General features: G+C 65.3%; 56 protein-coding genes and 1 tRNA gene (2 of these 57 running past the window's edge). 19 read left to right on the top strand and 38 right to left on the bottom strand.

Annotated elements, in window-relative coordinates:
• From dgoD to AB0L63_RS18215, 8 genes are all read right to left on the bottom strand, one after another.
• On the bottom strand, positions 1 to 700 hold the 5' portion of the coding sequence (gene dgoD / locus AB0L63_RS18250) for a galactonate dehydratase (protein WP_364501762.1). The gene continues 446 nt to the left of window position 1, outside the view; 700 of the gene's 1146 nt are visible here — the first part of the coding sequence; its start codon is at positions 698 to 700; its stop codon lies off the left edge, out of view.
• Positions 697 to 1452, bottom strand: coding sequence for an SDR family NAD(P)-dependent oxidoreductase (locus AB0L63_RS18245; protein WP_364501760.1), 756 nt, complete (start codon positions 1450 to 1452; stop codon positions 697 to 699). The genes dgoD and AB0L63_RS18245 overlap by 4 nt, the downstream gene beginning before the upstream one ends.
• Positions 1453 to 1462: 10 nt before the next feature.
• The gene (locus AB0L63_RS18240) at positions 1463 to 2407 is read right to left on the bottom strand and encodes a sugar kinase (protein ID WP_364501758.1); all 945 of its coding nucleotides are present in this window, start codon (positions 2405 to 2407) and stop codon (positions 1463 to 1465) included.
• Between the two features lie 178 nt (positions 2408 to 2585).
• Positions 2586 to 3200, bottom strand: a complete 615-nt coding sequence (locus AB0L63_RS18235; RefSeq protein ID WP_364501755.1) for a bifunctional 4-hydroxy-2-oxoglutarate aldolase/2-dehydro-3-deoxy-phosphogluconate aldolase — start codon at positions 3198 to 3200, stop codon at positions 2586 to 2588.
• Positions 3190 to 4077 carry an SMP-30/gluconolactonase/LRE family protein gene (locus AB0L63_RS18230; protein WP_364501752.1) on the bottom strand — a complete coding sequence of 296 codons (888 nt, stop codon included), beginning with the start codon at positions 4075 to 4077 and terminating at the stop codon, positions 3190 to 3192. The genes AB0L63_RS18235 and AB0L63_RS18230 overlap by 11 nt, the downstream gene beginning before the upstream one ends.
• 18 nt (positions 4078 to 4095) lie before the next feature.
• Complete coding sequence (locus tag AB0L63_RS18225) at positions 4096 to 5154, bottom strand: ABC transporter permease (RefSeq protein ID WP_364501750.1); 1059 nt, start codon at positions 5152 to 5154, stop codon at positions 4096 to 4098.
• Positions 5151 to 6671 (bottom strand): sugar ABC transporter ATP-binding protein, encoded by a 1521-nt coding sequence (locus tag AB0L63_RS18220; protein WP_364501747.1) that lies wholly within the window; start codon positions 6669 to 6671, stop codon positions 5151 to 5153. The genes AB0L63_RS18225 and AB0L63_RS18220 overlap by 4 nt, the downstream gene beginning before the upstream one ends.
• Positions 6662 to 7708, bottom strand: coding sequence for a substrate-binding domain-containing protein (locus tag AB0L63_RS18215; RefSeq protein WP_364501744.1), 1047 nt, complete (start codon positions 7706 to 7708; stop codon positions 6662 to 6664). The genes AB0L63_RS18220 and AB0L63_RS18215 overlap by 10 nt, the downstream gene beginning before the upstream one ends.
• A gap of 146 nt (positions 7709 to 7854) precedes the next feature.
• Between AB0L63_RS18215 and AB0L63_RS18210 the strand changes: the two genes are divergently transcribed.
• A complete protein-coding gene (locus AB0L63_RS18210; protein WP_364501741.1) occupies positions 7855 to 9075 on the top strand; it encodes an ROK family protein in 1221 nt (406 codons plus the stop codon).
• Positions 9076 to 9381: 306 nt separating this feature from the next.
• Here AB0L63_RS18210 and AB0L63_RS18205 read toward each other — a convergent pair whose 3' ends face one another.
• From AB0L63_RS18205 to AB0L63_RS18190, 4 genes are all read right to left on the bottom strand, one after another.
• On the bottom strand, positions 9382 to 10629 hold the full coding sequence (locus AB0L63_RS18205; protein WP_364501739.1) for a cytochrome P450: 1248 nt from the start codon (positions 10627 to 10629) through the stop codon (positions 9382 to 9384).
• Positions 10626 to 11057, bottom strand: a complete 432-nt coding sequence (locus AB0L63_RS18200; protein ID WP_364501736.1) for a hypothetical protein — start codon at positions 11055 to 11057, stop codon at positions 10626 to 10628. Before AB0L63_RS18200 ends, AB0L63_RS18205 begins: the two co-directional genes overlap by 4 nt.
• Positions 11058 to 11172: 115 nt before the next feature.
• Positions 11173 to 14202 carry a glycoside hydrolase family 38 C-terminal domain-containing protein gene (locus tag AB0L63_RS18195; RefSeq protein ID WP_364501908.1) on the bottom strand — a complete coding sequence of 1010 codons (3030 nt, stop codon included), beginning with the start codon at positions 14200 to 14202 and terminating at the stop codon, positions 11173 to 11175.
• A 144-nt stretch (positions 14203 to 14346) separates the two neighbouring features.
• A complete protein-coding gene (locus AB0L63_RS18190; RefSeq protein WP_364501733.1) occupies positions 14347 to 14661 on the bottom strand; it encodes an alpha/beta fold hydrolase in 315 nt (104 codons plus the stop codon).
• Positions 14662 to 15051: 390 nt separating this feature from the next.
• Here AB0L63_RS18190 and AB0L63_RS18185 point away from each other — a divergent pair, with 390 nt between their 5' ends.
• Together AB0L63_RS18185 and AB0L63_RS18180 are read left to right on the top strand one after the other, a co-directional pair.
• On the top strand, positions 15052 to 15918 hold the full coding sequence (locus AB0L63_RS18185; RefSeq protein ID WP_364501730.1) for a class II glutamine amidotransferase: 867 nt from the start codon (positions 15052 to 15054) through the stop codon (positions 15916 to 15918).
• 343 nt (positions 15919 to 16261) lie between these two features.
• Positions 16262 to 17914, top strand: coding sequence for a bifunctional 3'-5' exonuclease/DNA polymerase (locus AB0L63_RS18180; protein ID WP_364501727.1), 1653 nt, complete (start codon positions 16262 to 16264; stop codon positions 17912 to 17914).
• Positions 17915 to 17927: 13 nt separating this feature from the next.
• Here AB0L63_RS18180 and AB0L63_RS18175 read toward each other — a convergent pair whose 3' ends face one another.
• Positions 17928 to 18557 (bottom strand): glyoxalase, encoded by a 630-nt coding sequence (locus AB0L63_RS18175; RefSeq protein ID WP_364501905.1) that lies wholly within the window; start codon positions 18555 to 18557, stop codon positions 17928 to 17930.
• Between the two features lie 1127 nt (positions 18558 to 19684).
• On the opposite strand from AB0L63_RS18175, the gene AB0L63_RS18170 reads away from it, so the two are divergent.
• The gene (locus AB0L63_RS18170; protein WP_364501724.1) at positions 19685 to 21031 is read left to right on the top strand and encodes a family 1 glycosylhydrolase; all 1347 of its coding nucleotides are present in this window, start codon (positions 19685 to 19687) and stop codon (positions 21029 to 21031) included.
• A gap of 442 nt (positions 21032 to 21473) precedes the next feature.
• On the top strand, positions 21474 to 22511 hold the full coding sequence (locus tag AB0L63_RS18165) for an alpha/beta hydrolase family protein (RefSeq protein WP_364501721.1): 1038 nt from the start codon (positions 21474 to 21476) through the stop codon (positions 22509 to 22511).
• A 180-nt stretch (positions 22512 to 22691) separates the two neighbouring features.
• Here the strand turns inward: AB0L63_RS18165 and AB0L63_RS18160 are convergent, their stop codons facing one another.
• The 3 genes from AB0L63_RS18160 to AB0L63_RS18150 all read right to left on the bottom strand — a co-directional run bounded on the left by AB0L63_RS18160 (position 22692) and on the right by AB0L63_RS18150 (position 24183).
• On the bottom strand, positions 22692 to 23390 hold the full coding sequence (locus tag AB0L63_RS18160; RefSeq protein WP_364501718.1) for an AIM24 family protein: 699 nt from the start codon (positions 23388 to 23390) through the stop codon (positions 22692 to 22694).
• 182 nt (positions 23391 to 23572) lie between these two features.
• A complete protein-coding gene (locus AB0L63_RS18155; RefSeq protein WP_364501716.1) occupies positions 23573 to 23761 on the bottom strand; it encodes a DUF6186 family protein in 189 nt (62 codons plus the stop codon).
• Between the two features lie 8 nt (positions 23762 to 23769).
• The gene (locus AB0L63_RS18150; protein ID WP_364501713.1) at positions 23770 to 24183 is read right to left on the bottom strand and encodes a hypothetical protein; all 414 of its coding nucleotides are present in this window, start codon (positions 24181 to 24183) and stop codon (positions 23770 to 23772) included.
• A gap of 1173 nt (positions 24184 to 25356) precedes the next feature.
• Here AB0L63_RS18150 and AB0L63_RS18145 point away from each other — a divergent pair.
• Positions 25357 to 25914 (top strand): TerD family protein, encoded by a 558-nt coding sequence (locus AB0L63_RS18145; RefSeq protein ID WP_364501902.1) that lies wholly within the window; start codon positions 25357 to 25359, stop codon positions 25912 to 25914.
• A 233-nt stretch (positions 25915 to 26147) separates the two neighbouring features.
• Here the strand turns inward: AB0L63_RS18145 and AB0L63_RS18140 are convergent, their stop codons facing one another.
• From AB0L63_RS18140 to AB0L63_RS18130, 3 genes are all read right to left on the bottom strand, one after another.
• Entirely contained in the window at positions 26148 to 27662 is a 1515-nt protein-coding gene (locus AB0L63_RS18140) for an LCP family protein (RefSeq protein WP_364501710.1), read from the bottom strand.
• 668 nt (positions 27663 to 28330) lie between these two features.
• Positions 28331 to 28492: a molybdopterin cofactor-binding domain-containing protein gene (locus AB0L63_RS18135; protein WP_364501708.1), complete on the bottom strand. Its 162-nt coding sequence runs from the start codon at positions 28490 to 28492 to the stop codon at positions 28331 to 28333.
• Positions 28493 to 28551: 59 nt separating this feature from the next.
• A complete protein-coding gene (locus AB0L63_RS18130; protein WP_364501705.1) occupies positions 28552 to 29283 on the bottom strand; it encodes an alpha/beta hydrolase in 732 nt (243 codons plus the stop codon).
• Between the two features lie 268 nt (positions 29284 to 29551).
• Here AB0L63_RS18130 and AB0L63_RS18125 point away from each other — a divergent pair, with 268 nt between their 5' ends.
• Complete coding sequence (locus AB0L63_RS18125) at positions 29552 to 30103, top strand: dihydrofolate reductase family protein (protein WP_364501702.1); 552 nt, start codon at positions 29552 to 29554, stop codon at positions 30101 to 30103.
• Positions 30104 to 30372: 269 nt separating this feature from the next.
• On the opposite strand, the gene AB0L63_RS18120 is transcribed toward AB0L63_RS18125, so the two are convergent.
• Positions 30373 to 30445: transfer RNA gene (locus tag AB0L63_RS18120), tRNA-Asn, on the bottom strand.
• A 216-nt stretch (positions 30446 to 30661) separates the two neighbouring features.
• Between AB0L63_RS18120 and AB0L63_RS18115 the strand changes: the two genes are divergently transcribed.
• The gene (locus tag AB0L63_RS18115) at positions 30662 to 30907 is read left to right on the top strand and encodes a hypothetical protein (RefSeq protein ID WP_364501699.1); all 246 of its coding nucleotides are present in this window, start codon (positions 30662 to 30664) and stop codon (positions 30905 to 30907) included.
• Positions 30908 to 31088: 181 nt separating this feature from the next.
• On the opposite strand, the gene dnaG is transcribed toward AB0L63_RS18115, so the two are convergent.
• From dnaG to AB0L63_RS18100, 3 genes are read right to left on the bottom strand one after another with little or no spacing between them, the layout of a single operon-like run.
• Entirely contained in the window at positions 31089 to 33011 is a 1923-nt protein-coding gene (dnaG, locus tag AB0L63_RS18110) for a DNA primase (protein ID WP_364501697.1), read from the bottom strand.
• Positions 33012 to 33057: 46 nt separating this feature from the next.
• Positions 33058 to 34299 (bottom strand): deoxyguanosinetriphosphate triphosphohydrolase, encoded by a 1242-nt coding sequence (locus AB0L63_RS18105; RefSeq protein WP_364501693.1) that lies wholly within the window; start codon positions 34297 to 34299, stop codon positions 33058 to 33060.
• Between the two features lie 6 nt (positions 34300 to 34305).
• Positions 34306 to 34884 carry a YdcF family protein gene (locus AB0L63_RS18100; RefSeq protein WP_364501899.1) on the bottom strand — a complete coding sequence of 193 codons (579 nt, stop codon included), beginning with the start codon at positions 34882 to 34884 and terminating at the stop codon, positions 34306 to 34308.
• Positions 34885 to 35167: 283 nt separating this feature from the next.
• Here AB0L63_RS18100 and AB0L63_RS18095 point away from each other — a divergent pair, with 283 nt between their 5' ends.
• A complete protein-coding gene (locus AB0L63_RS18095) occupies positions 35168 to 36037 on the top strand; it encodes an NAD(P)-binding domain-containing protein (RefSeq protein ID WP_364501690.1) in 870 nt (289 codons plus the stop codon).
• A gap of 5 nt (positions 36038 to 36042) precedes the next feature.
• Here AB0L63_RS18095 and AB0L63_RS18090 read toward each other — a convergent pair whose 3' ends face one another.
• Entirely contained in the window at positions 36043 to 36744 is a 702-nt protein-coding gene (locus AB0L63_RS18090) for an MBL fold metallo-hydrolase (protein ID WP_364501687.1), read from the bottom strand.
• Between the two features lie 3 nt (positions 36745 to 36747).
• On the opposite strand from AB0L63_RS18090, the gene AB0L63_RS18085 reads away from it, so the two are divergent.
• Both AB0L63_RS18085 and AB0L63_RS18080 read left to right on the top strand, forming a co-directional pair.
• Positions 36748 to 38727, top strand: coding sequence for a TPM domain-containing protein (locus AB0L63_RS18085; protein WP_364501684.1), 1980 nt, complete (start codon positions 36748 to 36750; stop codon positions 38725 to 38727).
• Positions 38678 to 38938, top strand: coding sequence for a GyrI-like domain-containing protein (locus AB0L63_RS18080; protein WP_364501681.1), 261 nt, complete (start codon positions 38678 to 38680; stop codon positions 38936 to 38938). The genes AB0L63_RS18085 and AB0L63_RS18080 overlap by 50 nt, the downstream gene beginning before the upstream one ends.
• Before the next feature lie 23 nt (positions 38939 to 38961).
• Here the strand turns inward: AB0L63_RS18080 and AB0L63_RS18075 are convergent, their stop codons facing one another.
• Both AB0L63_RS18075 and AB0L63_RS18070 read right to left on the bottom strand, forming a co-directional pair.
• Positions 38962 to 40413: a molybdopterin-dependent oxidoreductase gene (locus AB0L63_RS18075; RefSeq protein WP_364501678.1), complete on the bottom strand. Its 1452-nt coding sequence runs from the start codon at positions 40411 to 40413 to the stop codon at positions 38962 to 38964.
• An 85-nt stretch (positions 40414 to 40498) separates the two neighbouring features.
• Complete coding sequence (locus tag AB0L63_RS18070; protein WP_364501675.1) at positions 40499 to 40921, bottom strand: MarR family transcriptional regulator; 423 nt, start codon at positions 40919 to 40921, stop codon at positions 40499 to 40501.
• A 48-nt stretch (positions 40922 to 40969) separates the two neighbouring features.
• Between AB0L63_RS18070 and AB0L63_RS18065 the strand changes: the two genes are divergently transcribed.
• Positions 40970 to 41365, top strand: coding sequence for a PPOX class F420-dependent oxidoreductase (locus AB0L63_RS18065; protein ID WP_364501672.1), 396 nt, complete (start codon positions 40970 to 40972; stop codon positions 41363 to 41365).
• A 12-nt stretch (positions 41366 to 41377) separates the two neighbouring features.
• On the opposite strand, the gene AB0L63_RS18060 is transcribed toward AB0L63_RS18065, so the two are convergent.
• On the bottom strand, positions 41378 to 42643 hold the full coding sequence (locus tag AB0L63_RS18060) for an acyltransferase (protein ID WP_364501669.1): 1266 nt from the start codon (positions 42641 to 42643) through the stop codon (positions 41378 to 41380).
• A 71-nt stretch (positions 42644 to 42714) separates the two neighbouring features.
• On the opposite strand from AB0L63_RS18060, the gene AB0L63_RS18055 reads away from it, so the two are divergent.
• Positions 42715 to 43341, top strand: coding sequence for a transcriptional regulator (locus AB0L63_RS18055; RefSeq protein WP_364501667.1), 627 nt, complete (start codon positions 42715 to 42717; stop codon positions 43339 to 43341).
• Here the strand turns inward: AB0L63_RS18055 and AB0L63_RS18050 are convergent.
• Positions 43338 to 44258, bottom strand: coding sequence for an NADP-dependent oxidoreductase (locus AB0L63_RS18050; RefSeq protein ID WP_364501664.1), 921 nt, complete (start codon positions 44256 to 44258; stop codon positions 43338 to 43340). The genes AB0L63_RS18055 and AB0L63_RS18050 overlap by 4 nt on opposite strands.
• Positions 44259 to 44391: 133 nt before the next feature.
• Here AB0L63_RS18050 and AB0L63_RS18045 point away from each other — a divergent pair, with 133 nt between their 5' ends.
• Positions 44392 to 44790 (top strand): DUF1707 domain-containing protein, encoded by a 399-nt coding sequence (locus tag AB0L63_RS18045; RefSeq protein WP_364501661.1) that lies wholly within the window; start codon positions 44392 to 44394, stop codon positions 44788 to 44790.
• A gap of 87 nt (positions 44791 to 44877) precedes the next feature.
• On the opposite strand, the gene AB0L63_RS18040 is transcribed toward AB0L63_RS18045, so the two are convergent.
• Positions 44878 to 46269, bottom strand: a complete 1392-nt coding sequence (locus AB0L63_RS18040) for a glycine--tRNA ligase (RefSeq protein WP_364501659.1) — start codon at positions 46267 to 46269, stop codon at positions 44878 to 44880.
• A 195-nt stretch (positions 46270 to 46464) separates the two neighbouring features.
• On the opposite strand from AB0L63_RS18040, the gene AB0L63_RS18035 reads away from it, so the two are divergent.
• The 4 genes from AB0L63_RS18035 to AB0L63_RS18020 all read left to right on the top strand — a co-directional run bounded on the left by AB0L63_RS18035 (position 46465) and on the right by AB0L63_RS18020 (position 48703).
• Entirely contained in the window at positions 46465 to 46815 is a 351-nt protein-coding gene (locus tag AB0L63_RS18035) for a metalloregulator ArsR/SmtB family transcription factor (RefSeq protein ID WP_364501655.1), read from the top strand.
• A gap of 2 nt (positions 46816 to 46817) precedes the next feature.
• Positions 46818 to 47252 carry a Fur family transcriptional regulator gene (locus AB0L63_RS18030; RefSeq protein WP_364501652.1) on the top strand — a complete coding sequence of 145 codons (435 nt, stop codon included), beginning with the start codon at positions 46818 to 46820 and terminating at the stop codon, positions 47250 to 47252.
• Positions 47253 to 47366: 114 nt separating this feature from the next.
• Positions 47367 to 48326 carry a hypothetical protein gene (locus AB0L63_RS18025; protein WP_364501649.1) on the top strand — a complete coding sequence of 320 codons (960 nt, stop codon included), beginning with the start codon at positions 47367 to 47369 and terminating at the stop codon, positions 48324 to 48326.
• Entirely contained in the window at positions 48323 to 48703 is a 381-nt protein-coding gene (locus AB0L63_RS18020; protein WP_364501897.1) for a TetR family transcriptional regulator C-terminal domain-containing protein, read from the top strand. Before AB0L63_RS18025 ends, AB0L63_RS18020 begins: the two co-directional genes overlap by 4 nt.
• A gap of 221 nt (positions 48704 to 48924) precedes the next feature.
• Here the strand turns inward: AB0L63_RS18020 and AB0L63_RS18015 are convergent, their stop codons facing one another.
• The 9 genes from AB0L63_RS18015 to AB0L63_RS17975 form a co-directional block, all read right to left on the bottom strand.
• Positions 48925 to 49530 carry a response regulator transcription factor gene (locus tag AB0L63_RS18015; RefSeq protein ID WP_364501646.1) on the bottom strand — a complete coding sequence of 202 codons (606 nt, stop codon included), beginning with the start codon at positions 49528 to 49530 and terminating at the stop codon, positions 48925 to 48927.
• 105 nt (positions 49531 to 49635) lie between these two features.
• On the bottom strand, positions 49636 to 50796 hold the full coding sequence (locus AB0L63_RS18010; protein ID WP_364501643.1) for a sensor histidine kinase: 1161 nt from the start codon (positions 50794 to 50796) through the stop codon (positions 49636 to 49638).
• A gap of 344 nt (positions 50797 to 51140) precedes the next feature.
• Entirely contained in the window at positions 51141 to 51920 is a 780-nt protein-coding gene (locus tag AB0L63_RS18005) for an ABC transporter permease (protein ID WP_364501640.1), read from the bottom strand.
• A 1-nt stretch (position 51921) separates the two neighbouring features.
• On the bottom strand, positions 51922 to 52884 hold the full coding sequence (locus AB0L63_RS18000; RefSeq protein ID WP_364501637.1) for an ABC transporter ATP-binding protein: 963 nt from the start codon (positions 52882 to 52884) through the stop codon (positions 51922 to 51924).
• Positions 52885 to 52968: 84 nt separating this feature from the next.
• Entirely contained in the window at positions 52969 to 53397 is a 429-nt protein-coding gene (locus AB0L63_RS17995) for a hypothetical protein (RefSeq protein WP_364501634.1), read from the bottom strand.
• A gap of 13 nt (positions 53398 to 53410) precedes the next feature.
• Entirely contained in the window at positions 53411 to 54232 is an 822-nt protein-coding gene (locus tag AB0L63_RS17990) for an isoprenyl transferase (RefSeq protein ID WP_364501894.1), read from the bottom strand.
• An 80-nt stretch (positions 54233 to 54312) separates the two neighbouring features.
• Positions 54313 to 55086 carry a DNA repair protein RecO gene (gene recO, locus AB0L63_RS17985; protein WP_364501631.1) on the bottom strand — a complete coding sequence of 258 codons (774 nt, stop codon included), beginning with the start codon at positions 55084 to 55086 and terminating at the stop codon, positions 54313 to 54315.
• Between the two features lie 326 nt (positions 55087 to 55412).
• Positions 55413 to 56012: a TetR/AcrR family transcriptional regulator gene (locus tag AB0L63_RS17980; RefSeq protein WP_364501628.1), complete on the bottom strand. Its 600-nt coding sequence runs from the start codon at positions 56010 to 56012 to the stop codon at positions 55413 to 55415.
• Positions 55999 to 56865 carry an alpha/beta hydrolase gene (locus tag AB0L63_RS17975; protein ID WP_364501625.1) on the bottom strand — a complete coding sequence of 289 codons (867 nt, stop codon included), beginning with the start codon at positions 56863 to 56865 and terminating at the stop codon, positions 55999 to 56001. Before AB0L63_RS17975 ends, AB0L63_RS17980 begins: the two co-directional genes overlap by 14 nt.
• A 251-nt stretch (positions 56866 to 57116) precedes the next feature.
• Between AB0L63_RS17975 and AB0L63_RS17970 the strand changes: the two genes are divergently transcribed.
• On the top strand, positions 57117 to 57284 hold the 5' portion of the coding sequence (locus tag AB0L63_RS17970; protein ID WP_364501622.1) for an amidase. The gene runs 1263 nt beyond the window's last position; 168 of the gene's 1431 nt are visible here — the first part of the coding sequence; the start codon lies at positions 57117 to 57119; its stop codon lies off the right edge, out of view.

Below are 57284 nucleotides of genomic sequence, written 5' to 3'. Positions count from 1 at the left end.
CGGTGGCGATGGGAATGCTTGTTACGCGGGTGATCTCGCCGATCTGGCTACTGCATTCCGGGATGAGCGGTTCCTCGACGAAGAACGGCAAATACGGTTCGAGGAGCGGAAGCACTCGTCGCGCCATCGGAATGGACAGACGGCCATGGAAATCGACGGCGATATCGAAATCGTCGCCGGTTGCCTCGCGTACGGCCGCGACTCGATCGACTATGCCCCGCGTCGCGCGCGGCGTGTCGATCAGCTCCAGTTCGGCGGACCCGTTCATCTTGATTGCGTTGAAGCCCTGCTCTTTTCGTTCCACGGCGGCGCGCGCGACATCGTCGGGGCGATCGCCACCGATCCAGCTGTATACCCGGACCCGATCGCGCACCGCGCCGCCGAGCAATTGCCACACCGGTACGCCGAGCGCCTTTCCGGTGATATCCCACAACGCTTGGTCGATGCCAGCAACCGCGCTGGACAAAATCGGTCCGCCCCGATAGAAACCGCCTTTGGTGAGCACCTGCCAGTGCGCTTCGATGCTCATCGGGTCCTTGCCGATGAGGTAGTCGGACAGTTCGTCGACCGCGGCGGCCACGGTATGCGCACGGCCCTCCAGCACCGGCTCACCCCAGCCGGTAATGCCCTCGTCGGTCTCGACCTTCAGGAAGCACCAGCGCGGCGCGACCAGGTAGGTGGTGAGTGCGGTGATTTTCACCGGGACTCCTTTCGCACGCTCCAGCCGCCATCGACGACGAGGTTGGCACCGGTGATGAAGGATGCGTCGTCGGAGGCGAGGAAAGCGACCGCAGCGGCCACCTCCTCCGGCGCGCCCATCCGGTCCAGGGCGGTGGCCTGGGCGGATAGCCGCCGGCCTGCCTCGTCCACGTCATCCCATACCGGGGTGAGAATCGGTCCGGGCAGTACGGCATTGACCCGAACGCGCGCGTGCCCGTACTCCACGGCCAACTGCCGGACCAATGCGGTCAACCCGCCCTTGGCGGCGGCGTAGACCGGATATCCGGGTAGCCCGAATTGGGCGTGCACACTGGACACCGCGACCACATTGCCGCGGCGACTACGCAGATCGTCGATGAAGGTGTGCAGGCCGAGGAACAGCGGGGTCAGGTTGACCGCGAGGCCGTCATCCCATGCCTGCCTGGTCAATTCGTGGGCCGCGATGGTGGCCTGCCGGGATGCGTTGCTGCACAGGAAGTCCAGCGGTCCGAACAGCTCGTTGACGCGAGTGCGCAGCGCGATCCAGGAATCCTCCGAAGTTACATCGCACCGGACGAATTCGGCTCGATGTCCCGCCGCGCGGATTTTCGAGGCGACCTCGCGTCCCGCCGGTTCGGCGATATCGGCGATGACGACCGCGGCGCCATCGGCGGCGAGCCGGTGGGCGGTGGCCGCACCGATGCCGGATGCGCCCCCGGTGACGACCGCGACCCGGTCTGCCAGACGACTCATGCTCTTCCCTTCATCGGTTGATGTCGGCGCCGGCGAGCAGGCCGAGTTCGTGCCGGAACGGCAGACCGGCCCAATCACCGGGTACGGAAACCGCGAATGCGCCGCAGCTGGTGGCCAATTGCAGGCTGTGTCTTACGGACCCGTTGTCGAGCACACCGGCGAGGTAGCCCGCGACGAACGCATCGCCCGCACCGACCGGGTCGACGCTGCGGATATCCACCGCGGGCTGTCGGATCAGCTCGCCGTTGTGCAGGGCGAGCGCGCCTTCGGATCCAGATGTGATCACGACTTGCGCAGGCCCAAGTGCGGCAAGGGATTCCGCCATTGCGGCCGGGGGCGCGGCCGGTACCAGGATGGCCGCTTCGTCGGTACCGGCGAAGACGATATCGGCGCGGGACACCAGTTTCGAAAGTTCCATGGCCGCATCCGATTCCGACCACAATGTGCGGCGGTAGTTGATATCGAGCGAGACGAGCGCCCCGGCGTCGACCGCGGCGTCGAGTGCGGTGTGAACGGCGTCTCGGGCGGATGTGCTCAGTGCCGGGGTGATGCCGGTGAGATGCAGTACCCGCGCGGTGGCGATCTGAGCGGTATCGATATCTGCGGCTGACAATCGAGAGCCTGCGAAACCCCTGCGGTAGTAGGTGACTCGCATATGGTCGGCGGTTCGCCGCTCGCGCAGCATCAGCCCGCTCGGCAGCTCCGGATCGATCCGGCACCGCGAGACATCGACCTGTTCGGCGCGGAGTCGATCGAGCACCATGGTGCCGATGGCGTCGGCACCGACGCTGCCCACCCATGCGCTCTGGTGCCCCAACCGGCGTACGCCGATGGCGACGGTCGCTTCCGCGCCTGCGAAACCCATCCGCATGGCTGCACCAGGAGCAAACGGACCGGGCTCGGTGGCGGCTAGGACACCGAGTGCTTCGCCCAGTGTTATCAATCCGCCTGTCATCGCAGCAGCTTTCGCGCGTCGAGAGTCGCGGTGATTGCCATCGAAATCCCTGAGTAAGGGCTACCGGCAACATCATTGGCGCACAGCATCTCGAGACAACACATCCGATCGCGTAGAGCGCCCCGCATAGCATCGTCTTCCACGCACAGATCCTCGACCGCAACCTGCGAAACAGCGCTCACAGCAACGCCTTTCGCACTGCATGCGCACGCTCCCGCAACGCATCCAAATCACCGCCGGTGCACGCATCACCGACGAGCGGTGAGCCCATACCGAGCGCGTTCGCACCCGCATCCAAATACGCTCGGGCATCGGCGAGCCCGACACCGCCCGTCGGCACCAGCGGGATGTCCTTCAGCGGCCCCCGAACCGCCTCGAGATAGCCGGGACCACCGACCGAGGCCGGAAAGACCTTGACCATGGTGGCGCCCGCCTGCCATGCACCCTGGATCTCGGTGGGCGTGAACGCACCGCAGATCACCGGAACACCCATGCGGCGGCCCTCCGCGATCACCTCGGGACATACCGTCGGGGTGATCAGATATGCCGCACCCGCGTCCACGGCTCGTGCGGCATCGATGGCGGTGCGCACCGTGCCCGCACCAACCGGATGGGCCGATCCGGCGCAGTCGCGCAAGGCGTCCAGTGCCCCCGGGGAGTTGAGGGTGAACTCCACCGCGGTGATGCCCGATTCGTGCAGTACGGCGGTGACCTCGGCGAATCGAGCGGCCGTCGGGGCGCGCAGGATCGCGATTACCGGTGGATCCAGGGTCAGTCCGTGATCAGCGGTCATTGCTCACCAACCTCGTATCGTCGTAAGTATTCGTCGGCAGACCGGTCACACCCGGCCTACAGGTGAACAACCGCCCGGCATCGGGAGCCGCGGAACCTTCCGCGGCCGTGGTGATTACCAGGACATCCAGATCCGGTCCGGCAAAGGCGCAACTGGAGACCTGCGCGGGGCCGACATGGATCACCGCATGCGGCCGACCCGAAGGATCGAATGCCCGAACCTGCCCGGCACCCCACACCGCGACCCAGACGTAACCACTGGCGTCCACCGTCAATCCATCGGGCAGACCGTCTGGAAATTTCGCGAAGGTGCGTCCACCGCTGAAAGTGCCGGTGGCCGCCTCGTAGTCGAAGGCGTCGACGCGATGGGTCGGGCTGTCCACGTAGTACACGGTGGCGCCGTCCGGGCTCCAGCCGAGACCGTTGGAGATCGTCACCTGTTGCCGCACGGTGCTCAGCTCCCCATCGGGATCGAGTCTGTACAGCGCTGCGGTGCCTGGGATCTCGTCCTCGGCCATGGTCCCGGCGAACAGTCGCCCGCACGGGTCCGCCTTGGCATCGTTCATGCGCCGCCGAATCCCGTCATCCGGCAGCGATAGCGCTGCGACCTCGGTTATTGCGCCGTCATCGATATGCACGAAGGTATCGACGGCGGTCGCGATCAGCCCGCCCGATGCGCATGGCACCACCGCGCTGACCCGCTTTCCCATCACTACGGTGGACCGCCCAACGAGGTCGCCGTCGCGCAGCGTCGCGCGATGGATACGTCCGGCCGGAATGTCCACCCACAGCACCTCATCGGTGCGGGCATCCCAGACCGGTCCCTCACACAGCCTGCCCGGCCTCGGCGAGCATCGGTGGGCTTTCAGTTCGATCATCATCGCTCCTGACGGGTTCTAGGTCGGCAATCCGACCGCACGTTCGCCACTGCGCCGCTGCTGGATGACAACCGCCGCCACCAGCAACGAACCCTGAGCGACGTTCTGCCAGAACGTATTCACACCGACCACGTTCAGCCCGTTGTCCAGCGCACCGAGCAGCACAACGGCCAACAGCGTGCCGCCGATCGTGCCCTTACCACCCTTCAGCGCACACCCACCCAGCGCCGCCGCGGTAATCGCCTTCAGCTCGAGCCCTTCACTACCCGAGACCGGCTGTCCGGAGCCGGTCCGCGCGGTCAGGATGATCCCGGCGATCGCCGCCACCGCGCCCGCGAGCACGAATACCGCGATCAGATACTTGTTGATATTGATGCCGGAAAGCCGTGCGGCCGTGTCATTTCCGCCGATGGCATAGATATTGCGGCCGATATCGGTGTACTTCAGCAGCACATGCATGCCGATCGCGACCATCGCGAGAATCACCACCGGCACCGGCAGACCCAGCATCTTGCCGCGAGCGATGAAAATGAATACATCGTTGCCGAGCACGAAACCCTGTGCCTTACCACCGGATATCAACTGCGCGACGCCCTTGAACGCGGCCAGGGTGGCCAGTGTCGCGATCACCGGATTGACCCGACCGTAGACGATGATCACCCCGTTGATCGCCCCAAGCACCAGCCCGACACCGATCGCGGCCAGAATGCCCAACCAGGCATTGGAGGCGGTCGCGGTGAAGGCCATCGCGCTGATCACCGATGCGACCCCGGCCTGTGAGCCGACCGAAATATCGAGCGCACCACAGATGATCACGACCGTCTGGACCACGGCGAGCAGACCAAAAACCGTTACCGCCTCGCCGATTCCGGCCAGATTCGCCGGGTCCAGATATCCGTCGTTGAGCCAGGCGAAGATCGCGACGACCACGACCAGCGCACCGATGAGGCTGAGGTTGCCGGTGCCGATCGCCTGCACCAGCCGGCGCGGGGTGAGCGTGGCGACACCACGAGCGAGCACCGAGGGCGATGCGGCCGTGGCGCTGTCCACGGGAATCGAAAGTTGTTGGTCTGTCATGGGTTTCCTCGCGATGTATGCGACAGATCGGCGGCCATGGCCAGCGCGAGAATTGCCTCCTCGCTGGCCGCTTCGCGGTCCAGTTCGCCGGTGACCCGGCCGTGCTGCATGACCACGATCCGGTCGGCCAAGCCGAGCACTTCGGGTAGCTCCGAGGAGATCACCAGCACCGCGACACCGGATTCGGCCAGTTCCTCGATGATGTGGTAGATCTCGATTTTGGCGCCGACATCGACGCCACGGGTGGGCTCGTCAAGGATGAGCACCTTGGGTTTTCGAGCCAGCCAACGAGCCAGCACCACCTTCTGCTGATTGCCGCCGGAGAGCTTGCGCACCTCTTGCTCGATGGAAGGCGTTCGCACCCTGAGCGATTCGACGTATCGGCGCGCGAGCCGCCGCTCCTCGCCGCCCCGCACGAACCGCAGCCGCCGTAAGCGGTCGAGCATCGCGAGCGAAATATTGTCGCGCACACCGCGATGCAGCAGCAGAGCTTGCGCCTTGCGCTCCTCGGGCGCGTACCCCATCCCGGCCCGCACCGCGTCTCGTGGTTGACGCAGACGCAGTTTCGTACCGTCCACCCGCACCTCGCCGGAGCGAATCGGCAGATCACCGGCCAGCGCCCCGGCCAGTTCCGAGCGACCCGCACCGACCAGCCCGGCCAGTGCGACCACCTCACCGGCGTGCACCCGCAGGCTCACGTCCTGGACGTCGTCGGTGGTCACCGCATCCGCCTCGAGCACCACCCGCCCCGGCGTGCTGTGCTTGCGCGCGAACAACGTCGACATGTCCCGGCCGACCATCATCCGCACGATCTCACGATCGGTGGTGTCCGCGGTGGCTCGTTCACCGACGAGCGCGCCATCGCGCAATACCGCGACCCGATCGGCCAGCCGGAAGATCTCCCGCATCCGATGCGACACATAGATCACCGCGAGGCCCTGCTCGCGCAGTCGACCGATCAGCGCGAACAGCGATTCGGTCTCATGGTCCGACAGCGACGAGGTCGGCTCATCGAAGGCGATCACCTTGGCGTCGGTGGTCAACGCTCGCATGATTTCCACCAACTGCCTTTGTGCCGCAGTGAGTCTCGATCCGATGATGTCCGGATCGAGATCACTGTCGAAGCCGAGCCGGACCAGGTCGACGCGCATCCGTTCGCGCAGGGCGGCCCGGTCGAGCAGCCGGCCCGAGCGACGCGGCAGCGATCCGAGATAGACGTTCTCGGCAACCGAAACATGCGGCACGATCTCCGGCTCCTGGCCGATCACCCGGATCCCGGCCGACCGCGCGTCGGCAGGGGTGGCCAGCTCGAGCGGCATACCGTCCAACTCGAGCCGGCCACCGTCCGGGCGGTGATCGCCACCGAGGATGCGGATCAGGGTGGACTTACCCGCCCCGTTCTCACCCATCAGGGCGGTCACCGCACCAGCGGGAAAATCCAGGCTCACTTCGCGCAGGGCCGGCACCCCGGCGAAGTTCTTGCTCAGCCCGGATACCCGCAGTCCGGTCAGCTGCATGTGACGCCCGCCTGCTGCCAGTTGGTCGAGTCGACCATCTTGGTCGGCGCGTAGGCTTCGGGCGGCATCTGCTTGCCGTTCTTCAAGTAGTCGTAGATCGTCTGAACCGACAGTGCGCCAACGTCTTTGCCATTGATGAACAGCGCGGCCTTGAAACCGGTCGGCTTGCCACCGCGCCATTCCTTACAGGCCAGATAGGCCCCGAGGCCGACGCCGAGCACATTATCGGCGGAGTATCCGGCATTCTGGATCGCCGCGACGCCCCCGCTGACGTTCTCGTCGTTGCAGCCCATGACAATCCAGTTCTTCACCGACCGATTACCCGACACCGTCGCCGAGATCTTGTTCTGTGCATCCGACGGGGTGTTGTCGGTGCCGACCTCGATCACCCTGACGTCCACACCCGCGGCCTCCTTGAAGGCCTTCTGGTTGGCCTTGACCCGGTCGGTGCAGACGGTCACATCCTGTTTCCAGGCGTCGATGATCGCGGTCTCCTCCGGCTTCCACCCGGCCTTCTTGAAGTCCTGACCGGCGCGGAGGCCGACCTCGGTACCCATCTGGGTGCCGCTGAAGCCGACCCGTGGCACGAGATTGTCCTTCGCACAGGACGACGGATCCGGCCCGTTCGTACAGACCTGATCATCGGAGGTCAGCAGTGCGACACCACCGGCCTTCGCGAGTTGGGCGACCTGCGGACCGACCGATGGATCGGGCACCACCACGATCACACCGCTGGCCTTCTGATTCACCGCGTTCTGCACCTCGGTGACCGCCTTGTTCGCGTCATTGCCGAGATTCACCACTTTCAGATCTATGCCCAACTCGTTGGCCTTGGCCTTCGCGCCCTCGGCCTCGCCGATGAAGTACTCCTGATCGCCCTGCTTCTGTGCGTAAACCAGGCTGATCGCGCCGGTGTGATGCTGCGGACCGGGGGCCTCCGAATCGTCCTTGCCCGAGGAGCAGGCCGACGCGGCTAGCGCGAGCGATACCCCGCAGAAAACGGCTCTGGTCCAACGGCTTCGGTGGGTCCAGGACATGGGTGCTCCTCTGATGCTGCGCCGGGCACTCGGCGTCTGGTAGTGACCTGGGTTACAGTAGGACTTCGGATAACCGTTGTAAATAGTGTTGTCATAACTGCTCGGGTAATGTCTGCGAATATCAATCGGAAGGAGATGGCCCGACCGTGTACCAGCTGACCGCGCGCGACATCCGACGGCGGAATCGGTTCTATGTACTGCAGGCGGTCTATGCCGCCGAGGGCCACACCAGCCGGCAGGCGATCGCCCGCGCCACCGGGCTCTCGTTTGCGACGGTGGGGAATATGATCGCTGAGTTGTTGGACGTCGGCGTGCTCGCCGAACTCGGCTACGACACTCCCGGCATCGGCAGGCCACGCGCTCAGCTCGCGATCAATCCGGAGCGCGGGATGCTCGTCGGCGTCGATATCGCCGAAACCAGTATCCATTTTGACCTTTTCGACCTGGCCATGTCGGTGCTGCGGTCGGTCGAGATCCCGGTCGACCCCGCAGCCACCCAGCCCGATGACGTGACCGAACTGATTATTCGCGGTATCAGCGAACTGACCGCTGACGATGCGGAGCGAGTGCTCGGTGTCGGGCTGAGCGTGCCGGGGTTGGTCGAACCCGAGGGCGGCGTCTCGGTGTTCTCGCCGTACTGGCATTGGCACGACGTTTCGTTGAAGTCACTGCTGCAACCGCGTGTACCGCATCCGCTGTACCTCGACAATCCGCTGAAAGCCAGTACGGCAGCGCATCTTTGGTTCGGCGCTGGACGCGATGTGGACGATCTGATCGTCATCACACTGCGCGCCGGTGTCGGCATCGGAGTCGTCATCGACGGCGCGCTGTATCGCGGTGTGACAAACAGCGCGGGCGAATGGGGACATACCAACCTCGTGATCGACGGCCGCGAATGCCGATGCGGACGCCGCGGCTGCGTCGAGGCCTATGTGAGCACGCGGGGCATTGTGCAAACCCTGCGCGAAATCGCGCCAGCCAGCCCACTACTCGCGGCCGACGATGCCGCCACCATCGCGGCCATAGCCGCCAGCGACGATCCCATCGCTGGTGAGGTCATCGAAAAGACCGGCACCTACTTGGGTGTCGCCGTAGCGAACCTGGTGAACCTCTTCAACCCACGCACCATGGTTTTCGGTGACCTGGTCGCCAACGTCCTCGGCGAACGGCTATTGGAAGTGACCCGACGAGTGGCGGCGCACCACGCCATGTTCGCCCCCTACGCCGCCGTCACCCTCCAACTCTGCACCCTCCCCCACAACCCCTCCAGTCTCGGCGCCGCCACCTTTGCCCTCGAAGGGTTCCTCGCCGACCGCGAAACCTTCGGCTCCATAGCCGCCCGCCGTGCCATCCGCTCGGCCACCTAGCTCAATTCACCAGTGCGACAACGTCCCAGCGCCCTGCTCGAGTACTCGTAGGTGTTTCGCGGAAACGGCAAGCTCGGCGAATACGCCTACGCGCCGTCACCGACTGGCAGCGGTCCCTGATGCCCTTCTCGGTACCGCAGTATTCGAAGGGACCTCGCTGATCGATCAGCCTGCTGGGCCGCCGGGTCCGATACCGGCGACGGCGACGTCCTCCTCCCATCTACTGGATCAGTTCGTGGCTCGCGTCCGCATCCAGTGCCACACGCCGATTGGCACCCACAACCTGCATGAACTGCGGCTGGACCTTCACATTCCGGACAACAGTGGCGGGGATTTCGGGAAGGTGATCGGAAGTGCGGTGAGTGCCCGGTGGAACGGTCCCGGCCGCCAGATCAGCTCACCGGGCGGCACGGCGAGGCGGATTTCGGGCAGTGCGTCGAGTAGTTGGTCGATGGCTTCCTGCGCGATCAGATAGGCCATCGAATTCGCCGGGCAGACGTGTGGTCCGGCGCCCCAGGCCAGATGGGAGCGATTGCCCGCGTATTGATTCGCGGTGATCGCGGGATCGATATTGCAGGCGGCGATGCTGATGACGACCGGCTGGTGGGCGGGTAGCCAGACATCGTCGATCAGGACCGGCTGGTGCGGAAATGTGATGCAGAAGTTCGCCATCGGCGGATTGTTGAACAACACCTCGTCGAGCGCGTCCCTGGTCGACAGGCTCCCACCGAGCACGCTACCGCCGAACCGCTCGTCGGTGAGGATCAGCAGCAGGGTATTGACGATCAGATTCTGCTGCGGTTCGATGCCCGCGCCGTACAGCGTGCCAAGCTGGTACACCATCTCGGTATCGCTCAGCGCCGCCGGGTGCCGCAGCATCCGGGTGGTGATGTCATCGCCGGGCTCGGCGCGCTTGAGCCGGGTCAATTCCTGCATCGCCCCGACGAGCAATCGGTTGCCGTGCTCGGCATCGACGCTCTCGAAGATCGCGGCCAGGCCGGTCGCGGCCTGCTGCGCGATATCGGCCGGACATCCGAGCATGGCGTTCAGCACGGCGAAGGCGAGCGGAAACGCGTATTGGCGCACCAGGTCCGCCGAGCCCTCGGAGCAGAACGAATTGATCAGCGGGACAGCGAGTTCGGCCACGATATCGTGTAGGCCGTATTGATCGACCTGCTCCAGGCCCGCGACATTGGTCTGCCGATACCTGGCGTGCGCCTCACCGGCATTGCGCAAGGCATTCGGCCGCCACTGCATCATCGGCAGCACCGGGCAGTCGGCGGCCACACTCTGCTGCCAGGTGCGCGGATCGGCCGGAAAACGATCCGGATCATTGAAGATCCGCAAAGCCGTGTAATAGCCGACCACCAATGTGGCGGGCACCCCCGGCGCCAGATCCACCGGCACCAATGGCCCGTACCGCTCCCGCATATCCCGATAAGCCCGATGCGGATCCGCCGCGAACTCCGGCGTGTACAACGCCACCCGCGGCCTATCCGCATCGATCGGAGAAGCGAAAGGTCCACCGCTACGCGCCGAGGACGGCATCCTCATCGAAAACTCCACCATTCGAACGTACAAGCCCGTGAGCGCAAGCACTCACCCCACCGCACCCCGATCCCGGATAGCAGCCCCGCAGGCTGGTCAGTGATACCCGCGGCGAAGGCCAGCTGCCACCGGTGTGCCTTGGCATCGCTGAGCCGGTCGGCCGCATATCGGTGGCCGATGCGGTAGGGGTCGGTGTCCTCGAGTGGGACGGTTAGGTCGGTGGCCGTCAGCCGGCGCAATGGATGTACCGGATCCAGGTCATCGATCGAGTTGGTGTCGATCCAAACCTGTTCGTCTGCATGGACTTTCAGTGCGCCGAAGGTGCGCAGTGGCGCGACGTCAAGCGTGCACCGGCACCGGCAGCCGCAAACCCGCCCCGCGTGCAGCGCCGCACTCGCGGCGGCCGCTGGCAGGTGATGGACATCCTCAGCCACCATCTCGCCCTCGCGCACACCCTCCAGCAGGGCGATGGCCCAGACCCGGGTGATGGATGCGCCAGCACCGCGGCCACCGCGTCGGGCGCCGACGCGTGCAGTGCGGGCGCGAGATCTATTCGGGTGCCGTCGATTCGGTGGCGAAGCGAAGTGTGACGAGTTGGAATGGCCGTAGCCGCAAGCGAATTCCCGTGCCCTCCCGCGCAGCTGAGGTGTCGTCTCGCAGCGGTCGTTCCAGCAGATCGCAGGTCTGGAATCCGGCGAAGCCGAAGCCCGGGGTCACCGACGCCGAGGCTCGGCCACCGTGGGCCTCGTAGACACGGAGCACGACATCGCCGCTGCCGTCGTCCGCGAGTTTGACGGCACTGGTCACCACGGCGTCGTTGTCGATAATGAACAGTGGCTCAACGGGTTCGGCGACACCCGGACGCGAGGTGCCGAGGTTGATGCGATAGCCCGCACGCACCGCATCCCCGATCGACGCGCTGGGGACCAGTGCGTGCCGGAAGTGATGTGTGCCGTGGTCGGTCTCCGGATCCGGGAATCGCGGTGCCCGCAGGAGCGAGAACCGCAGTGTCGTCGTCGTACCGCCATCGGCTCGAACGGTGCGGGTTACGTCGTGACCATAGGTCGAGTCGTTGACCAGCGCCACACCCCAGCCGGGCTCGGCGAAGTGGACGAACCGATGATTGCATGCTTCGAACTTCGCGTACTCCCAACTGGTGTTGGTGTGGGTCGGCCGGAAGACGTGCCCGAACTGGGTTTCGGACGCATAGCGATCGGCGTGGATATCCAGGGGGAAGGCAAGTTTGAGGAACTTCTCGGTCTCGCACCAGTCGACGGTGGTGTCGATCTCCAGACCACGTGCGCCAGCCCGCAATGTCAGGGTCTGCTCGACCTTGGAAGAGCCGAACGAGCGGCCGACTCGCACCACGGCCGCCTCCTGCGAATCCGTTTCTGCGGCGACGAATTCCGCTTCGATCAGGTCAGTGACCCGGTTTCGGTAGAAGAGATCGACATCCCACGCATCCCAAGAGTTCGGGAGATCCGGGTGCAGCTGCAACAGATTCGCGGCCGAACCCGGTGGCAGCGTCTCGCGCCGATGCGCGAGGTCGAACAGCGAGACGACGAGGCCGCGCGCGTCCACTTCGACCCGTAGCAGACCGTTGTCGAGGACGAACCCGCCCCCCGCGCGCTCGCTCACCGAGCACGAACCGCCCGAATCCACCCCGGCCGCCGCACCGGCCGGAACCGATCGCCAGGTGTGCGGCGTCGAATTGAACATATTCGGCCCCACCCGCGCACCGCCGAGCACCCATTGCGCCCGCTCGATGATTGCCGTCAATTCCGCGGCCACCGCCGCATATGTCTGCTCCGCCTCCCGGTACACCCATGCGATCGACGAGCCGGGCAAAATGTCGTGAAACTGGTTCAGCAGCACCGCCTTCCAGATCCGGTCCAATGCCGCGTACGGGTACTCGAGGTTCTTCCGCACCGCCGCGGTCGCGGCCCACAGCTCGGCCTCGCGCAGCAGGTTCTCACTACGCCGGTTGCCCTGCTTGGTCTTCGCCTGACTTGTCAACGTGCCACGGTGCAACTCCAGGTACAGCTCCCCCACCCACACCGGAGGGTTCTCGTATTCGGCCTCGGCCCTGGCGAAGAAGCCGGATGGAGAGTCCCACAACACTTTCGGCGAACCCTCGAGATCGGCCATCCTGGCCGCCTTCGCGATCATCTCTCGCGTCGTGCCGCCACCGCCGTCACCCCAGCCGGTCGGCGCGAGTGATATCGACGCACGGCCCTTGTCCTTGAAATTCCGTGCGGCATGGGCGATCTCACGCCCGTCCATCGAGCAGTTGTAGGTATCGATCGGCGGAAAGTGGGTGAAGATCCGGGTTCCATCGATCCCCTCCCACAGGAAGGTGTGATGCGGAAACCGGTTGACCTGACTCCACGAAATCTTCTGTGTCAGTAGCCATTTCGACCCGGCCGCCTTGATGATCTGCGGCAGCCCGGCGGCGAACCCGAAAGTATCGGGCAGCCATGCCTCTTCGTTCTCGACACCGAATTCCGTGAGAAAGAACCGCTTACCGTGCACGAACTGGCGCGCCATCGCTTCCGAACCCGGCATATTCGTATCCGATTCGACCCACATACCGCCGGTGGGCACAAACCGCCCCTCCGCCACCGCCTGTCGGACCCGCTCGTAGACCTCGGGACGATGCCGCTTGATGAAGTCGTACTGTGCGGCTTGGGACATCGCATAGACGAACTCGGGCTCCTCGGCCAGCAATGCGGTCATATTCGACGCCGTACGCGCGACCTTGCGCACCGTCTCGCGTAACGGCCACAGCCACGCCGAGTCGATGTGCGCATGCCCGACCGCAGAAATCGTGTGTGCGGACGGCACTGCCGGTTCGGCCAGCACATCGACCAGGCATGCCCGCGCCGCCGCGGCGGTTACGTTCACATTCTGCAGATCGACGGCGTCGAGCGCGCGCTCGATCGCACGCACGATGTCGTAGCGGCGAGCGGGTTCCTCGGGCATCTCGTGCATGAGCTCGCCGAGTACCTCCAAATCCTGTACCAGCTGCCAGACCTCGTCGTCGAAAACCGCGAGATCCAGTCGGCCCAACCGGTATTGCGGCTGGTCGCCAGCGGTGGACTTGTCACCGAGAGCGGTCGGCGCAAAGAAGGGGATGATCGGATTCGAAGCCGCCTCGACGTGCAACAGCACGTGCTCGCCGCCGACCGCCGCGGACGCCACCCGCACCCACTGGTTACGCGGGTGCAGACCCTTCACCGGCGATCCGTCGGACCGGTAAACCAATCCCTCGCACTGAAATCCGGTCATATTCCGGTCGAAACCGAGATCGATGATCGCCTCGACGGTTCTACCCGCCCACTCGGCAGGCACCGTGCCCTCGACCGTGAGCCAACTGGTCCCCCACGGCGCACCCCACCTGGCACCGGATTCGATGGGTGTGCGTGGCGCGGCCAAACCCTCGGCGACCGGTACCGGCTCATCCGGCGCGACCCAGATCGATGCTTGCAGCGGCACCGACTCCGGATAGATCGCCGGCATGATCCGCTCTGCCAGGACCCGCCCGAGACGGTCTTCGATCAACCGACGGTCATCGTGCACGGCGTGGCTCCCATCGAACGAAGGGGTGATCACCAACCGCCCCTATTGTCACACGCGTCAAGACCGTTATTCGCATCGGCATAAGACCCGATCTGCGCACCCGAGCGTCCTTGACACACAACCGATCAACGGCACTACCGCGCGTCAGTCGATCAGGTCGCGTATCGCTTCGATGACTATGTCGGGCTCGATGACGTCGGCCGCCATCGAGCGCTTGGCGTATGTGCCGCCATCCGCACCGTCGACGGGCTTGTCGCTATCGCCGTAGCCACGCAGATCCGGGCACACCACCAGGTGATCCCGAGCGAGGTCGACGGCGACATGCCGCCAGGCGAAATGGGTTTGCGGGAACCCGTGCAGGAGTACAACCGGCCTACCCGCGCCGGCCATGCCAACGTTGAGCGCAACCTCACCCACCGGCAACCGGGCGTAACTGAACCCGTCAATTCGATTGCTCATCGACTGGACGGTTATCCACAGCACCGACAGGTCCGCAAAACACGCACGTATCCCACCACCGCGCACCCGCGCATTAGCGTTTCGCGTGCTCGGCCATCCGAAATAGCTTCCACCAGTTGATCTTTCAGGTTGCTCCATTCTCACATAACCAGTGCCCCAGAATCGAAAACGCTTGCGCACACGCGGTTTACAGGCATCCCGCGCGGCGCCGTACGTCGAGATCACGATATGATGCGCCGCTTCCCTATCGAGCAGCCGCACCCGTCCGCACCCTGAACCCGCTGGTCCACTGGCCGGACCGGAATTCCGGACCGAAGGCAAGATCAGCCGACCCGGGACTACGATCGCAGGACACTCATCACACGCGGACAACGCTCAGGCAGGAGTCCCATGTGTCGTTTGTTCGGTTTATCGGCCGCACCGCGGCGAGTGCGGGCCACGTTCTGGTTGTTGGATGCGCCGGACAGTCTGTCGATCCAGAGCAGACGCGAACCCGACGGCGTCGGCCTCGGCACCTTTACCGCCAGCGGAGCACCGCTGGTGGAGAAACAACCGATCGCCGCGTACGAGGACGTTCAATTCGCTCGGGAGGCGCGCGAACGCGAATCAATGACATTCGTCGCACACATCCGCTACGCCACCACCGGCGGCCTGCAACCCCGCAACACCCACCCGTTCGAACAACGTGGGCGCCTGTTCGCCCACAACGGTGTGCTGCACGGCCTCGACGAATTGGACTCCGAACTCGGTGACTACTTCGATCTGGTACACGGCGACACCGATTCCGAACGATTCTTCGCCCTGATCACCCAGCGCACCGACCGGCACGACGGCGACGTCACCGCGGGCATCACCGACGCGGTCAAGTGGATCGCGGACCGGCTGCCGGTCTACGCCCTCAACCTGGTGCTCACCACGGCTACCGACCTGTGGGCACTTCGATACCCCGACACGCACGATCTCTTCGTCCTCGAACGCGTGGCAGGCGGCTCGCAGGGCAATCGACACCTGGACCAGGCGGGACGGGCCGGAATCCGAACACGCAGTGCACACCTGCGCGAATTCCCCGCGGTCATCGTGGCCAGCGAGCGCACCGACGAGGACCCACGCTGGCGAGTACTCGCACCCGGCGAACTGCTACATGTCGATGACCAGCTGCACGTCCGATCGAGCATCGTCGCGGATACCGCACCGCGCCATCCGCTATTACTGGCACAGCTCGACAGCCGCGCAGCGGCAGCACAGTCGGGGCGCTGATTCGGCTGAATGACCACCGGACTGTTCAACATCCAGGGAAAGACCGCACAGGCGGGTCCCGCGGCATCGGCTTCATGACCGCGCGTGGCCCGCTCCCGGCGGGCGCACGGGTGATCATCGCCTCCCAACGAGCGCGGATATCACCGCGCCGGCGGACGAACTGGCCACGCACGGCGACTGTGTGGCGGTCACCGCCGACCTGTCCACCCGCAGGAGCGCACGCCCTGGCCGAGGAGGTCGCCACCCGGTTCGACCGGCTGGACATTCCGGTCAACAACCCAGTGCCACCCGGAGCACCGCTGGTTCGACGTGGATGTCGGATGCCGCTGCAAGACTCGGGGATGTGAGATGGGCGATCGCGGAAACAGACGACGGGGGTGCACGTCTGTGTCCGCTCGAACAGGACGGTCGGCCCGCCGGACCGGTGCTACGCGAGTCTTCGCTCGCCGAGGCGGTGCGCACACGCCCCGAGGTCGAGCGGTGGGTGTGGCGATCCACGGCGGAGATCTACCGACCGCTACTGGCGGCGGGCGTGCGGGTCGAGCGGTGCTACGACGTGCAGGCCGCGGAGGCGCTGCTGATCGGCCACGAGGAGGGCCAGTCGGGCCAGGCCCGCTCGCTGGCGGCAGCTTGGGCGCGACTGCACAACCTGCCCGTCCCGCCGGACGCGCCCGCACGCGCCGCCGAGACCCAACCGTCGCTCTTCGAATCGGGTCCGGTACCACTGCCACCCGGCACGGACGAGTTCGACGCCCTGCTGGCGGTCTACGCGGGCCAGCTGACCCGCACGGCGAAGACCGAACATCCGGAGCGAATGCGACTGCTCCTCGCCGCCGAATCGGCGGGCATGCTGGTTGCCGCGGAGATGTCCCGAACCGGGATCCCTTGGCGCGCCGACGTCCACCGCGAACTGCTGGACCAGCTACTGGGTGAACGCTTTCCGGGCGGGCTGGAGCCGCGCCGGATGGCGGAGTTGGCCGACGAAGTGTCGCGCGCCTTCGGTGCAGGGGTGCGGGTCCGGCCGGACCTGCCCAACGACATCATCAGGGCCTTCGCCCGCGTCGGGATCTCGTTGTCCTCCACCCGAAAATGGGAGCTGCAACGGATCGATCACCCCGCGGTAGCCCCACTGCTGGCCTACAAATCGCTGTACCGCTTGTACACCGCCCATGGCTGGTCCTGGCTCGAGCAGTGGGTACATGGCGGCCGCTTTCGCCCCGAGTACCTGCCTGGCGGTACGGTTTCCGGCCGCTGGACCACCAATGGTGGCGGAGCCCTGCAGATTCCCAAGGTGATCCGGCAAGCGATACGCGCGGATCCGGGATGGCGTCTGGTGGTCGCCGACGCCGACCAGATGGAACCGCGAGTACTTGCCGCTGTCTCCCGCGACCCGGGCTTGATGGCGGCGGCCGGTCGCGGCGACGACCTGTACGCCGCACTGGCGGAAAGTGTCTTCGGCGGCGACCGCGCCCAGGCCAAAATCGCCCTGCTGGGCGCCATTTACGGCCAGACCTCCGGCGATGCCCTGACCCACATGGCCGAACTGCGCCGACGTTATCCGGCCGCGGTGGCTTTTGTCGACGACGCTGCTCACGCCGGTGCGGAAGGCCGTTTGGTGCGCACTTGGTTGGGGCGCACCTGTCCACCGGCCTCCATCGCACCGCCGGACGAGGCGGACGGGTATGGCACCACCTCCGCGACGCGCGCTCGCGGCCGCTTCACCCGGAACTTCGTGGTGCAGGGCAGTGCCGCCGACTGGGCCCTGCTGCTATTGGCGGGCGTGCGTCATGCGATGACGCACGCCGGGCTCCGCGCCGAACTGGTCTTCTTCCAGCACGACGAGGTCATCGTGCACTGCCCAGCCGAGGAAGCTCCGACAGTCGCCGAAATGATCGCGACCGCGGCTGAGAATGCGGGCCGGATCACCTTCGGACCGACACCGGTGCGATTCCCGTTCACGACAGCGGTGGTGGAGTGCTACTGGGACGCCAAGTGAGGACGCGCCCGACTCAGGCCGAGGGAACGTCCCACGCGAACCCATCGAGGTCGGTGCAGGGCCCGATACCGCCGCCGATGACGATCCGATGCGATCCGGTGCCTTCCGCGGGAACGCCCGCATCCTTGGCGGCGGCCCGGCGACCATAGAGCGCGAGCTTCACCGAGGACGGCGCAGCGTCGAACTCGACGTACTTACTGCCGAAACTCTTCGCCACGGTCAAACCGCGATCGACGTAGAACTGCTTGGTCGCCTTGACATTGTCGACCCCGAGCAGGACCACGAAATCATCGATCTCGCGGGTGGCCGGACCGGTGTCCTTCTTCGCCGATGTCGCGATCTTCCAGATCGCCCCATCCGGAGCCTGGACGACGCCGCCGTAGCCCCAGAAACTCTTCTTGGCGGGCTTCAATGTCGTCGCGCCCGCCTGGACAGCGGTGCCGATGAGGCTGTCGACGGTACTCGGCTGCGACACCACGAGCGACAGGATGAAGCCTCGAAAGCCGGTCGTCGGCACCTCCGAGGCGCGCACGCGCACCTTGTCGCCGAGACCGAACGCGGCCGCGTAGAAGGCCTGTGCCACTTCGGTGTCGGGCACCTCGAGGATGACGGATTCGATGGCCTGGTCCATGGTGATGTTCATGGCAACAACGATATTTTCTGCCCGGTAACCAGCGCTTCTCGATTCCTGATCGCTTTCGGCTCCGAACGCAGCACCGCCATTGCCGACTATCGAGTGATGGCCGTACAGATGGGCGCTGTGCGGTGACGTTTCACGATCCCGCACGTTATTCGGCCCATCCTCGCGCAGCATCTCGACCGCGACGTCTTCCATTTCCGGACGTGCGGAGCCGAAGCTCGCGGGCCGAAAGATCAACCCGGTCACCAGCCCCGCCACCACAACCACCGGCACTGCGGCGACTTTCCAGGACCATCGGTGCTCTCGGCCGAGCAGATACAGCGTCTTGATCGCCCACCCCAGCAGGGAAACACCCAGCAGAATCCCGCCGATCACCAGGACTACAAGCCGATCCGGACCGGTCGAGTTCCCAACGAACGGAGCCCAGTCGAGGTAGACGTACAAGAGAAGCCCAACACCAACGACTGTCCCCGTCAGGATCAGGGAACCTGGCGCCGTGGCGGCGTCTTGTCCGCCCTTGGCCTGCCCATCATGAGCTTGTGATGTTTCGATCGAGGCCTCCCATATCGACTTCCGTACCCACGCTCGGCGATGATCCCCTCAACCGAACTCTACGACAGTCAGGGCGCCGGCCCGTATCATCACAGGTGAATAACCGAACCAGAATGTTCGCCCGGTGGTCAGTCGATGCCATCGCATCCGTAATCCTTTGGTGTGCAACGAATCTCGTGTGATCGACGGAAGCCACTGCTCGCTCATGATGCTGCTATGTCGTGAACGCTGGTCGGCGTGCTGGTGACCACGTCGCCTTTATCCAGATCGGCATCCGAATCCGAAATCCAATGGTCTTCGGCAACCCGGCTCAGCCAGCCATTCGGACGCGCCGCGGCCTTGCAGCGCGTCATGAGTTCGACTGGTACGCAAACTATCCGGGCGCGAACAGCTCGACGACATCGATAGGCGCGCCACTGGATGTGGCCCGCCGACCGATGAACGGATCATGTTGCGACAGTCCTGAATTCATCATTGGACTACCTCGGCAGTGCTGAGCCGGACGGTATGCGAAACAGTTTGCCGCCCAACATTCCTGATCTGTCCATCGCCGCCAGCGATCGAGTTACTCTCATTTGATGCGATCTCGATTCCAACGCCCCGTCCTGGCCGCGCTCGCGGCCGCGGCGTCGACATTGCTGCTGTGCACGCACTCCTCGGCGGTCCCGCCGATCCGGTCGGAAGCCGCCATACCGGCGCTGGACTCGGATTTCCTCTGGGGCGTCGCGTCCTCAGGATTCCAGTCCGAAGGCCACGCGCCCGACAGTAACTGGACGCGATACATCGCGAACTCCGGTGCCGATGCACTGCAGGATTCGGTCGACTTCTACGACCGATACGCCTCTGACATCGACCTGGCCGCCGCGCTGGGCGTGCGGGTGTTCCGGATCGGGATCGAATGGGCTCGGGTACAGCCCGCACCGGGCACCTGGGATGGCGCCGCATTCCGTTTCTACGACGCGGTGATCGCAAAGATCGTGCAGGCCGGGATGCGACCGATGATCACCCTGGACCACTGGGTCTATCCCGGCTGGGCCGCCGATCGTGGCGGCTGGCGCAACCCGGGCATGGTCGAGGATTGGCTGGCCAATATGCGAACGATCGTCGACCGCTACGCATCCCGAAATCCGCTGTGGGTCACCGTGAACGAGCCGGTCGCCTACATCGTGCACGAGACCAGCAGAGGCGCGGCCAACGCGGCCGAGATGCTCGATCGGGTCGCACAGGCCCACAACGCCATCTACGACTACATCCACCAGGTCCAGCCCGAAGCCCAGGTGACCAGCAACGTCGGCTATGTGGCCGGCTCGGAGGCTCAGGTCAACGGCGCGTTCGTCGATCGCATCGCGGACCGGCTCGACTACGTGGGCGTCGATTACTACTTCGCCTACGATCCGGTGCAGCCGCTGCTGAGTTCCATCACCCGGGCCATCGGATCGGCGATGCCGGAGCTGCCCGGACAGCGCATCTGGGAGCTGCCGGTGCGCACCGAGGGCATCTACTACGCGCTGCAATACTATTCGCGCCGTTTTCCGAGCAAACCGCTCTTCATCGTCGAGAATGGCATGGCCACCGAAAACGGCATTCCCCGCGGCGACGGTTACACCCGCAGCGATCACCTTCGTGACACCGTCTACTGGATCCAGCGTGCCAAGGCCGACGGCATGAACGTCATCGGCTACAACTACTGGAGCCTCACCGACAACTACGAATGGGGCAGCTACACACCACGATTCGGCCTCTACACCGTCGACGTGCGTACCGACCCGACCCTCACCCGCCGCCCGACCGACGCGGTCGGCACCTACACCCAGATCGTCGCCGCTGGCGGCCTCCCCGCCGGCTACCGTCCCACCCGCGGCCCAGCGATCTGTGTGTTCGTCGACCCACCGGCCAGCTGCCTGTCCCCGGTCGCAAGCCCGTAGCGCGCGAAACGCCGCACCCGGTCGTTGTCGGGCGCCGACTCGCCACCACTGTGCTCGGGTCGTCGCTACCGGGTAGTGAAGTTCGGCACAAATAGTGCGCGGCCCAGCGAATGTCCGCCTGCGTCGAAATGCCGCTCGAGCCATCGTTGACGACTGCCAAGATCATCTCGTGCTGGAAAAGATGCGACTTCACGCAACAAATCCCGTTGAATCCAGTTGATTCCCCCTGAAGCGTGCCGTTCCTCGGGCGGCCCCAGCAGGGGTTCGAAAGACTTCGGTCGGCGGAGGTCGGTGACCATACCATCCAGCGCTCCCCAGAGACTGGGGGCTTCCGGCTGTATCCGGCGTCGGATTCGATCTATCTTTGTAACGATTTGCCAGCTTGGTGGATTACCAAGAGGTCCGAACATTGCGCGAATGCGATTTTCAGGAGAGACGCGGTATGCGATTCAGAGTTCTCGCAGTGGCGGCCGCCGCTGCGACGGTCGTCGGCACGGGCGTTAGCCTGGTGGCCCCAGTGGCCTCGGCCGCGCCGATCAACAGCGCGGCCAAGGCACCGGACGGGTCCTACATCGAGAAGGTGACGACCCGCGGCGACCGCAAGCTGCAACTGGACGTGCACTCCGCGGCCATGGATCGGACGTTCCCGGTCCTGGTGGATCTGCCCGCGGACAACTCGATCCCGCGCCCGACGCTGTATTTGGTCAACGGCGGCGGCGGCGGCGTCGACGGTGACGCCTCATGGGAGCAGAAGACCGACGTCAAGGAATTCCTCGGCGACAAGAACATCAACGTCGTCGAGCTGATCGGTGGCCGGTGGAGCTACTTCGCCGACTGGCGCGCTCCCGACCCGGTACTCGGTGTCAACAAATGGCAGACCTTCTACACCGAGGAACTGCCACCGATCATCGATGCGGCACTCGGCACCAACGGCAAGAACTCGATTGCGGGCTACTCGATGGCCGGGACATCGGTCTTGATGCTGGCGATGACCAAGCCCGGCCTGTTCCAGAATGTCGGCGCCTACAGCGGCTGTGCGCAGACCAGCGATCCGGTCGGCCAGAAGTTCGTGCAGACCACCGTCGAAACGTGGGGCGGCGGTAACCCGGACAATATGTGGGGACCCGCCGACAATCCACTCTGGAAGGCGAATGATCCGGTCCTGAACGCCGACAAACTGCGCGGAACGAACATCTGGGTTTCGGCGGGCGGCGGTCTGCCCGGCGAGCACGACGCCCCCGGCAACCCGTTCATCATGGGCGACGACAAATACAACCCGATCAGCGTGGCCAACCACGTCGTCATGGGCGGCATCATCGAGGCCGCGATGAGCGCCTGCTCACATAACCTCCAAAACCGCTTGAACGAGTTGGGAATTCCCGCCACATTCGACCTCCCGGCCACCGGCACCCACACCTGGGGCTACTGGCAAGACGACCTCAAGCAATCCTGGCCGGTACTCGCCAAAGACCTCTACTGACCAACCTCACTCACCCGTAGTCCTCACCCCGGCCTCCCCAGGCCGGGGCCGGACGACAACATGAGAATTGAAGGGCCTCGATCACGCCACCGAACATGATGTGAGACGTGATCCCCCTGTCGATTGATTTCGGCTCCGACGCCTCGAACCCTTCTCGCGTTGAAACAACGAATCAGCGGGTCAGTTCGGGTTGGGCTGTGGGAGATACGGAGTCAGGGCGTGGGCGAGGTTGCTGATGGTCAGTGATTGCAGCCAGACGCGTCCGGGACCGGTGAGCGCCGCCAGGAACAGGCCGTCGCCGCCGAAGAGAATGTTGCGGATGCCACGCAACAGGGTGATATCGAATCCGACCGTCGCGTCGAACATTCCGACGTGGCCAGGATGCACCCGCAGCGTTTCACCGGCCGCCAGGGTGTATTGCACAACTTCGCCGGACAACTCGACCCAGGCTTGCCCGGCGCCGCTCAAACGCTGCAGGGTGAATCCGGCACCACCGAAGATACCGGCCCCGAGACGGCGTTGAAAGCTCAACGTGACGCGCACATCGCTGGTGCCACACAGGAACCCGTGCCGATGCACCAGGTACTCGATACCGGGCTCCAGCCCAATGGGCAGGATTTGGCCGGGCAGTTTCGCCGCAAACGCGACCCGACCCGGATATTTGGACGAGGTGTATTCGGTCATATACCAGCCCGCCCCAGCGGCGGCACGCTTGACCGCCCCCAAGAGCCCGCCCGAACTCGACAGCCGAGACGAGGTATGCAGCCGGATCGAATCGGTCATCCACGACAACTGCCCAGCCTCGGCGACCAGGCCCTCCCCCGGAATGAGAGAAACTTCGAGAACCGGCATCACGGTACCGATAATTCTGGCGTCCACCCGGTACTCCGGTTCCGTCGAGGCATCGTGATGCCTTGGACTACAACGACATCCACCAGCGTAGGCGCTCAGTGTCCACCGTGCCGGCCAATACCCCGATACCAGGCCGAGTTCGCCGCCGGCGGCGGCTGGTCAGCCAGATGTAGGTGTTCTCGTACTGCTGGCGGATCTCTCCTCCTCGCCTACCGCGCGAGAAAGTGCCAGCCGGCCCATGCCCACACGAGCACAGCGGCAATCCTCCCCACCCGAGTGCGCGTGAGGTACGCGATCGTTTCACCCACGGGCGCGACGAGATCCCGGCGCACATGCGTGACCACGACCACACCGAGCGTAACCACCAGCACCAGCACGAACCCGACGATGACGATCACCCGATCGCTCATCTCGACACCAGCCACCAGCCGACCCCCAGCCACACCAGCCATCCAGCGAACCGCAGCGGCCACTGCTCGAGTGCCGGATCCAGCAGCGTCGACAAGGTCGGATGCAGGTCACTCGCCCGCGTCCAATCCGGTTGCCGAACAAAGGCATACATTTCCCACGCCGACGCAATGACCAACAGCGTCGACCAGACAGCCACTCCGCGCCGCAGCCGGGCGGTGCGTGAAATGCGCTCGGGCCGCACACGGAAGGCCAACAGCGACACCACGACCCCCGGCACCACCACCAGCACGGTTGCCGGCCAGCTGAACGGCCGGGTGGCGGCCCCACCGGCCGCCAGCACAGCACCGACGGCCAGCAGCATCCACCACCGCCGGAACGGTCGCATCGAGAGCGCAGGTTTCCCTGTCACGTGCACAGGATAAGTCCCAGAGCGCCGGATGCGGGCATATCGGTGGCATGACAGCATCGGTGCGCAAGCGCAATGCCCGCAGACAAGGTGAAACCTCGATGAAACTTGTCGAAAGCAGCACCGACGTCGCACTGGCCCGATACACCATGGCCGGTGAGATGCCGTTCACCGCGATCGCGATGGCGAGAGTGATCCGGTCGACGGGGACTGGAAACTCCACGCACTCGGCAGAGGGTTCCACACCAAACACCCCGGTGAAGCTTTACCGCACCCGGGCCGATTCCGCAACCCACGGTGACTTCGTACGCGACGCGATGCAGGACGCTCGGGTCTGTCGCCCAGCGAATCCATTGGGCCGCAGTGTGTTTTCTCAGCTGTCTTGGCCGTTGCGGGGCCGGTTGGGTTATTTCCGGCCGCGGAGCAGGAGAAAGGCCATCCAGGCTGCGCCGGCGATGACCAGCGCACCCCCCACACCGATGACCGATAGCAGAAAGTCCATGACCTCCAGTGTGAGCCGTACATATGGTGCGGTACTTCGATCTTCGCGCACGCGCGCGGGCATCCGATCGCGGTGTGAACCGCGCGTACGCAGTACCGGCCCGAGCTTTCGGCGACCGCGCAGTATGGCGTCAGCGAGGCAACCCTGCGCGAGATCGATTGCGGCGCAGACACATACCTGGGAGATTCGAATGCCGGCCCGGTCCCCGCTAGTGTACTAGTGTGACGATCACGGAGGGGGAACCCGGGTCGACGCCGGCTGTGGCGAGCGTGTCGGCCCGGTTACGCGCCTCGGTGTTCGACGCCCACGCCGAAGCCGTCGGGGCGGCGGACACCGCCGCAGCTCGAGGCCGGGCGGTGAACCGGGACCTGGTCGAATTGCTCGCATTGCAGCGGCGCATCATCCGCATCGCCGAGCAGTTCGACCACATCGACTTCTCCGACGTGCCTGGCGTCCGCGGACCCTCGCCTACCGTCCCCGGATCCACCGCTTCAGGTGCTGCTGGTCGGCGGGTAGTTGCGCGCGACCACATTTTCGAACTCCCGCGCGACAATGGTGGTGGCGGCACACCGGATCCGGGGTTGGGGCCAGCGCTATCAGGGTCGTTTATGCCACCTGCTGGTCGCAGCGGGTGGCCTGTGACGTTGTTTCGTTGGGAGAAGCAAGGATTCACGGTGGGGGCCACCTCGACCAAGGGCGGCACCGTATCGCTGTCGAAGCAGGCCCCGAACCTCACCCAGGTGGCGGTCGGGCTGGGCTGGGAGGTGCGGGCCACCACCGGCGCCGATTTCGACCTCGACGCCAGCGCGCTGGCATGCGGAGCGGACCACAAAGTGCTCTCGGATCGGCATTTCGTCTTCTACAACAATCGGCGCTCCCCCGAAGGCAGCATCGAACACACCGGCGACAATCCGACCGGCGAAGTGATCAATGTCGACCTCGCGGCGACGCCGCCAACGATCACGAGCATCTTCTTCCCCGTTTCCATTCACGAGGCCGACATCCGTGGCCAGTCGTTCGGGCAGGTCCGCAACGCCTATATCCGGGTGGTGGACCGCAGCACCGGTACCGAGCTGGCACGATTCGACCTCACCGAGGACGCCGCAACCGAGACCGCGCTGGTGTTCGGCGAACTCTACCGGCACGGCGACGAGTGGAAGTTCCGCGCCATCGGCCAGGGCTATGCCTCGGGGCTGGCGGGCATCGCCCGCGACCACGGCGTCAACATCTGAATCCTCCTGCTGGCAAGTGCCCGACTCGCCAGAGATCGCGATGAAGTACGACCATGGCGCGGCGCACTGACGATCGCACGCCGCGTCTCTGGTGGCGGAGGTACGGCGGGTGGGGGTATCAGCCGCGCAACGGGAAGAGCTCGCTCACCCTTGCAGTGCCCCGACGACCGATTCCAGATACGTGATGGCCATGCGCTGTCCTGTCGAGGGTCGGGGCTTGCATGCCCGGCCGGTCAGTCGACGCAGGGGATGTCGGATCCGATGCTGGTGGTGACAGGTTTGCCGGAGTCGGGTGCTTCGTCGGCGGGTGTGGAGGTGGCGAGCGAGCCCGTGCCGGTCGGAGTGGCGGTCGATGGTGATGTGCTGGAACTCGATTCATCGGGCATGGTGAAGTCGGCACCGATCACGATCTTGATGTGGCCGGAGTCGAGGTTCTTGGCGGCGGCCGTTGGTAGCCCGCCGAGTAGGTCCGCGGCCTCGGTAGCGTCGGTGTCAGCGCCGGTGCCGTAGTAGACGACCGAGCTGGAACCATCGGTGTAGGCAGCGTTGCCGATGATGCCTTGCTGGAATCCCTTGTCGGCCAACACTGTCGATACTTTGCCGGCCATACCCGTCGCTGCGCCGGCGTTGACAACGTCGACGGTGCTGGTGGGCGTGGTCTTGGGGGTGCTAGGAGTGGCGGCCTGCACTCCGAACGCGGTGCGCACCATCTTCTTGATCGCGGCCGGGTCGACGATATTGACCTCTTGGCCGCCGATGGTCTGGTATCCCTGCACCGGCAGGGTCTGGAATTCGATCGGAATCGAACCGGCCTTGCCCATGGTCTTCGCGAAGTCGAGAACGTTCCAGCCTTGGGAGAGCACCACATCGTTCTGTGCGGCGTTGATCAGTTGCTGCATTTTGCCGACATTGGCGAGGGTGCCGGACTCTTTGAGTTGTTTGGCGACCGAGGTGAGGAACGCCTGCTGACGGTGGGTGCGGTCGAGGTCGCCGTTGTCGAGCTCGTGGCGTTGCCGCACGAACGACAGCGCGTTGGCAGCATCGAGGTGCTGGGGTCCGGCCGGGAACACCGCGCCGGAGTAGTACTCGTCGTTGACGGCGTGGTTGAGACACACATCGACACCGCCGAGAATGTTGGCCAGGTCGTAGAAACCGACGAGGGAGACCTCGGCGAACCGGTTGATCGGCACCCCGGTCAGTGCCTTCACCGTTTGCACGATGGACTCGCGGCCGGCCTCTCGGCCCCGGCGTTCCAGTTCGACCTTGTCCTTGACGCCCTGATTCTCGAGCTTCTGCTCGACCGACGCCTTCTTCAGGCCGTAGGCTTCCTTGATCTTGGCGTGGTCGTAGCCGGGGATCCCGGTGACCGCGACGTAGTCGTCGCGGGGGATGGAGAAGGCGGTGATCTTCTTCAGATCCTTCGGAATATGCACCAGGATCAACGAATTGGCGTTGTAGCCGCCCTCGCTGCCGTCACCCGCGTGCAATTGATCCATGACGTCTTTGGGCAGGTCGTTGCCATTGCGGTCTTTGCGGGTGTCCAGCCCGATGAGCAGGATGTTCATATCGCCGTCGAGCGCGGCGGCGTCTTCGGAACTGATGGCCTCGGACCGGGCGAACCCGTCATCGACGGCGCGCTCGGTGTAGTAGGCGAATCCGGTGCCCGAGACGACGACCACAGCGGTGGCGGCCACCACTAGGCGGACGGCGGTCCGTGCGGCCCGGACCTGCCACGATGGGGGCTGCACGGCCTGGGCGCGTCGGGCGCGTCGGTTGGGTTGCGCCGCTGGCACATGCTGGTCGATGGGGCGATCGGCGATATCGGCAGCCTTCGCACGTGGGCTCCGAACACCACCCGAACCCACTGCCTGGGCACCGCGGGCCACCATTCGCGCGTTTGCCTGCCCGGCGCGCGAATCACGGGTGCCCGATCTCTCGCGCTCTGCCGCACGGTCCGAACGTGCGGTGTCTGCGGCGCGGGGCGATTTCCCGCGAACCCCGTCGGCAGGGATGTCCGGGCGCGCGTGCCGGGCATGACGACCACCAGACCGGGGAACCGCCGGGATCGGTTCGGTTTCGTCATTCATCTCGCCGTCAAACCTCACATCACTGTGCCGCGGCGAAACCGCCGATACACTTCACCAGGTTGAAACATCGTGCACGACGGCCGTGGCAAACGCACATCCCCATCACACCCCGCACGGCACGACAGAACGAACCGTGAGGTTCAGCCCGGCGGAATCGATCCCGCAGCTGGGGATCTTCGGAAACTGACGGACCATCGTTCAGGCATACCGAGCTGAGGGATCACTCCTGCGACCACACCTGTCGAGCCGCCGCCGCACCCTCGGGTCCACCAGAACCGGTCCAGTGATCATCGGTTCGCCGGGGCCGATCATGTCGAGTTCACGAAACCTCAGCGGGTCGATGCCGAGTCGTCGGGCAACTCGTCCAGGACCGACTCGATGGCGAAAACCACCTGTCCGAGGCCGTAACCCCGAAAGGCGCCTGCTGGAACGGTATTGGTGTAGACGGCATAGCCTTCGGCTTTCTTGTTCAGGCACCGGTAGATGGCCAATGATTCGCCGCTCCTGGCTGACAGCTCCTATCGTCTGCTGCCGGCCGGACAGCCCGGCCTCACTTCAGGTGCCGGGCGAAGAACCGGTTCCCGGCGTCCCCCTCGAACCGCGGGACGCCGGTGTGCCCGCCCATATTGGCGTGCAGCGTCTTCTCCTTGGAGCCGAAGGCGTCGAACAGGTCCAGGGCCGACTGCCGATCGTTTCCTTCGTCGTCCCACTGCAGCAGGACCTGCAGCGGAATGGTGACCTGCCGGGCCTCTTCGAACATGGTGCGGGGCACGAAACTCCCGGCGAAAAGAAGGGCGGCCGAGATGCGCGGCTCCACCACCGCCAGCCGGACGCCGATGGAGATCACCCCTCCCGAGTACCCGACCGGGCCGCCGATCTCGGGCAGCGAAAGGAGGACGTCCAGGACGGCCCGCCATTCCGGGACCGCCTTGTCGACCAGCGGGAGGACGAGCCGGTCGACGATCTCGTCCTCGACCGGCTCGCCAGCCTCTAGCGCCCGGCGCAGGTCGGCGCGGGCCTGCTCGGCGGCAGCCGAACGGGGCCGGTCACCGCTCCCGGGCAACTCGATGGTGGCCGCGGCGAAGCCCTCCGCCACGGACTGCCGGACCCGGGCCACCAGTCGGGGGTACATCTGGCGCAGTCCGCCGGGGTGGCCGACCAGGATCAGCGGCGCCGGTGCGGATGCGGATCCCGGCGTCCACAGGATGCCGGGGATCTCGCCGAGGGTGAATTCGCGTTCGATGACGCCGTCGTCGAGGCGCTGTTCAGAAGTGAATTGCATGGTCGTGCCTTTCGGGAGTGCTCTTGAACGGCGCTCCCGGACGACCTATCGCCCGACCGTGACCCCAGAGGGGAGCACCCATGTAGATACTGCGTTCACGGGTACCACCTCCTCGTTCTCTCGCACGGCCTCCAGAAGGTTAGCAGTGTTCGCCGTCGGCCCGCCAACGGTTTTTGCGGAGGCTTCCGTGGCCGGATGCCACGAAGTCACGCGCCCGAAGTCCGATGAGCGCCGATGAGTTTCGAGCGCGTAGGACGTCTACCCGGTCATGAGGAAACTGATCTACGGGTTCAGCGTGTCCCTGGACGGCTACATCAACGACCGCGACGGCAGCATCGACTGGACCAACCCGGACGACGAGCTGCACCAGTTCCACAACGACCGCTACCGCGAGATCGAGGTCTCGCTGCACGGCCGTCGCCTGTACGAGCTGATGGCCGAGTACTGGCCGCACGTGCCCGAGGACGCGCCGCGCATCGAGCGTGAGTTCAGCAGGCTCTGGACGGAGAAGCCGAAGGTCGTCTTCTCCAGGACGCTCGCCGAGGTCCACTGGAACAGCATGCTGATCAGCGAGAACGCGGTCGAGGAGGTCCGCAGGCTCAAGGCTGGAGGCGATGGCGTCATGGAGGTCGGTGGCGCGAGCCTCGCGGCCTCGCTGATGCCACACGGGCTCATCGACGAGTACCAGCTGTTCCTCTTGCCCGTGGTGCTCGGCGGCGGCACACCGTTCTTTCCATTGCTGGACAAGCGCATGCAGCTCCGATTGGCCGAGGCGAGGCACTTCAACACCGTGGTGATGCTGCGCTATGTCGCCGACTGAGGTCCGTGCAACCGCGTGTGGCGCCAAGCCCGCGGCAAGAAGTTCGCTTGGGTCACGCCCAAGACCTTCCGCAAGACCGTGGCATCCTCATTGCCGACGAATACAGCCAACAAGCCGCAGCCCAACAACTCGGCCACCGCACGACTCCGACCGCCCGACTTCACGGCGACCTTGGGACGCCAATCCGGCTGAAAGCGTGTCGTTTCCGTGTCGTTGCCCCCGAAACGGACAAAACCAGGGTCGAACTGATGCGTTCGCCCTGGTCAAAGCTCCCCCATCTGGACTCGAACCAGAAACCTGCCGATTAACAGTCGGCTGCTCTGCCAATTGAGCTATAGGGGATTATCCTGGGTGGCTCGTCCGCACTGGGCGGGCCGAGGTGAAACTCTAGCGCATGGGCTGGCACGTTCCCAAATCGCGTCTCTACCTGGAGACATGCGGCGGCTTCGGCGTGTCTGGGAGCGGCGCGCGGTCGGGTGGATCCGGATCGACAGACGTACGGGGCGTCGGGCAGGATAGTAGCCGCGCGCACAGGCAATTTGGGAGGAGCTCTACGAGATGCTGCGGTTGATCATCGGCATTGCGGCCGGTTATGTGCTCGGGACGAAGGCAGGGCGGGGTCGTTATGAGCAGATCAGTGCGGCTACCCGTGCTGTGACCGAGAGTCCGGTGACTCGCAAGCTGGTGCTCGTGGGTAGGCAGAGGCTGTCGGACAAGCTCAGCACCCGGGCGAAGTTGGAGCCGATGGTGCCGTTGGATGAGCGGACCACACTTCTGGTGCCACAAGATCAACTGCGGCGCTGAGTTCGCGGGACGCGGACCAGAAGTCTGCCGATCAACAGTCGGAGGTAGTGGACTTGGTCGTCGTCAACGTACACGGCTAACCGCGGCGGCTGACCGTCAGCGCGGCAACTCTGGATGCGCGAAACCGACGCTCAAGCAACCGACGAATCGGCCGCGGCGGCTACCTGAACTCCGGCGCTACTCAGTGCGCTGTGAAGTCGTCGTGATTCCCCATCGCCTGGGTCAGCAAACTCTTGCGGTACTGCTCCAACGCAACGAGATCACCGAACAACGCCATATACGCATCAGCCTGCTCGGTCGACGACACACGCTGCAGCTTCGACTTCAACTCCGCGATCTGACGGCCGACCCAGGCTTCCTGGACGCGAGCCAGCACGCCGGTGACGAATCGGGGAATGTCGTTGGCGGACTTCACCGGCATCTGTTCGCCGGACAGCTCGGAAACCAGCGCTCGCATGGTCAGGTCATCGGTGCCGTCGGAAACGACATTGACCCACTCCGCACCGCCGAGTCCGGAGGCGGTGCCACCCGCCTCGGCGATCATGGCCCGAACGGCCGCATAGGCCGGATGCGTGAACGCCTCGACCTCGATCGAATCGAAGACCGCACCGGCCATCGCCGGATACTGCAGTGCCGCACCGAGTGCTTGCCGTTGCGGCAGTAGCGTCGGATCGTTCGGCTTGGGGCGCGCGGCGGGATGCTCGGCAACGACCGCGCTGGGCTGCGGTGTACCCGCTGGGCCACGACCGCCCGGACGCCCACCGTTACGATTGTGCTTGGCTTCCTCACCGACCCGCCGCACGATCGTTTGGATATCGTCCCAGCCGACCCAGCCCGCCAGTTTCGTCGCGTACGCCTTGCGCAGCGCGTTGTCCTTGATCTGCGCCACCACCGGCACCGCACGGCGCAACGCCTCCACCTGGCCCTCGGCGGTATCCAGGTTGTGGTCGGCGAGCAAGCCACGAACCACGAACTCGTACAACGGGGTTCGCCGGGCCACTAGGTCGCGCACGGCTCCGTCGCCGGAGCGCTGGCGCAGTTCGCACGGGTCCTGGCCGTCCGGGGCGATGGCGATATAGGTCTGCCCGGCCAACTTCTGGTCGCCCGCAAAGGCTTTCAGCGCCGCCGCCTGGCCGGCCGCGTCACCGTCGAAGGTGTAGATGATTTCGCCGCGCCAGAAGTTGTCGTCCATGAGCAGGCGGCGCAGCAGTGCGAGATGCTCGTCACCGAAGGCGGTGCCGCAGGATGCGACGGCGGTTTTCACCCCGGCCAGATGCATGGCCATCACATCGGTGTAGCCCTCGACCACTACCGCCTGGTGGCCCTTGGCGATCTCGCGCTTGGCGTGATCCAGGCCGAAGAGCACCTGAGACTTCTTGTACAGCAAGGTTTCCGGCGTATTGATGTACTTTCCGGGCATGGTGTCGTCGTCGAAGAGCTTGCGCGCACCGAAACCGATGACATCGCCGCCGAGATTGCGGATCGGCCACAACAGCCGCCGGTGGAAGCGATCGATCGGGCCGCGCTGGCCCTGCCGCGACAACCCGGCCGCCTCGAGTTCCTTGAAGTCGAAACCCTTGCGCAGCAGATGTTTCGTGAGCGTATCCCAGCCCGCCGGGGCGTAACCGCAGCCAAATTGCTGGGCGACATTGCCGTCGAAGTTGCGGTCGGTCAAATACTTGCGTGCCGCCTCGGCGTCGGGTTCGCGCAGTCTGGCCATGTAGAACTCGTGTGCGGCGGCATTGGCGGCGACCAACCTGGCCCTGGTGCCGCGGTCACGCTGCACCGAGGTGCCGCCACCCTCGTAGTTGATCTGGTAGCCGATCCGATCGGCGAGTTGCTCGACGGCCTCGACAAAGCCGACGTGCTCGACCTTCTGCAGGAAGGCGAAGACGTCACCACCCTCACCGCAGCCGAAGCAGTGGTACAGGCCGTGGTTGGGCCGCACGTGGAACGACGGTGATTTCTCGTCGTGGAATGGGCACAGGCCCTTCATGGAGTCCGCGCCCGCTCGCTTCAAGGCGACGTACTCCCCCACCACATCCTCGATCCGGACGCGTTCGCGTATTGCCGCGATATCGCGATCTGGGAGTCGTCCGGCCACGGCGGTCAGTCTAAGCTAGCCCGCCCTCGACACGCCCAGCGGCTGGTCACGCGTCTACCCGCTCCAGGCGACTCTCGGTGTACGACGCGATCTGGTCAACGATTACCCGAACTCGCGCGGTGTCGTCGCTGGCGGCGTGCCACCACGGCAGCAGCAGCGGGTCCAGTCCGTGTGGTGCCGTCGCCAGCAGTCGGTGCGCGACCGCCAGAATCCGCTCCCGCTGTACGGCCTGCCGCTGCTTGTGCTGGAGGTCGGACATGACGTACCGCAGGGCGACGGTCTTGAGCATCGCCACCTCAGCGGCGACGATCGGTGGAATCTCGAGGTCCGCGGCGTATCGAGACAACGCCCCGCCACCGGCGACCGCCCGCGTGGCCGTGATCGCGGCCGTGGCGAAACGGCCGACCAGTTCGCTGGTGAGGCGCTTCAACGCGACCGAACTGGCGAGGGTGCCGTCATAAGAGGCGGCTTCGGCGACGACAGGCAGTTCGGAAAGCCGCTGGGCTGCACCGATGAGTTCGTCAACCGAAAGCGTCCGGTGCTGGCCGTGCCCGAGTTCGGCGAGTGCCGCCTGTTCGGACGGATCGGCTAGCGCCCGCAATTCGATGCGCCCGGCGATCACGCCGTCCTCTACATCGTGCACCGAGTACGCGACATCGTCGGACCAGTCCATGATCTGGCATTCGAGGCTCTTGCGCTGGTCCGGCGCATCCTTGCGCACCCATTCCAGCCGATCCAGATCGATATCGTAGGCACCGAATTTGGTGCCCGAACCTGTTCTGCCCCAAGGGTATTTGATGGCTGCGTCGAGTGCGGCACGGGTAAGATTCAAGCCCGCGCTGGTGCCGTCCGCATCCAGAACCTTCGGTTCCAGCCGCGTGAGGATGCGCAGATTCTGCGCATTGCCCTCGAATCCGCCGTACGCGTCGGCGAAGAGATCGAGGGCCTGCTCACCATTGTGACCGTAGGGCGGATGGCCGATATCGTGCGCCAATCCGGCCAGGTCGACCAGATCCGGATCACAGCCGAGACCGTCGGCAATGCTGCGCCCGATCTGGGCCACCTCGATCGAATGGGTCAAGCGGGTGCGCGGGGTGTCACCATCACGCGGCCCCATGACCTGGGTTTTGTCGGCGAGTCTGCGCAGGGCGGCGGAGTGCAGCACCCGGGCGCGGTCGCGGGCGAATTCGGTGCGGTGGCCTGTTTCGAACTCACTGCGCGGCGGACCGAGACCGGCGGTCTTGGCTCCCTCCACCACCATTCGCTCGCGGTCATGCTCGGTGTACATCGAATCTCACTGCCCCGCTGAGTATTTGAAGTCCGATGAGAAGTGCGTGAGCTGATACCAGAGCAAAGCGCCGGTCTCCCTTGCGATTCCGTGCGCCTGCGACTCTCTGGTGTACACGGCGGGGCCGGTCCGGGTCGGCGCGGTCCACGCCTTCAACCCGGCGTCGCGGGCCATGGTTCTGGTGCGCAGCGAATGCCACGGATCGCTGACCAGCACCGCCGAGGACATCTTGCGGGTGCTCATGGCGGTGGCGACGGCCTCGATGCTTCGCAGGGTGTCCGAACCTGTTTCCACCGCCAGGATCCGGTCGCTCGGTATGCCGCGCTCCTCCAGATAGTTCTTGCCGGAGGCGGCCTCGGTGTACAGATCGCCGTCCTGCTTACCGCCCACGGTGATCACCTTGGGTGCGACACCGGCCTTGAACAGTTTGTAGGCCTGATCCAATCGCGCCTCGAACACCGTCGACGGTGTGCCGGAGTATTGCGCGGCCCCGAGTACGACGATCGCGTCGGCCTTGGTGTAGTCGTCGATGCGCGCGACATGCCAGACCCGGAATGCCGTGCCGCCGACCAGCACCGCCCCCATCAAGATCGTGCCCAGCACCAGTCGTCGCGCCCAGCGCGCCAACCCACCTCCGACGCCGTGGGACGGGCCGGATCCGGAAGCCGAGGCCAGGGTCGCCGAATACACCTGACCAAGTTTGCCAGGTCACCGGCGACGAGAACGTAAGGCGCACATCGATCGGCAAAACTTACCTCTTGGTTAGTACTGAACTTATTAGTCAGTACTTGTCGACAATGCAGTGTCTATCCAGAATGGATTCCGGCGCGCCGACCCCAGTCATCTCGATACTTTGAGGAGTGGATACATGACGACATCCGTGACGGTCCTTGGGCTCGGCGCGATGGGACAGGCGCTGGCCGCGGCCTTCGTACGGGCCGGACACCCGACGACGGTGTGGAATCGCAGCGCCGGTCGGGACGCGGAACTCGCTGCGGCAGGGGCGAAGTCGGCGCGGACCGTGGCCGAGGCGGTGACCGCGAGCGACCTCGTGGTGGCCTGTCTGTTGGACCATCGGTCCGTGCACGAGGTACTGGACCCGGTGACCGATATCCTTGCCGACCGCGCGCTGGTCAACCTGACCACCACCGAGCCGCGTGGATCGCGCGAACTGGCCGAATGGGCGGCGAAGCACGGCATCGACTTCCTGGACGGGGGCATCATGGCCGTCCCGCCGATGATCGGCCAACCCGGCTCATCCGTGCTCTACAGCGGCTCCCGCCAACTCTTCGACGAACACCGCACAACCCTCGAATTGCTCGGCAGCGCAGAGTATTTCGGCACGGACGCCGGACAGGCCGCACTGGTCGACTTCGCCCTGCTCGCCGGGATGTACACCATGTTCGCGGGCTTCTACCACGGCGCCGCCATGGTTCGCGCGATCGGTATGTCAGCCGAGGACTTCGGCCAACGCGCATCGGGCTGGATCGCCGCGATGACCGGATCACTTCCGCAGGCCGGAGCCACCATCGACTCCGGCGATTACTCGAAACCGTTCCAGCCCTTGGATTTCACCAAGGCCGCTGTGGACGCCATCGTGTCGGCCAGCCGCGATGCAGGCGTCGACCTGGACATCATCGGCGCGATCAAGAACCTCGTCGATCGCCAGGTCGCCGACGGTTACGGTGCGCAGAGCAGTGAGCGGATGTTCGAAAGCCTCAACCCGCGGGCCGCATAAATCGACTACCAGCCGCGTTCACGCCATTCGCCGAGGTGCGGGCGTTCGGTGCCGAGCGCGGTGTCGTCACCGTGACCAGGATAGACGACGGCGTCATCCGGATAGCGATCGAAGATCTTGGTGGTGACGTCGGTGTAGAGGGAGGTGAAATCCTCCCGGTTGGTGGTGCGGCCGACGCCGCCCGGGAAAAGGGCGTCGCCGGTGAACAGGTGCACGCCCGGACCGGCGACCAGAGCGAGGGCAACCGAGCCGGGGGTATGTCCGCGCAGGTGGATGACCTCGAAGGCCAGGTCGCCGATCTCGATGAGGTCGCCGTTGGCAAGTAACCGGTCGGGGTGCACCGGGAGCGGTTCAGCATCGAGTGGATGCGCGGCGGTCGGTGCGCCAGTGGCGGCGGCGACCTTTTCCAGGGCCGACCAGTGATCACGGTGCTGATGGGTGGTGATGACCAGAGCGACGCGATCCGGCATCTCCTGATTGACGAGTTCGATAATGCGGTCGGCTTCGTTAGCGGCGTCGATGAGCAGTGCCGCGCCGGTGGCGGTGCACTGCACCAGATAGCAGTTGTTGTCCATGCGGCCGACGGACATTTTGATAATGCGGGCACCGGGGACGTCCCGCTGTTGCGGATTCGATCCAGGGGACACGCGACCGGTGTACGGCAGGTCGATCGTGATCACGGTTCGATGGTATCCAGCTACATTCATCCCATGCTGTTCTTACCGCCGATTCGTCGAACCCGCTGGGTGGCCGTGGTGGTCCTCGGCGTGGCGTTTCTCTGCGTCGCATTGGCCGGTGGTCCGGTCGGCGCCGAGCCGCCGCTGCGGATGGGGCCGTATGTGGTCGACTCGGCGCGGGTGCTCGATCAAGGGCAACTCGATCGGGTGTCAGCGGCGGTCGACAAGCTCTACACCGATCAGCAGATGCGGCTCTGGGTTGTCTATGTACACGATTTCAACGGGATGAGTCCGCAGGCGTGGGCCGATCGCACCGCGACCATGTCCGGATTCGGTGCGCGTGATCTGTTGCTCGCTGTCGCTACCGAGGATCGCGCGTATTGGTTCGACGGCAAGTTGCCGAGCAGAGTCAGCGATTCCGCGTTGGACACCGTATTGACCGGCAAGGTGGAGCCCGCGCTGCGGGACGCCCGGTGGGCCGATGCCGGGGTCGCGATGGCCGATGGGCTGGATTCGGCGATGCGCGGCGGTGGGGTCAGCATACGGCCACTGTTGATCGGCGCCGCGCTGATCGTGCTGACTGTCGGTGGGCTGGTGCTGTATTCGCGCAAGCGGCGCGCCGATCGACGACGTGCCGAGTTGGCGGCGGCGCGACAGGTGGATCCGGACAACTCCACCGCGCTCGCGGCATTGTCACTGGACGCACTACAGGCCCGATCGAAGGAGGTGCTGGTCGAGATCGACAATGCCGTGCGGACCAGTGCCGAGGAGTTGGAGTTGGCCACCGGTGAATTCGGCGATACCTCGGCCACGCCATTCAACAATGCCCTGGCTAATGCGAAATCGGCTGCCGCCAAGGCATTCTCGATCAGGCAGCAACTCGATGACGATATTCCCGAGACACCGGATCAGCAGCGCACCATGCTGGTCGATCTGATCGGCACGGTCGGGCGGGCCGATCGGGAACTCGACGCTCAGGTGGCCGAATTCGACGCGATGCGCGATCTGCTCATCAACGCTTCCACTCGATTGGACGGACTGACACGGGATTTGGTCGAGTTGACCGGGCGTGCACCGAGTTCGGAGACCGAACTCACCCGACTCACCACCGCGTATCCGGCCAGCGTGCTCGCTCCGGTTCGAGACAATGTGACCATGGCACGCGAGCGAATCACCTTCGCGGAACGGAACATCGATGCCGGACGCGCCGCCATCACCCAGCCGGTCGGCAAACAGGGTGCTGCGGTCGCCGCCATCCGGGCCGCGGAAGGGGCTGTGGGACAGGCTCGTACGCTGCTCGATGCCGTCGACAATGCGGCGACGAATATCCGGCAGGCGACCGATGGATTGCCCGCCGCACTCGCCGAACTGCGCGCGGATATCGCCACCGCGAAGGAGCTGTCGGGCTATGGCGGTGTCGATCTGCAGGCCGCCATCGTCGCGGCGGAGACGGCGCTCACCACCGCGGCCGGCACCGCGAACAGCGACCCACTGGACGCCTTCCACAATGCCGTCACCGCCGATAATGCGCTGGATCTCGCCAATGCCGCCGCCACCGACCGCAAACTGGCCGCCGAGGAGCTCCAGCGCCGACTCGACCGAGCGCTCACCAATGCCCGCGCCCGGATCGGCGCGGCAGCCGACTACATCAGCACCCGACGCGGCGGTATCGATGCACAGGCACGCACTCGCCTATCCGAAGCGCAGCGCAATCTCGGTGCGGCACAACAGCTTTCCACTACCGATCCGGCTCAGGCACTGATCAGCGCGCAGGCCGCCGCCGACCTGGGTGGTCGCGCATTGCAGGAGGCCCAGGCCAGCGTGCGGGCCTGGGAGAACAGCCAGCCGCCCTCGGGCACGGCCCAGGCGGGTGCGGTACTCGGCGGAATTCTGATCGAGGGACTGCTGCGCGGTGCGGGCAGCGCCACCCGTCAACGCTCCGGCGGCTACACCCCCGGCTCGTATGGCGGTTCCAGCGGATCCCGCCGCATCAGCCGGGGCGGTCGGTTCTGAGGGTCGACCCTGTGAATTCGCGATCGTCGACCTGCCCGCGGTGTCGCAAGCCGCCACCGTCGTGCACGGGGGCAGCATGGATGAGGTTCTGGAACCATGGCAGTCCCTGGGCAAATGGATCGATGCCAATGGCTACCACCGCTGCGTAGGTCCCGCCCACGAGGTGACCTCGAATACACCGAGCACCCGTCCGGCTGGGTCACACCTATAACCCAGTCACACCTGACGGAGTGGTCAGATTTTGATGGTGACGGTGTGAAAACCGGTTGGGCCGGCGGGGAAGGGGGCGCGCGGGGTGCCGTCCTGGATCTCGCCGGAGCGGCTGATGGCGCGGGCCTGGACGGTGTGTTCGCCTGCGGGAAGATCGACGGTGGTGCGCCAGCGGCGCCAAGCCGCGGGAGCGAGTTCGGTGCCGAGATCCACTTGGCGCCAATCGCCTTCGTCGATACGGAGTTCGACCGACTCGACGCCGTGCGGTGGCGCCCATGCGACACCAGCGATGCTGGTGGTGCCCGCGGCCGCACGGCCCGGGGCGGTGACGTCGATGCGCGCCTGCGGTGTCACCCAGATCGGTTGAGACGGCCAACCGCGCTTCCACCAGTAGTCGACGTGGCTGTCGTCGGTGAGTTCGAGTTCGGCAAGCCATTTCGCGCCGGTGTACTGGCCGTAGAGGCCGGGCACGAAGACGCGGGCCGGGAATCCGTGCTCCGGGGTGAGCGGTTCGCCGTTCACCCCGATCACCAGATATCCGGGCCACGCACCGGAGCGCAGCGGCTCCACCGGCAGCGAAATGGTGTAGCCGTCGACGGCCCTGGTCACCAGCCGGGTCGCACCGGTTTCGGGGATCGCGTGCTCGAGCAGCTCGGCCAGCGGAACCCCGTACCAGCGGCCGTTACCCGCGCGACGCTCACCGGGCCGATTGTGCACGCATACCATGACCGCATCGAATTCCACCGCGTCCGCGGCCAATTCGGCCAGCGACAGGCGCAGCGGATGTGCGACCTTCCCGGTAACCGACAGCCGCCAGTGGGTCGGATCGATCCGCGGCGGACTCAGGTTGACATCGGCGACATAGAAACTCCGGTTCCCGGTCATCAGCGCCGACAAACCGGGCTCGTCCTCCAACCCGTCCTGCGGCATCATCGAGATCCCACCCAGCGGGCCGACCCGACGGATCGCATCGCGCTGCCTGCGGTCGTAGTCATGAATCAGCGCCCGCGCCCCTGCCAACAGTCCGGCACCGGCACCCGCCCACAGCAGCGCGCCGAACAGCCCACGCGGGCGCCTGCGCAGCCCGAGGCCGAGCACACCCGCAGCGGCGGTCGCACCGGCGACGGTAGCGGGTGAACGGGTCGGTCGGCGCAAACCCGAAGCGGCTGCGACCGCACCGAAGGCGGCGACAACGGGCGTGCGGGCCTGATCGGACAGCGCCCCCAGCCCGACCGTCGCGGCAACCGCACCAGCCCCGACGCCAAAACGCGTCACGGCCTTATCGTGCTTACCGGACAGTGCGACGGTCGTCTCGACCACCGGCACCGGCGCGGTATCCACCATGACCCGGCCGATGGCATCGATCAGCGAATCACCCCGCGAGGCCGCGATCAACTCACCGACGCCGAGTGCCCCGACGCCGATGGCGGCGGCACCGAGCCCACCTCCGCGCCTTCGGTCTCCGTTGCTCCGCACTGTTCGAACACCCGCTTTCCTCGATCACGGCCGCGCAATCAGCCTTCTCTACGAACCTACCGCCCCATTCCCATGCCCAACGCCCTCAATCCTGCAGAGCCTCGGTGAACCGGGTCAACAACGCTCGCAACTGTTGGCGCTCCTGCGCGCTGAAGGCGGCGGACACGCGGCGCTCGATGGCGGCGGCCTTCGCATCGGCCTTGTCGAAGGCCTTCCGACCGGCGGGGGTCAGGCGGGTTTCGAGCACACCGCGGTGCCAGGGATGCGGTGTGCGCTCCACCAAACCGCGCTCCTGCAGGTTCTTGAGGACCACCGTCATCGCCTGCGGTGTCACCAGACATTCGCGGGCAAGAGCGGCGGCGGAGATGCCCGGATTCTCCGACAGTGCGTAGAGCGCCGCGTACTGCGGCACCGTAAGCGGTTTGACCGCCTCGTGTTTGACGGCCATCAGCTCCTGCTCGGCGCGCTTGAGGTCCAGACCGAGCCGCTGTTCCGCGGGCAATTTCATAAGTGTCAAAGATAGCTGACCTATCAAAGCCTTGATAGTCTTTGGGCCATGGATGACTCCGTAATCCCCGAGAGCCACACCGATCTGCTATCGCGACCGCTGTTCGCCCATCTCGCCACGCTCAACCCGGACGGCACTCCGCAGGTGACGCCGGTATGGCAGGTGTGGGATGGCGGGCGCCTGCGCTTCACCACCACGATCGATCGGCGAAAGGCAGTCAACACCAGGCAGAATCCCGAGGTCGCGGTGAGCATCAACGATCCGGACAAGCCCTATCGCTACCTCGAGGTCCGCGGTGTCATCGAGGCTATCGAACCCGATCCCGACGGCGATTTCTTCGATGTGCTCGCGCGCCGCTACAACCTGCCGTATCAGCGTCCGGTCGCCGACCATCAGCGCCGGGTCGTGCTGGTCATGCGCCCGACGCACGCCACCTACCAATAGTGGCTCGTGCCTTCAGGAGTTGACGGCCTCCTCCGCGAGGGCCGTCAACTCGTTGCGCACCGCGGGCACGAGCCGGTCGGCGCCGCCGCCGAGCACGCCAACGGCCAGTCGGCCTTCGAAGGTGTAGACCAGGAAGGTGATTGCCGCCGAGGCACCCGCGGAGGGACGCGGATGGGCGGAGACATAGACGATCTCGTAGTCGGTGAGCGCGATATTCGCGGGGATGCGGAAGGCGGGCACGGCACCGGTATTCGTCACCGCGACGTGCCCGGCCAGGGAGTGGATCCGGGTGGGGCCGAAATAATCCGGGAAGTGCAGCACCGACTGCTCGACGATGCCCTCGGCGAGATCATGTCGCAAACGGGCCGAAATGCGTTGGGCCAGTTCGAGGATGTCCGCGGACCGGTCTACCTCCGCGGCGAAAGAGGCCAGACCCGCCATATTGGTGCCCTCGGCACGCGCGACCGGCGGTTCCAGGCGGGTGCGCATATCCACGGGATACAGGCAGCCGAGCGGCACCGGATCGCCGGTGGCCTCGGCCTTTTCCGAGGCGAAGGCGCGTAACAGGGCGGCGGTGACCAGCCCGTTGACGGTCACCCCCGGATAGCGCCCGCGCCCGATGATGCGGGCGCTCACCTCCTCGTCCAAGACGATGCGCCACGGCCGGGCCAGCGCGGCGGGTGCGGGGATCGCGGGTGCGGGCGCAATGACCACGGGTTGCAGCGGCTTGGTGACATCCTCGAAGCCGGAGACCGAGTGACGGGCGATCCCGCGCGCCGCCGCATGCCATTCCAGCGACTGCGGATAGTCGTGCGGCATAACGGTTGTCGTACCGGATTCGACGTAATCGGTATAGAAGTCCCATAGTCGGGACAGCAGTTCGATGCAGTGGCCCGCGTCGGCGATGCTGTGGTGGGCGAAAAGTGTGACGCGCGAGCGGCCCCGCTCGGAGTACACGACATCCAGGTAGGCCAGCTGTCCGGCCGGATCGATCGGCTCCGGAATGCGGACGGGATCCGGATCACCGAAACTCGCCGTCAAGCCGATCGGCGGGGTACCGCCGCGGCGTAGCAGATAGCCGCGACCGCTAGCGTCCTCACCTATCCGGCAGGTCACCACCGGATAGGCACGCTGTAGTGCGGTGAAGGCCGCCCCCAGCGCATTCGTATCGAGATCACCGACGACCGTCACGGACCGTCCGGTGTAGGTCCCCGCGCGCACGAAACGTTGTTCCGAGGCACCCAACACCCGCACCAAATCCTCCTCATCCCACAACACATGGCTCAGCGTGCGGCACTACCCACCAGGGCGCAATCCCGAAGCAACTCCGCCTGAGAGAGACTGCCCACATGAGTCCCACGGCACACATCGGTCTTACGGCGCATCTGGAAGAGCTCGGATATACGCTGGTGGTCAGCCAGCTGGCGCATCCGACTGTGGCGGGGATCGCCAAAGGCGATCTGCCCGAACCGGTTTTCCGGTCCTGGCTCGAACAGGACTATCTGTTCCTGCTGGACTATGTGCGGGTGTTCACCCGGCTGGCCTGGCAGGCGCCCGCGTCACATCTCGGCGATCTGGTGGATCTCGCGTACGCGACATATCACGAGGAACTGTCCCTGCATCGGTCGCTGGCCGCCGAATTCGGCGCGGATCTCGACGGTGCGACGAAGGGAGCGCCGTGCGCGGCCTACACCGCATTCCTGCTGGAGTCGGCCGCGTCCTACGCCGACGGGCTGGCGGCGCTGTATCCGTGCATGTGGGGGTATTCGACCCTGGGCGCGATCCTCGCCGAGAATCCGCCGCCGGAACCCCGCTACCGGCGCTGGGTCGACACCTATGCCGATCCCGGATTCGCGGCGCTCACCCGCCGCTGCGGGCAGATGCTCGACGAGGCGGGTGGCGATCCGGCGCGTGCGGAAGAGCTTTTTCTCGAGGGCATGCGCCACGAAAACGAGTTCTGGAACGTGCCCACCTAAGGGTGCAGCACGATCTTGCCGCGCGTGTGGCGCTGCTCCAGTTCGCGATAGGCGTCCTGGACCCTGTCGAGCGGATAGACGGCCGCGATGGGGACTTCCACCGTGCCCGCGGCGGCCAGATCAGCCAGTTCGGCAAGCACATCGATGGTGCCCGCCGCGGCATTGCCATCGGTCTGCACGCCATATCTGTCGGCGGCCTCGAAGTTGATAATCGTATCGATGCGTTCGGGTGGAATGCCGAGTTCGATTGCGAGATCGACATATTCGGCACCGAAGGTGTCGATGAACGCGTCCACACCGTCGGGGGCGGCCGCACGGATCCGGTCGATCAGCCCAGCGCCATAGGCCACCGGCACCGCCCCGAGCTTGCGCAGCCAGTCGTGATTCACCTCGCTCGCGATGCCGAGAACCGTTGCGCCCCTGGCCCGCAGGAGTTGGACGGCGATCGAACCGACGCCACCCGCGGCACCCGAAACCGCGACCGTTTCGCCTGCTTGCGGATCAACTGCCTGCACGGCGGCGAAAGCTGTTGTCCCCGCGACATACAACGCTCCGGCGACATCCCAATCCAGTTTCGCTGGCTTCAGCGTCACCTGCGCGGCGGGCACCACCACATGGGTGGCATGACTGGCCCGCTCCTCGGTGAATCCGACCACCTCGGCTCCGACCTCGAGCCCGCCGACGCCGGATCCGATCTCCACGATCCGACCCGCGAAATCGGTCCCCTCACCCGAAGGAAATGTCGCGGGCCACTGCTCGTGCAGCGCACCCGAACGGATATACCCCTCCCCCGGGTTGATGCCGGCCGCGACGACCTCGACGACGACCTGACCAGGTCCTGCCTTCGGCGTCGGTACCTCCACCACTTTCAGTTCTTCGATTCCGCCATAACGATCGAACTTCACAGCTGTTGCCATGTCCGGCTCCCGCCTACTCGATGACATACCGCATATCGCCCGTTAACCGAGTAACCCCGCCGGATATTTCCATCCACCCGATGATTCTCGAGACAAACTGCCACGGACGGCTCCAGCCTCTAAGCTGACACCCGTGGGTCAGGAAAGGCTGCGCGCATCGGACGCAGACCGGGAGAAGATCGCCGAACAATTGCGGGTGGCGATGAACGACGGCCGGTTGTCGCTGCACGAATACGACGATCGTCTCAAACAGGTGTACGCCGCCAAAACCTATGGTGAGCTGACTCCGCTGCTGTCGGACCTCCCCGTACCGCGCAAAGCGGTCTCCGCGACCCAACGAGTGCCGCAGTGGGTCATCATCATGTGGATCCCATGGGTCGCAGTGAACGCATTGTGCCTCACGATCTGGGTGGCGACCGGCGCCGGATACTTCTGGCCGTTCTGGGTCGCGGTGCCCTGGGGCTGCGCGCTGCTGATCCCGAGCGCGATCGGGCTGCTCCTCCAGTCGAACCGGAAACCGGGTACATGCTGAATTCACCTGCGGCGCAGGTAATCCGGTAGCCAACGAGGTACGAAAACGCCCTGTCGCGGCGCGACAGGGCGTTGCTCGTTATCGAATTCAGACGCCGATGAGATGCTGTGCCAGATAGCCTTCGACCTTGTCCAGCGCGATCCGCTCCTGCGCCATTGAATCGCGCTCGCGGACGGTGACCGCCTGGTCATCGAGGGTATCGAAGTCGACCGTGATGCAGAACGGCGTGCCGATTTCGTCCTGGCGCCGGTAGCGGCGGCCGATGGCGCCGGCATCGTCGAATTCGACATTCCAGTTCTTGCGCAGCCGCGCGGCGAGATCTTTCGCCTTCGGCGTCAGATCCGCATTACGCGACAACGGCAGCACCGCCGCCTTGACCGGTGCGAGCCTGCGGTCCAGCCGCAGACTGATGCGCTCCTCCATGACGCCCTTGGCATTGGGCGCCTGGTCGACGGTGTACGCATCGACCAGGAACGCCATCAGCGAGCGGGTCAGACCGGCAGCGGGCTCGATGACATACGGGGTGTAGCGCTCATTGGTGGTCTGGTCGAAGTAGCTCAGGTCATTGCCGGAATGCTCCGAATGGGTCTTCAGGTCGAAGTCGGTGCGGTTGGCGATGCCCTCCAGCTCACCCCACTCATTGCCCTGGAAGCCGAAGCGGTACTCGATATCGGTGGTGCCCGCCGAGTAGTGCGACAGCTTGTCCTTCGGGTGTTCGAAGAGCCGCAGGTTCTCCGGGTCGATGCCGAGGTCGGTGTACCAGGCGAACCGGGTGTCGATCCAGTACTTGTGCCACTCCGCGTCCTCGCCCGGCTTGACGAAGTACTCCATCTCCATCTGCTCGAACTCACGAGTGCGGAAGATGAAGTTGCCGGGGGTGATCTCGTTGCGGAAGCTTTTGCCGATCTGCGCGATGCCGAACGGCGGCTTCTTACGCGCGGTGGTCATCACATTGGCGAAGTTGACGAAGATGCCCTGTGCGGTTTCCGGGCGCAGGTAGTGCAGACCCTCTTCGGACTCGACCGGGCCGAGGTAGGTCTTGAGCATCATGTTGAAGTCACGCGGTTCGGTCCAGCGACCGACGGTGCCGCAGTCGGGGCACGCAACCAGCTCCATCGAGACGGAGTCCGGGTCGTCGATCTTGTGCTTGAGCGCGTAGGCCTCCTGCAGGTGGTCCTGCCGGTGCCGGTGGTGGCAGTTCAGGCATTCGACCAGCGGATCGTTGAAGACACCGACGTGGCCGGACGCGACCCACACCTGACGCGGCAGAATCACCGACGAGTCGAGGCCGACCACATCCTCGCGGCTGGTGACCGTGGAACGCCACCACTGCTTCTTGATGTTCTCCTTGAGCTCGACACCGAGCGGACCGTAGTCCCACGCCGATTTGGTGCCGCCGTAGATCTCACCACACGGGTACACCAGACCCCGACGCTTGGCGAGGTTGGCAACGGTGTCCACCTTCGACTTGGGTGCCACTCGAGAATTCTCCATCCACTACGAGCCGGATTCGATTGCGCCGAGTCGCTCGACCCGGCGGAAGATTGCCCTCCAGCCTATCGGCACCGGCCAACCGGTTTTGCACCGCACACGCCTTGCCTATCGGCACGCTCGTTTGACATGCGCAACTGTGCATATCAAAATGGAATCGCTTTCCAATAAGGAGTTGGTTCGATGACTGCCGAGACCGCCACCGTCCATCCGCACAACCCGTACCGATCACCCGCTCCCGCGCCGGTGCCGACACGGAGCGTACTGGAGGACGCGGGCGAGCTGCTGCGCGCCCTCGCCGCCCCGGTGCGCATCGCCATTGTGCTCCAATTGCGCGAATCGCCGCGCTGCGTACACGAATTGGTCGATGTCCTCGGCGTCACCCAACCATTGGTCAGCCAGCATCTGCGGATTCTCAAGTCCGCGGGCGTGGTGCACGGGGAACGTTCCGGACGCGAAGTGCTGTACGAACTCGTCGACGACCATCTGGCGCATATCGTTGTCGACGCCGTGGCCCATGCCGAGGAAGGGTGACCGTGCCAGATAAGACAGCCTTGCCGGAGAAGCCGGTCGGTGTTCGCAGCACCCGACAGCGCAGCGCGATCGCCGCGCTGCTCGGGGATATCGAAGAGTTCCGCTCCGCGCAGGAGTTGCACGACGAATTGCGCCGCCGCGGCGAGGGCATCGGGTTGACCACGGTCTACCGCACCCTGCAGTCACTCGCCGATGCCGGACTCGTCGATGTGCTGCGCACCGACTCCGGCGAGTCCGTCTATCGGCAGTGCTCCACCGGACATCATCACCATCTGGTCTGCCGGCACTGCGGACGTACCGTGGAAGTCGAGGGACCGACGGTCGAGGCATGGGCCGAAACGATCGCAGCCGAACACGGATTCACCGAGGTCAGCCACACCATGGAGATCTTCGGCACCTGCTGTGAATGCGCCGACGTGGACCGCTCGAAATTGTGATGACAGTCACATAGTTAACGGTGCTCGCGTCCAAGAAGATTTCACTGCATATCACCTGACGTCCGGACGTTTCCGGGCGTCGCGCACTGAGATCGAAATCTTCTGGGAGGCAGCGTGCGATCGACTATTTTCGCGGCGGACAGACACCGGAAAATCACCACCATCGGAGCGGCCGTACTCATCGGCAGTTCCGCCCTACTCATGACGGCGTGCGACGACAAGGACACCAAGTCGGGGCCGACCACGACGGCGTCCGCACTGAACACCATCGGCCAAGGGCAACCAGGGGCGAAGAACGGCCAATCGACCGTCCGCGCCATCGGCAAGACCGGATGGTACGAGGGCTTCGATATCACGGTGGACAAGGCGACCGTGGTGCCCGACGAATTCAGCGGCGCCAGGGTGCTGATCGATATCACCTATAAGAACACCACCCCCGACAACAAGACGATCAGCAATAACACCTACCTGCAGGTCGACAAGGAGGTCGACGGCGGGGCGAGCTTCGACTCGCCGACCGTGCCCGGAAAGGGTTCGGCCACCGGCAAAGTCACCACCTCGGTCAAGACGCTGCACGATGCCGAGCACCTGCTCGACACCATTACGGTGATCTACGGGCAGGCATCGGATAACCAGACCAAAATTCCACTCAAAGCCTCGGCTCAGGTCGAGGGTGTCGCACCGAAGACGCTGAATGTCACCGGCAAGCTGGTGCAGGATCAGACAACGATCGAAATCAGCGGCGGCACACTGGCTCCGAGCTACACCAAGAACGAGCGCGACAAGATGGATCTCTCGTTGCACATCAAGATCATTGGTGGCCCCGGGATCTCTGCGGGCGGACTGAATGTCTTCCACGACTACTTCACGGTGAAAACCCCGGACGGCCAAACGATTACCGCCGATATCCGCGGGCCGATCAACGAGCTGCTGAATACCAACGAAACCATCGACAATGCGAAGAATTACGTCATTTTCGTGGTTCCATCCCCGGCCACCGGCACCTATGTTGTGGCCTACGACGCGAAGCAGGGTGAGGGCAGCGCCCCGAACTCCTCCTTCACCATCTCCTGACAACCGGACGACGCGGGCCACCACTACCGAAAAGTGGTGGCCCGCAGTCGATTTCGAGGCAGTGCGGGATCAGACGGCGACTGGATCGTCGGAGCTGGGCGCTGGCACTGGTGCATCCGGAGGCGGCCGAGTACGTCAAGGATGCCGTGCGCGCGATGCGTGATCGGTGGTCCGAGTACGTCGAGCGCATGGTGGAGGTCGGCTGGCTACCGCCCGATACCGATATCCACGCCGTCACCACGGCGATCGTCGGCCTGGTGCCGGGGTTCATGTTGCAGCACTTGATCGTCGGCGATCCCGATCCGGAAACCCTCGCACGCGGCGTAGCGATCCTGCTGCCTTATGGCGAGCCCGCCGTCCAGCCGGTCGATTCCTAGACATCGCATATCCAGTCATTGCCTCGCATAAGGCACAGAGACTGTTGCCGAATTGGCGCGGTTTTCAGCCTTGACCCAGGTCATGTGCCTGTATAGGCAGCTGAGGCGAAATCATGCCCACTGCTTGATCCTTCTGTGCGAGGGCGGTGCGACGGGCAGAGTATTCGGCAACAGGCTCCACCCCCTGTGTGAAGTAGTCACTGCCTGTGCGGACTCGGTGGTCAGAGCCAGCCGAGGCGTTCGGCGGCGCGGACGGCTTCGGCGCGGGTACTGGTTCCGGTTTTGCCGATGGCGGATGAAAGGTGGTTGCGGACAGTGCCTTCCGACAGGTGTAGCTGTTTGGCGATGGTGCCCGCGGCGGCACCGTCGGCCGCGGCGGCCAGGACCTCGCGTTCGCGGGCGGTCAATGGCGAGGTGCCAACGGTCAGGGTTTCGGTGGCGAGGGCGGGATCGACAACGCGTAGGCCCATGTGGACGCGACGCACCGCATCGGCGAGTTCGCGGGCCGGAGTGTCCTTTACGACGAATCCGCTTGCGCCCGCGTCGATTGCGCGCCGCAGATAGCCGGGGCGGCCGAAGGTCGTGACCATGAGGATGCGGACATCTGGGTGGGCGGCGTGCAGTTGCGCCGCGACGGCGATGCCGTTCATGCCTGGCATTTCCACATCCAGCAGCACCACATCGGGTGTGGTGCGCGCGACCGCGTCCAGGACTTCGTCACCGCGACCGACCTCCGCGACAACGTCCAGATCAGATTCCAGACCGAGGAGTGCGGCAAGTGCGCCGCGGACGAGCGCTTGGTCGTCGGCGAGCAAGACGCGGATCATGCGACATGGTCCTTCGGGGACAGGAACGGGTCCGCGGGTGCGGTTTCGGCTGAACCGTGGCGGACAATGCCGCGAAAACGCGAAATGTACGGAACCATTTCCGGATCACTCGGGCACCGTTGCACGCACACGAACACCTCCCTCGGACGACGACAGTGTCAATGTTCCCCCGGCGGCCCGCACTCGTTCGCGCAGGCCGGACAGTCCGGATCCGGAATCTACGGTCCCGAGCCCGCGACCGTCGTCGACCACCTCGATGCTGGAATCGGTCACGGTGACCGTGCAGTGTCGGGCGGCACTGTGCCGGATCACATTGGTGATCGCCTCGCGCAGCACCCAACCGAATAATTCGCTGTGGGGCGTATCAGGTACCGCATCCAGCAGTGTGGCGTCGATATCGGCGGCCGCCAGTGCGGTCCGCGCATTGGCCAGTTCACCGCGCAGCGACACCTCGCGCAGACCGCCGACGGTTTCCCGTACCTCGGCCAGCGCCTCCCTGGCCAGCCGCTCGACATCGGCCATCTCAGCCTTCGCCCGCGTCAGATCGACATCGATAAGGCGTTGCGCAAGTTCGGTTTTCACCGTGATCACGGTCAGCGAATGGCCGAGGATATCGTGCACGTCGCGCGCGACCCGGTTGCGCTCCTCGACGATCGCGAGCTCGGCCTGCTGCCGTCGGGCCAGTTCGGCCAACCGCTCGCCGCGCAGGCCGATCTGCCTGGCCCCCCAGATCACGGTGGGCACGAAAGACACATAGAACGGCACACTGGACAGGCTCGGCAACGCCACCGGCACGAGCAACATCGCGACCGTCACCGTGAGCGCCACATAGCCGGATTCGCGCGAGGGCATATGGAAGATCGCGATGACGCCGACGAAGGTCAATGTCGCTAACGCGATCGCGCCGAGCAACGTCATCAACCCCGCGCTGCACGCCGTCATACCGGCGAGCACCGCCCATATGCGCCAGTCGACGGGACGCTCCACCAACGGGCTGGTGCCGAAGGCTTGTCGGAAAGCGATGAAGGAACCGACGATCAGTACCGCGTACGCGAGCAAAGCCGCAGTCGCCAGACTCGCTGTCGGCTGATCCGCGCGCTGCCAACTCTTGATGACCGGTCCGATCATGAACGACAGCCACGCGACGGACATGAGCCCGCCGAACCATCCGCGCCGCTTCCCGGTCGCGCTGAGTCCGCCGTCCTGGACCACCCGATCGAGAAAATCGGATGTCGCAGCCCCCCGCAGTGCGGACTTCATACCCATCGCCGTTCCCGCCCCGCCAGCGCGCACACCGAAACCTGATCCCGGTTGCGCGCACAGTGCTCGATCACAAGGGACGACGCTACCGAACGGGCAGCCACAGGTACTCCCGGCAGCGCCCGAACCACTCGCACCGCATCACCGCACGGCCCGGCTCCGGCACCGCACATCATCTGATCACCCCACACGTCATCACCAAGCGGCGACCCTCCCCACCGCATACCGCCCGGCAAACCCACGCCACATCATCAAGCGTCTACGCGCCCGCGCCTCGCATCGTGTGGTCGATCCGCACGACATCGCACCAGCCGCCTCGTCTCTCCGACAGGCGGCTGGTGCCTGATGGTTCAGCGTGCGATGTCACGGCGGAACAGGATGGCCGCGCCGCCGACGAAGATCGTGGCCCAGACGACGACATTGAGGATGCCCAGTGCGATCGATCCTGCGCTGGTGTCGCCGAAGGGCATGCGGGCCAGAGTGGCGACACCGTTGGTCGGGAAGATCTTCGAGACCGTCTCGAACCAACCGTGCAGCGGCATGAACAGACCGCCCGCGAAGGACAGCCCGGCGAGGGCCGGGCCGAGCAGCTGCATGACGTTCTCCGAGGGCAGCAGGTAGCCGACGAACAGGCCGAAGGCGGCGAACACCAGCGAGGAGATCCATGCCAGCAGGAAGCAGCTCACCCAGGCGGTGACCGTCAGGTGGGCGCCGAGAACCCCGCCGACGGCGAAGACCGCAGTGACCGAGACCAGGCCGAGCACCATCGCGACGGTGACCTTGGTGGCGATATAGGCGACGGAACGCAGTGGGGTGAGCCGCAATTGGCGACTCCAGCCCTGTGCGCGTTCGATAGCGACCATCGCGCCGCCGCTGGTGGTGGCCAACATCGCGCCGTACACCGCCATGGACACCATGACATAGCCGGTGACATTGCCGGAGCCGAAAGACTGTGTCTTGTAATCGGATTGCAGGCCGAAGATGACGAGGAACAGCGGCGGCACGACCAGCGTGAAGATCATGGTGCGCCGATTGCGCAGCATGCGCCGCAGTTCCAGGCGCAGGAAGCCGAGGCTGAAGCCGCCGAGCGGAATACGCACCGAAACCGTTTGTGGAGCAAGAGTTGTCATATCAGTTGTCTCCGGTAGTGAGCGCCAGGAACGCGGATTCGAGGTTGTGCGAGGTGATTTCGAGATCGAATGCAGCGGTCTCGGTGAGCAGATAACGGGCGATGGCGTCGGAATCCTTGGTGTGCAAGATGATTCGGTCAACGCGCAGTGCCACATCGTCGACACCAGGGACCGCGAGCAGGCGGGCCGGATCGGCGCCGGGCAGGGTCGCGCTGACGGCGCGCCCAGCGACCAGGTTCTTGATCTCGGCGGCACTGCCGTCCGCGACTACCCGGCCCGCTCGCACCAGCACGATCCGGTCGGCGTACGCATCGGCCTCGTCGAGGTAGTGGGTGGCGAAGACAACGGTGCGGCCGCGATCGGAATCCTCCCGCATCGCATTCCAGAACTCCCGGCGCCCTTCCACATCCATGCCGGTGGTCGGCTCGTCGAGCACGACGAGGTCCGGATTCGGCAGCAGTGCGAGCGCGAACCGCAGACGCTGCTTCTGCCCGCCCGAGCATTTGCCGACCAGCCGTTTGCCGATATCGGCGATACCGGCGCGAGCGAGCACCTCATCGACCGAATGCGGATGCGCGTGCAGCGTGGCCACCAGCTGCACGGTCTCGGCGACGGTCAGATCCGCCAGTAGTCCACCGGATTGCAGGACCGCCGAAATGCGGCCCGTCGCAAGCGCTTCCGCCGGTGTGCCGCCGAAAACCCGGACGCTGCCCGAGTCCGGCGTCGCCAAACCGAGCAGCATATCGATGGTGGTTGTCTTACCCGCGCCATTAGGGCCGAGGAAGGCCACGATCTCGCCGGGCGCGACCACCAGGTCGAGTCCGTCGACGGCTTGCACCTCGCCGCCGCCAGGGAGCCGGAAGCTCTTGTGCAGATCGCGCAGTTCGATCGCGGACGACGCCCGGTGCCTGCCCGAGCCGCCCGCCGCGGCGAAGATGGCCGTGGATGTCAGTGCCGATGTCATGACTCAACGGTCACCCGAATCAGGGTCCGGTACCTCGCATGAGTGTCACGAAGCCGACATGACATCTGTCATGCGGTCAGCGGCTCAGGGCAACAGTCCCTGCCTCGCCTTACCCGCCCCGGACAGCACGAGCATCAGCATGGTGGCCAGCGCCTGGTCGTCCAGACCAGCGGCCGGAAAGGTGTAGCGCAACATGACATCGGCCTGGTTGCCGCGGGTGATCAGCGTGATCGAACCGAACTGAATCGCGCTGTTGCGCTCGGCGACACGCTTGTGCAGCTGCGTCTTGAGCGGCCGGTCCCAGGCCAGCACGCAGGTCAGCGTCAGCACGTCCAGACCGGGTGCCAGGGTCACCGCGCGCAATGAGCACAGCGCGCCCTCGTATTCGAAACCGAGCGAACCCTCCGGGTCGACGCGCACATCGACGTCGTAGAGCGATAGGCAGGCGCCGGCGCGGGCCTGTAGCTCTTGTTCGGGGGTGACTGCTGCGTCCATATCGATGCTGCCGTTCATTTGCTGCCGCCGTTCACTTGGTCCCCCCGAAGCGACGGTCACGCGAAGCGTACTGGAGACAGGCCTCCCACAAGTTGCGCCTGTCGAAATCGGGAAAGAGCGTGTCCTGGTAGACGTATTCGGCGTAGGCGGATTGCCAGATGAGGAAGTTCGAACTGCGGAATTCGCCGGAGGGGCGCAGGAACAGATCGACGTCCGGCATATCCGGCTCGTCCAGGTATTTGGCGACCGTCGCCTCGGTCACCCGCTCCGGATCGATTTCGCCTGCGGCCACGCGGCGCGCTATTTCCTTTGCCGCATCGGCGATTTCGGCGCGACCACCGTAGTTGACACACATGGTGAGGGTCATCACCGTGTTGTCCTTGGTCAGCTCCTGCGCGGTCTCCAGTTCCTTGATCACACTGCGCCACAGGCGCGGTCGCCGCCCCGCCCAGCGCACCCGCACACCCATCTCGTGCATCTCGTCGCGACGGCGGCGAATGACATCCCGGTTGAACCCCATGAGGAAGCGCACCTCATCCGGGCTGCGCCGCCAGTTCTCGGTGGAGAAGGCGTAGGCCGAGAGCCACTTCACGCCGATCTCGATACAGCCCTCGACGGTATCCATCAGGACCGCCTCGCCGCGCTCGTGCCCCGCGGTGCGCGGCAGCCCGCGCTCCTGCGCCCAGCGCCCATTGCCGTCCATCACCAGCGCCACATGTTTGGGCACCAATTCCCGCGGCAGTTCCGGCGGTGTCGCCCCCGATGGATGCGGTGACGGCGGCCGGATGGTGCGTTCGGCACCCGACCGTGCACTGGTCGAGCTGGTCGGCGCGGCAGAGTCTCGACGGAGGATCACGGTTCCTATCCTGCCTGATGGTTGTGGAGAGATTGTGCGGACCACCTGATCGGATGCACTGAACAGGTCGGTGCCGTTCAGCCCGCCTGCCCAGCGGTCGCCGGCTCCGCATCGGTCGAGCGCGACCGCTCGATCAGCGGCAGCGTGCGCAGCTGACGTTCCAGGTGCCACTGCAGGTGCGCCGCGACCAGGCCGCTGGCCTGTCTGCGGATCTGATCGGGGACCTGCTCGACGTAGTCCCACTCCCCCTTCAGCAGGGCGATCAGCAGGTCGAGCACGCCCGGGGCCGGAGTGGCCGAACCCGGCGGGCGGCAGTGCACGCAGACCGCACCGCCCGCCGCAACATGAAACGCACGATGCGGGCCGGGGGTGGCGCAGCGCGCGCATTCATCCAGTGCAGGGGCCCAACCCGCAAAGCCCATGGCCCGCAACAGGTATGCGTCGAGAATCAGCTCGTGCGGGCGCTGTTTGGCGGCAATCGCCCGTAGCGCGCTCGCGGTCAACGCATGCAGCTTCGGCGCGGGCGCGCGCTCCTCACCGGCCAGCCGCTCCGCGGTCTCCAGTACCGCGCAGGCGGTGGTGTAGCGCCCATAGTCGTCGACGATATCGGCGGCGAATGCCTCCATGGTGTGCACTTGGGTGACCGTGTCGAGATTGCGCCCCGGGTGCAGCTGCACATCCACATAGGCGAACGGCTCCAACCGCGCCCCGAACCGCGACTTGGTCCGCCGCACCCCCTTGGCCACCGCCCGCACCAACCCGTGCTGCCGCGTCAACAACGTGACGATGCGATCCGCCTCGCCCAGTTTATGCTGGCGAACCACAACCGCCTCATCCCGATACAACCGCACCTGCCCATCCTGTCACGAATGGCCGACGCCCATCGTCAGGCGCGAGCCTGGAATCAACTCGATCGCACTCGACGCGACGACCTGGGGTCCATACGCGCTCTGCCCATCCGCGCCTCGTCGGAACCACGGCACGAACCAATACAGTGGTGGACAATTACGCTAATTAAGGTAAATCAAACTCTAATTAGGGTTTCTACGACGGAGGTGAGGTATGGACAAGCCGACAACCATCGTCGGACGCGACCGGCAGAGTTCACCTCACACGAGTCGCACAACCTATGCGAGGAAACCGCTGGTTATGCGACACCCGCGCAACCGCGCATACGTCAGGTGCGGAGGATGCCGCCGATCAGCAGCATCAGGGACTGTTGTGCCTGTGCTCGGGCGGCGTCCTTATCCGCGGCGTGCGCAACGATCAGCCCCGCCTCGGAGACCGCGCTGAAGATCAACTGGGCCAGGACCGGAACCGGCGCATCGGCGATCAGTCCAGCGTCGCTGGCGCGTTCCAATTCGGCGATGACCAACCCCAGCCCGTGGCGCGCCTCGAATTCGCGAAAGGCCTCCCAGCCGAGGACGGCAGGGGCGTCGTAGAGGGTGATGCGGATCATCTCGGGGCGCTGGCAGATGTCCAGGAAGACATTCAGACCGATGGCCATCGAGGTGAGAAAGTCGTCGGGATTCCCTGCGCCGATGGCGTTTTCGATTTCCTGGGTGCTCTCGATCTCTATTTGTTCGAGCACGACGAGGAACAGCCCGCGCTTATCGCCGTAATGGTGGTGCAGGGCGCCGCGGGTGACGCCCGCCTCGGTCACGAGTTCCTCGGCCGAGGTCGCCGCGAAACCGCGCTCGGCGAACAACCGGCGACCGGCCTGCTCGAGCGCGGCTCGGGTGGCACGGGAGCGATCCTCCTGACTACGGCGTTGCATGCAGCCGAGTGAACTCCAGAATCGTTTCGGAGAGCAACTCGGGCTGATCTTCGGCGAGGAACGTATAGGAGTCGTCGATGAATTTCAGGGTGGCGTTCGGCAGTTCGGCGGCCAAGCGTTCCGCGAACGACACGGGGAAGATCTTGTCCTCGCGCGCCCAGACGATCAGCACCGGAACTCGCACCGATGGGAATCGGGTGGCGGCGTCGAGGGTGTAGCGGCGATGCACGGTCTTCAGGAACCGGCGCAGATCCTTGCGGATCGCCGCCGAATTCCGGCTCGGCAGCAGGTAGGAGTCGGCGATCTCCGGCGGTACCGGGCGCTTGGTCACCCAGCCGAAGGCGATCGGCAGCCGGTGCAGCGCACGAATGCGCAACAACTCGGTCAGTGGCCGGAGCGAGCCGGGCATCCGCGCCAGCACCGGCAGGGCCGCGAACAGAGGCGGGAAGAACGCCTCGTAGGCGTCGCATGAGGTCAAAACGACGCGGCCGATCCGCTCCGGTCGACGGGTCAGCAACAACTGGGTGATCGCGCCGCCGGTGTCATTGGCGACGACAGTGACGTCGGTGAGATCGAGTCGATCCAGAAAGTCGGCGGTCAGATCGGCGACCCCGGTGGGCGTGAGATCCGCTGCGGGGACGGGGATTTCGTGTGAGCCGAGCGGCAGGTCCGGGCTGAGACAGCGGTACCCCGCCGCCGCGATCACGGGGACGACCTTGCGCCAGAGATCAGAGTTGACGAGCAGGCCGTGCACGAACACAACGGGCGCACCCTTCCCCGTGTCGTGATACCGAATGCGGCCGCCGGGCAGATCCACCTCATGCGTGCGGCCGAGTGACGTACTGATTCCCATGGTTCCTCCAGGTGTTCGCAGGTTCCATCCACGTTACATACATACAGTATGTATGTCTACGGTGGACTGATCTCGCGAGCACATGGGCGACTCACCAGGTGCGCCCAGAACTCAGCTGGATGCTCAACCGCCAGCCCGCAACGGCACTGTCGAGGCTCCCACCGGTCGGCCTGAGGCGCGGGGAGGCGCAGGAGCCGGTTGACCAGATCGCACGCTAACGTGCAACGAACGACGAAGGAGACTGAGCTCACATGACGGTGTCGGACCCCACCCTGCGCCCATCGGAAACCGCCGAACTCGGCCTCGCGGACTTCGCAGCCGCCCTCGCACAGAGCAGGATCAGCTCCGTGGCGGCGGTCGGCGCCGCCCTGGGCCGGATCGAGGCGAGCCAGCCGACACTGAACGCCTTCCGCATCGTC

It is taken from the genome of Nocardia sp. NPDC051990, assembly GCF_040680755.1.
Taxonomy (GTDB): domain Bacteria; phylum Actinomycetota; class Actinomycetes; order Mycobacteriales; family Mycobacteriaceae; genus Nocardia.
Note: the sequence above shows the minus strand (reverse complement) of the source record. Positions and strands in the feature narration are given on the sequence as shown.

Coding starts and splice junctions, on each gene's coding strand:
- AB0L63_RS18245 (WP_364501760.1), bottom strand. CDS start 1,452: ATGAGTCGTCTGGCAGACCGGGTCGCGGTCGTCACCGGGGGCGCATCC.
- AB0L63_RS18240 (WP_364501758.1), bottom strand. CDS start 2,407: ATGACAGGCGGATTGATAACACTGGGCGAAGCACTCGGTGTCCTAGCC.
- AB0L63_RS18235 (WP_364501755.1), bottom strand. CDS start 3,200: ATGACCGCTGATCACGGACTGACCCTGGATCCACCGGTAATCGCGATC.
- AB0L63_RS18230 (WP_364501752.1), bottom strand. CDS start 4,077: ATGATCGAACTGAAAGCCCACCGATGCTCGCCGAGGCCGGGCAGGCTG.
- AB0L63_RS18225 (WP_364501750.1), bottom strand. CDS start 5,154: ATGACAGACCAACAACTTTCGATTCCCGTGGACAGCGCCACGGCCGCA.
- AB0L63_RS18220 (WP_364501747.1), bottom strand. CDS start 6,671: ATGCAGCTGACCGGACTGCGGGTATCCGGGCTGAGCAAGAACTTCGCC.
- AB0L63_RS18215 (WP_364501744.1), bottom strand. CDS start 7,708: ATGTCCTGGACCCACCGAAGCCGTTGGACCAGAGCCGTTTTCTGCGGG.
- AB0L63_RS18205 (WP_364501739.1), bottom strand. CDS start 10,629: ATGAGGATGCCGTCCTCGGCGCGTAGCGGTGGACCTTTCGCTTCTCCG.
- AB0L63_RS18190 (WP_364501733.1), bottom strand. CDS start 14,661: ATGAGCAATCGAATTGACGGGTTCAGTTACGCCCGGTTGCCGGTGGGT.
- AB0L63_RS18185 (WP_364501730.1), top strand. CDS start 15,052: ATGTGTCGTTTGTTCGGTTTATCGGCCGCACCGCGGCGAGTGCGGGCC.
- AB0L63_RS18175 (WP_364501905.1), bottom strand. CDS start 18,557: ATGAACATCACCATGGACCAGGCCATCGAATCCGTCATCCTCGAGGTG.
- AB0L63_RS18170 (WP_364501724.1), top strand. CDS start 19,685: ATGCGATCTCGATTCCAACGCCCCGTCCTGGCCGCGCTCGCGGCCGCG.
- AB0L63_RS18165 (WP_364501721.1), top strand. CDS start 21,474: ATGCGATTCAGAGTTCTCGCAGTGGCGGCCGCCGCTGCGACGGTCGTC.
- AB0L63_RS18130 (WP_364501705.1), bottom strand. CDS start 29,283: ATGCAATTCACTTCTGAACAGCGCCTCGACGACGGCGTCATCGAACGC.
- AB0L63_RS18125 (WP_364501702.1), top strand. CDS start 29,552: ATGAGGAAACTGATCTACGGGTTCAGCGTGTCCCTGGACGGCTACATC.
- AB0L63_RS18115 (WP_364501699.1), top strand. CDS start 30,662: ATGCTGCGGTTGATCATCGGCATTGCGGCCGGTTATGTGCTCGGGACG.
- AB0L63_RS18105 (WP_364501693.1), bottom strand. CDS start 34,299: ATGTACACCGAGCATGACCGCGAGCGAATGGTGGTGGAGGGAGCCAAG.
- AB0L63_RS18100 (WP_364501899.1), bottom strand. CDS start 34,884: ATGGGGGCGGTGCTGGTCGGCGGCACGGCATTCCGGGTCTGGCATGTC.
- AB0L63_RS18095 (WP_364501690.1), top strand. CDS start 35,168: ATGACGACATCCGTGACGGTCCTTGGGCTCGGCGCGATGGGACAGGCG.
- AB0L63_RS18090 (WP_364501687.1), bottom strand. CDS start 36,744: ATGAATGTAGCTGGATACCATCGAACCGTGATCACGATCGACCTGCCG.
- AB0L63_RS18085 (WP_364501684.1), top strand. CDS start 36,748: ATGCTGTTCTTACCGCCGATTCGTCGAACCCGCTGGGTGGCCGTGGTG.
- AB0L63_RS18080 (WP_364501681.1), top strand. CDS start 38,678: ATGGCGGTTCCAGCGGATCCCGCCGCATCAGCCGGGGCGGTCGGTTCT.
- AB0L63_RS18070 (WP_364501675.1), bottom strand. CDS start 40,921: ATGAAATTGCCCGCGGAACAGCGGCTCGGTCTGGACCTCAAGCGCGCC.
- AB0L63_RS18065 (WP_364501672.1), top strand. CDS start 40,970: ATGGATGACTCCGTAATCCCCGAGAGCCACACCGATCTGCTATCGCGA.
- AB0L63_RS18055 (WP_364501667.1), top strand. CDS start 42,715: ATGAGTCCCACGGCACACATCGGTCTTACGGCGCATCTGGAAGAGCTC.
- AB0L63_RS18050 (WP_364501664.1), bottom strand. CDS start 44,258: ATGGCAACAGCTGTGAAGTTCGATCGTTATGGCGGAATCGAAGAACTG.
- AB0L63_RS18035 (WP_364501655.1), top strand. CDS start 46,465: ATGACTGCCGAGACCGCCACCGTCCATCCGCACAACCCGTACCGATCA.
- AB0L63_RS18015 (WP_364501646.1), bottom strand. CDS start 49,530: ATGATCCGCGTCTTGCTCGCCGACGACCAAGCGCTCGTCCGCGGCGCA.
- AB0L63_RS18010 (WP_364501643.1), bottom strand. CDS start 50,796: ATGGGTATGAAGTCCGCACTGCGGGGGGCTGCGACATCCGATTTTCTC.
- AB0L63_RS18005 (WP_364501640.1), bottom strand. CDS start 51,920: ATGACAACTCTTGCTCCACAAACGGTTTCGGTGCGTATTCCGCTCGGC.
- AB0L63_RS18000 (WP_364501637.1), bottom strand. CDS start 52,884: ATGACATCGGCACTGACATCCACGGCCATCTTCGCCGCGGCGGGCGGC.
- AB0L63_RS17995 (WP_364501634.1), bottom strand. CDS start 53,397: ATGAACGGCAGCATCGATATGGACGCAGCAGTCACCCCCGAACAAGAG.
- AB0L63_RS17980 (WP_364501628.1), bottom strand. CDS start 56,012: ATGCAACGCCGTAGTCAGGAGGATCGCTCCCGTGCCACCCGAGCCGCG.
- AB0L63_RS17975 (WP_364501625.1), bottom strand. CDS start 56,865: ATGGGAATCAGTACGTCACTCGGCCGCACGCATGAGGTGGATCTGCCC.